The sequence below is a fragment of the Burkholderia sp. MSMB1835 genome (genome assembly GCF_001526365.1).
In the GTDB taxonomy this organism is placed as follows: domain Bacteria; phylum Pseudomonadota; class Gammaproteobacteria; order Burkholderiales; family Burkholderiaceae; genus Burkholderia.
Genome location: NZ_LOYP01000031.1, coordinates 1 through 57,671, shown reverse-complemented (window position 1 = coordinate 57,671; position 57,671 = coordinate 1). Strand labels below are relative to the sequence as shown.

Annotated in this window: 45 protein-coding genes and 2 tRNA genes (1 of these 47 running past the window's edge); 14 read left to right on the top strand and 33 right to left on the bottom strand. The window is 67.2% G+C overall.

Annotated features, from left to right (window positions below; genetic code table 11):
• The 10 genes from hscA to WS96_RS13490 all read right to left on the bottom strand — a co-directional run.
• Window positions 1–1,861, bottom strand: partial view of a Fe-S protein assembly chaperone HscA gene (hscA, locus tag WS96_RS13535; protein WP_059833140.1) — the 5' portion only. It extends 8 nt beyond the left edge of the window; the window shows 1,861 of its 1,869 coding nt (coding positions 1–1,861); the start codon lies at window positions 1,859–1,861; the stop codon falls past the left edge of the window.
• Between the two features lie 54 nt (window positions 1,862–1,915).
• On the bottom strand, window positions 1,916–2,443 hold the full coding sequence (gene hscB / locus WS96_RS13530; RefSeq protein ID WP_011549462.1) for a Fe-S protein assembly co-chaperone HscB: 528 nt from the start codon (window positions 2,441–2,443) through the stop codon (window positions 1,916–1,918).
• Window positions 2,444–2,539: 96 nt separating this feature from the next.
• Entirely contained in the window at window positions 2,540–2,863 is a 324-nt protein-coding gene (gene iscA / locus WS96_RS13525) for an iron-sulfur cluster assembly protein IscA (RefSeq protein WP_011885413.1), read from the bottom strand.
• 67 nt (window positions 2,864–2,930) lie between these two features.
• A complete protein-coding gene (iscU, locus tag WS96_RS13520; protein WP_059510856.1) occupies window positions 2,931–3,338 on the bottom strand; it encodes a Fe-S cluster assembly scaffold IscU in 408 nt (135 codons plus the stop codon).
• Window positions 3,339–3,405: 67 nt separating this feature from the next.
• Window positions 3,406–4,629: an IscS subfamily cysteine desulfurase gene (locus WS96_RS13515; RefSeq protein ID WP_059505759.1), complete on the bottom strand. Its 1,224-nt coding sequence runs from the start codon at window positions 4,627–4,629 to the stop codon at window positions 3,406–3,408.
• 64 nt (window positions 4,630–4,693) lie between these two features.
• On the bottom strand, window positions 4,694–5,233 hold the full coding sequence (iscR, locus tag WS96_RS13510; RefSeq protein WP_009691731.1) for a Fe-S cluster assembly transcriptional regulator IscR: 540 nt from the start codon (window positions 5,231–5,233) through the stop codon (window positions 4,694–4,696).
• A 114-nt stretch (window positions 5,234–5,347) separates the two neighbouring features.
• The gene (locus WS96_RS13505; protein ID WP_059505757.1) at window positions 5,348–5,830 is read right to left on the bottom strand and encodes a low molecular weight protein-tyrosine-phosphatase; all 483 of its coding nucleotides are present in this window, start codon (window positions 5,828–5,830) and stop codon (window positions 5,348–5,350) included.
• A gap of 101 nt (window positions 5,831–5,931) precedes the next feature.
• Window positions 5,932–6,159 carry a hypothetical protein gene (locus WS96_RS13500; protein ID WP_034207755.1) on the bottom strand — a complete coding sequence of 76 codons (228 nt, stop codon included), beginning with the start codon at window positions 6,157–6,159 and terminating at the stop codon, window positions 5,932–5,934.
• Between the two features lie 128 nt (window positions 6,160–6,287).
• Window positions 6,288–7,700 (bottom strand): lactate utilization protein B, encoded by a 1,413-nt coding sequence (locus WS96_RS13495; protein ID WP_059833138.1) that lies wholly within the window; start codon window positions 7,698–7,700, stop codon window positions 6,288–6,290.
• Between the two features lie 35 nt (window positions 7,701–7,735).
• Entirely contained in the window at window positions 7,736–8,458 is a 723-nt protein-coding gene (locus WS96_RS13490) for a (Fe-S)-binding protein (protein ID WP_059833136.1), read from the bottom strand.
• Window positions 8,459–8,641: 183 nt separating this feature from the next.
• On the opposite strand from WS96_RS13490, the gene WS96_RS13485 reads away from it, so the two are divergent.
• The gene (locus WS96_RS13485; protein ID WP_034207758.1) at window positions 8,642–9,451 is read left to right on the top strand and encodes an IclR family transcriptional regulator; all 810 of its coding nucleotides are present in this window, start codon (window positions 8,642–8,644) and stop codon (window positions 9,449–9,451) included.
• Between the two features lie 119 nt (window positions 9,452–9,570).
• On the opposite strand, the gene pbpG is transcribed toward WS96_RS13485, so the two are convergent.
• Window positions 9,571–10,737, bottom strand: a complete 1,167-nt coding sequence (pbpG, locus tag WS96_RS13480; RefSeq protein ID WP_034207759.1) for a D-alanyl-D-alanine endopeptidase — start codon at window positions 10,735–10,737, stop codon at window positions 9,571–9,573.
• Window positions 10,738–11,391: 654 nt separating this feature from the next.
• Between pbpG and WS96_RS13475 the strand changes: the two genes are divergently transcribed.
• Window positions 11,392–11,958 carry a phasin family protein gene (locus tag WS96_RS13475; RefSeq protein WP_006481973.1) on the top strand — a complete coding sequence of 189 codons (567 nt, stop codon included), beginning with the start codon at window positions 11,392–11,394 and terminating at the stop codon, window positions 11,956–11,958.
• Window positions 11,959–12,146: 188 nt separating this feature from the next.
• Here WS96_RS13475 and lpdA read toward each other — a convergent pair whose 3' ends face one another.
• From lpdA to aceE, 3 genes are all read right to left on the bottom strand, one after another.
• The gene (gene lpdA, locus WS96_RS13470; RefSeq protein WP_059833134.1) at window positions 12,147–13,919 is read right to left on the bottom strand and encodes a dihydrolipoyl dehydrogenase; all 1,773 of its coding nucleotides are present in this window, start codon (window positions 13,917–13,919) and stop codon (window positions 12,147–12,149) included.
• Window positions 13,920–14,203: 284 nt separating this feature from the next.
• Complete coding sequence (aceF, locus tag WS96_RS13465) at window positions 14,204–15,862, bottom strand: dihydrolipoyllysine-residue acetyltransferase (RefSeq protein ID WP_059833132.1); 1,659 nt, start codon at window positions 15,860–15,862, stop codon at window positions 14,204–14,206.
• A 69-nt stretch (window positions 15,863–15,931) separates the two neighbouring features.
• Entirely contained in the window at window positions 15,932–18,628 is a 2,697-nt protein-coding gene (gene aceE, locus WS96_RS13460; protein ID WP_034207762.1) for a pyruvate dehydrogenase (acetyl-transferring), homodimeric type, read from the bottom strand.
• 273 nt (window positions 18,629–18,901) lie between these two features.
• On the opposite strand from aceE, the gene fixL reads away from it, so the two are divergent.
• From fixL to WS96_RS13440, 4 genes are all read left to right on the top strand, one after another.
• Window positions 18,902–21,418, top strand: coding sequence for an oxygen sensor histidine kinase FixL (gene fixL / locus WS96_RS13455; protein ID WP_059825986.1), 2,517 nt, complete (start codon window positions 18,902–18,904; stop codon window positions 21,416–21,418).
• Entirely contained in the window at window positions 21,415–22,053 is a 639-nt protein-coding gene (gene fixJ, locus WS96_RS13450; RefSeq protein ID WP_006493245.1) for an oxygen response regulator transcription factor FixJ, read from the top strand. Before fixL ends, fixJ begins: the two co-directional genes overlap by 4 nt.
• A 251-nt stretch (window positions 22,054–22,304) precedes the next feature.
• Window positions 22,305–23,162, top strand: coding sequence for a bifunctional methylenetetrahydrofolate dehydrogenase/methenyltetrahydrofolate cyclohydrolase FolD (gene folD / locus WS96_RS13445; RefSeq protein ID WP_059833130.1), 858 nt, complete (start codon window positions 22,305–22,307; stop codon window positions 23,160–23,162).
• 246 nt (window positions 23,163–23,408) lie between these two features.
• Complete coding sequence (locus WS96_RS13440; protein ID WP_059833128.1) at window positions 23,409–25,496, top strand: M3 family metallopeptidase; 2,088 nt, start codon at window positions 23,409–23,411, stop codon at window positions 25,494–25,496.
• A gap of 57 nt (window positions 25,497–25,553) precedes the next feature.
• Here the strand turns inward: WS96_RS13440 and dinB are convergent, their stop codons facing one another.
• A complete protein-coding gene (gene dinB / locus WS96_RS13435) occupies window positions 25,554–26,717 on the bottom strand; it encodes a DNA polymerase IV (RefSeq protein ID WP_059833126.1) in 1,164 nt (387 codons plus the stop codon).
• Between the two features lie 137 nt (window positions 26,718–26,854).
• Here dinB and WS96_RS13430 point away from each other — a divergent pair, with 137 nt between their 5' ends.
• Window positions 26,855–27,547 carry an aspartate/glutamate racemase family protein gene (locus tag WS96_RS13430; protein WP_059833125.1) on the top strand — a complete coding sequence of 231 codons (693 nt, stop codon included), beginning with the start codon at window positions 26,855–26,857 and terminating at the stop codon, window positions 27,545–27,547.
• Between the two features lie 267 nt (window positions 27,548–27,814).
• Here WS96_RS13430 and WS96_RS13425 read toward each other — a convergent pair.
• Window positions 27,815–27,891: transfer RNA gene (locus WS96_RS13425), tRNA-Met, on the bottom strand.
• A 183-nt stretch (window positions 27,892–28,074) separates the two neighbouring features.
• On the opposite strand from WS96_RS13425, the gene xth reads away from it, so the two are divergent.
• Complete coding sequence (gene xth, locus WS96_RS13420) at window positions 28,075–28,851, top strand: exodeoxyribonuclease III (RefSeq protein ID WP_059833123.1); 777 nt, start codon at window positions 28,075–28,077, stop codon at window positions 28,849–28,851.
• Between the two features lie 21 nt (window positions 28,852–28,872).
• Here xth and WS96_RS13415 read toward each other — a convergent pair whose 3' ends face one another.
• From WS96_RS13415 to glnA, 4 genes are all read right to left on the bottom strand, one after another.
• On the bottom strand, window positions 28,873–30,990 hold the full coding sequence (locus tag WS96_RS13415; RefSeq protein WP_059833120.1) for a prolyl oligopeptidase family serine peptidase: 2,118 nt from the start codon (window positions 30,988–30,990) through the stop codon (window positions 28,873–28,875).
• Between the two features lie 92 nt (window positions 30,991–31,082).
• Entirely contained in the window at window positions 31,083–32,597 is a 1,515-nt protein-coding gene (ntrC, locus tag WS96_RS13410) for a nitrogen regulation protein NR(I) (protein ID WP_059833118.1), read from the bottom strand.
• Between the two features lie 46 nt (window positions 32,598–32,643).
• Window positions 32,644–33,786 (bottom strand): nitrogen regulation protein NR(II), encoded by a 1,143-nt coding sequence (glnL, locus tag WS96_RS13405; RefSeq protein ID WP_059505728.1) that lies wholly within the window; start codon window positions 33,784–33,786, stop codon window positions 32,644–32,646.
• Between the two features lie 160 nt (window positions 33,787–33,946).
• On the bottom strand, window positions 33,947–35,362 hold the full coding sequence (gene glnA, locus WS96_RS13400; RefSeq protein WP_034207771.1) for a type I glutamate--ammonia ligase: 1,416 nt from the start codon (window positions 35,360–35,362) through the stop codon (window positions 33,947–33,949).
• Window positions 35,363–35,767: 405 nt separating this feature from the next.
• On the opposite strand from glnA, the gene WS96_RS13395 reads away from it, so the two are divergent.
• The gene (locus WS96_RS13395; RefSeq protein WP_059826000.1) at window positions 35,768–36,232 is read left to right on the top strand and encodes a rhodanese-like domain-containing protein; all 465 of its coding nucleotides are present in this window, start codon (window positions 35,768–35,770) and stop codon (window positions 36,230–36,232) included.
• A 114-nt stretch (window positions 36,233–36,346) separates the two neighbouring features.
• Here the strand turns inward: WS96_RS13395 and WS96_RS13390 are convergent, their stop codons facing one another.
• The 5 genes from WS96_RS13390 to hrpA all read right to left on the bottom strand — a co-directional run bounded on the left by WS96_RS13390 (window position 36,347) and on the right by hrpA (window position 44,479).
• The gene (locus WS96_RS13390; RefSeq protein WP_059833115.1) at window positions 36,347–37,162 is read right to left on the bottom strand and encodes a competence/damage-inducible protein A; all 816 of its coding nucleotides are present in this window, start codon (window positions 37,160–37,162) and stop codon (window positions 36,347–36,349) included.
• Entirely contained in the window at window positions 37,159–37,986 is an 828-nt protein-coding gene (locus tag WS96_RS13385; protein ID WP_059782943.1) for an EI24 domain-containing protein, read from the bottom strand. The genes WS96_RS13390 and WS96_RS13385 overlap by 4 nt, the downstream gene beginning before the upstream one ends.
• A gap of 125 nt (window positions 37,987–38,111) precedes the next feature.
• Window positions 38,112–39,086 (bottom strand): sterol desaturase family protein, encoded by a 975-nt coding sequence (locus tag WS96_RS13380; RefSeq protein ID WP_059833112.1) that lies wholly within the window; start codon window positions 39,084–39,086, stop codon window positions 38,112–38,114.
• Window positions 39,087–39,102: 16 nt separating this feature from the next.
• Window positions 39,103–40,092 (bottom strand): YVTN family beta-propeller repeat protein, encoded by a 990-nt coding sequence (locus WS96_RS13375; RefSeq protein ID WP_034207775.1) that lies wholly within the window; start codon window positions 40,090–40,092, stop codon window positions 39,103–39,105.
• Window positions 40,093–40,270: 178 nt separating this feature from the next.
• Window positions 40,271–44,479, bottom strand: coding sequence for an ATP-dependent RNA helicase HrpA (gene hrpA, locus WS96_RS13370; RefSeq protein ID WP_059833110.1), 4,209 nt, complete (start codon window positions 44,477–44,479; stop codon window positions 40,271–40,273).
• Between the two features lie 23 nt (window positions 44,480–44,502).
• On the opposite strand from hrpA, the gene argA reads away from it, so the two are divergent.
• Both argA and WS96_RS13360 read left to right on the top strand, forming a co-directional pair.
• On the top strand, window positions 44,503–45,882 hold the full coding sequence (gene argA / locus WS96_RS13365; protein ID WP_006485509.1) for an amino-acid N-acetyltransferase: 1,380 nt from the start codon (window positions 44,503–44,505) through the stop codon (window positions 45,880–45,882).
• 53 nt (window positions 45,883–45,935) lie between these two features.
• Window positions 45,936–46,211, top strand: coding sequence for an oxidative damage protection protein (locus WS96_RS13360; protein WP_009692666.1), 276 nt, complete (start codon window positions 45,936–45,938; stop codon window positions 46,209–46,211).
• Between the two features lie 156 nt (window positions 46,212–46,367).
• Here the strand turns inward: WS96_RS13360 and WS96_RS13355 are convergent, their stop codons facing one another.
• The 3 genes from WS96_RS13355 to WS96_RS13345 form a co-directional block, all read right to left on the bottom strand.
• On the bottom strand, window positions 46,368–47,780 hold the full coding sequence (locus WS96_RS13355; protein ID WP_059833208.1) for an MFS transporter: 1,413 nt from the start codon (window positions 47,778–47,780) through the stop codon (window positions 46,368–46,370).
• Between the two features lie 163 nt (window positions 47,781–47,943).
• Entirely contained in the window at window positions 47,944–49,146 is a 1,203-nt protein-coding gene (locus WS96_RS13350) for a CaiB/BaiF CoA transferase family protein (RefSeq protein WP_059833107.1), read from the bottom strand.
• A complete protein-coding gene (locus tag WS96_RS13345; RefSeq protein WP_059833104.1) occupies window positions 49,143–50,894 on the bottom strand; it encodes an acyl-CoA dehydrogenase family protein in 1,752 nt (583 codons plus the stop codon). Before WS96_RS13345 ends, WS96_RS13350 begins: the two co-directional genes overlap by 4 nt.
• Window positions 50,895–51,068: 174 nt before the next feature.
• Between WS96_RS13345 and WS96_RS13340 the strand changes: the two genes are divergently transcribed.
• Window positions 51,069–51,971, top strand: coding sequence for a LysR family transcriptional regulator (locus WS96_RS13340; RefSeq protein ID WP_059833101.1), 903 nt, complete (start codon window positions 51,069–51,071; stop codon window positions 51,969–51,971).
• A 35-nt stretch (window positions 51,972–52,006) separates the two neighbouring features.
• Here WS96_RS13340 and WS96_RS13335 read toward each other — a convergent pair whose 3' ends face one another.
• The 4 genes from WS96_RS13335 to WS96_RS13320 all read right to left on the bottom strand — a co-directional run bounded on the left by WS96_RS13335 (window position 52,007) and on the right by WS96_RS13320 (window position 56,320).
• Window positions 52,007–53,425 (bottom strand): amino acid permease, encoded by a 1,419-nt coding sequence (locus tag WS96_RS13335; RefSeq protein ID WP_059833098.1) that lies wholly within the window; start codon window positions 53,423–53,425, stop codon window positions 52,007–52,009.
• 92 nt (window positions 53,426–53,517) lie between these two features.
• Window positions 53,518–54,588 (bottom strand): porin, encoded by a 1,071-nt coding sequence (locus WS96_RS13330; RefSeq protein WP_373557895.1) that lies wholly within the window; start codon window positions 54,586–54,588, stop codon window positions 53,518–53,520.
• A 100-nt stretch (window positions 54,589–54,688) separates the two neighbouring features.
• Window positions 54,689–55,075 (bottom strand): RidA family protein, encoded by a 387-nt coding sequence (locus WS96_RS13325; RefSeq protein WP_059833093.1) that lies wholly within the window; start codon window positions 55,073–55,075, stop codon window positions 54,689–54,691.
• A gap of 30 nt (window positions 55,076–55,105) precedes the next feature.
• Window positions 55,106–56,320 (bottom strand): amino acid aminotransferase, encoded by a 1,215-nt coding sequence (locus tag WS96_RS13320; protein WP_059833091.1) that lies wholly within the window; start codon window positions 56,318–56,320, stop codon window positions 55,106–55,108.
• 191 nt (window positions 56,321–56,511) lie between these two features.
• Here WS96_RS13320 and WS96_RS13315 point away from each other — a divergent pair, with 191 nt between their 5' ends.
• A complete protein-coding gene (locus tag WS96_RS13315) occupies window positions 56,512–56,994 on the top strand; it encodes an Lrp/AsnC family transcriptional regulator (protein ID WP_059833088.1) in 483 nt (160 codons plus the stop codon).
• Between the two features lie 83 nt (window positions 56,995–57,077).
• A tRNA-Val gene (locus WS96_RS13310) sits at window positions 57,078–57,152 on the top strand.
• 116 nt (window positions 57,153–57,268) lie between these two features.
• Here the strand turns inward: WS96_RS13310 and WS96_RS13305 are convergent.
• Window positions 57,269–57,671: aminotransferase class III-fold pyridoxal phosphate-dependent enzyme (locus tag WS96_RS13305; protein WP_156443629.1), on the bottom strand; the 403-nt coding region annotated here is incomplete at its 5' end.

Below are 57,671 nucleotides of genomic sequence, written 5' to 3'. Positions count from 1 at the left end.
CGTCGAGCCGGCGGCCCGACAGTGCGCGCTTGATGCTCTTGTCCATCCGGCGCGCCGCGAATTCGTCGGTGCCATCGGCGAGCGCCTTGGTCGCCGCTTCGATCGCATTCGTGTCGTCGCCCTGCGCGAGCGCGCGCAACGCCGCGGCCAGCGCATCGACCTGCTCGCGCTCGCCGGCCTCGAGCAGTTCGCCGTCGGCAGCCAGCGCGGCCTGCGTCGCCTCGAGCATCCGCTCGGCCTCGACTTGCGCTTCGCGCAGCGCGCGGGCGCGCATGTCGATTTCGGCGGTCTTGAAACTGTCTTCCAGCATCTTCGCGATGTCGTCGTCGGCGAGGCCGTACGACGGCTTCACGACGACCGACGCCTCGACGCCGGACAACTGCTCGCGCGCAAACACCGACAGCAGGCCGTCCGCGTCGACCTGATAGGTCACGCGAATGCGCGCGGCGCCCGCCGTCATCGGCGGAATGCCGCGCAGCTCGAAGCGCGCGAGCGACCGGCAGTCGGCGACGAGCTCGCGCTCGCCCTGCACGACGTGAATCGCCATCGCGGTCTGGCCGTCCTTGAAGGTCGTGAATTCCTGCGCACGCGCGATCGGAATCGTCGAGTTGCGCGGAATGATCTTCTCGACGAGGCCGCCCATCGTCTCGACACCGAGCGACAGCGGAATCACGTCGAGCAGCAGCCAGTCGTCGCCGGTGCCGCGATTGCCCGCGAGCAGGTCGGCCTGGATCGCCGCGCCGAGCGCGACGACCTGATCCGGATCGAGGTTCACGAGCGGCGGCTGGCCGAAATACCCGGCAACCGCATCGCGGATCACCGGCATGCGCGTCGCGCCGCCGACGAGCACGACACCCTTGATGTCGGCCGGCGTGACCTGCGCATCGCGCAGCGCCTTGCGGGTCGGCCCGAGCGTGCGCTGCACGAGCGGCTCGACGAGCGACGCGAACGTGTCGTGCGAAATCGTCTGCACCAGATGCGCACCGTTCGACAGCGTCACGTCGAGCGCTGCCTGCGCCGCGGACGACAGCGCCTCCTTCAGCCCCCGCACGCGATCGAGCAGCAGGCGCACGTCTTCGGCCGCGAGCGTCTTCGCGTCGATACCGGCCTGCGCGAGCACGTGATCGAACAGCGCATGGTCGAAATCGTCGCCGCCGAGCGCGGAGTCGCCGCCCGCCGCCAGCACTTCGAACACGCCCTTCGTCAGCTTCAGGATCGACAGGTCGAACGTGCCGCCGCCGAGGTCGTACACCGCGTAAAGGCCTTCGGCCGCGTTGTCGAGACCATAGGCGATCGCCGCGGCGGTCGGTTCGTTCAGCAGGCGCAGCACGTTGAGGCCCGCGAGACGCGCGGCATCCTTGGTCGCCTGGCGCTGCGCGTCGTCGAAGTACGCGGGCACCGTGATCACCGCGCCGACCAACTCGTCGCCGAGCGAATCCTCGGCGCGATAACGCAGCGTCGCGAGAATTTCGGCCGATACTTCGACCGGGCTCTTCACGCCGTCGACCGTGCGGATCTGCACCATGCCCGGCGCATCGACGAATTCGTACGGCGCGTTCGCCGCGCCTTCGACTTCGGCCTTGCCGCGGCCCATGAAGCGCTTGACCGACACGATCGTGTTGCGCGGATCGGTCGCGGCCTGCTCCTTCGCTTCGTGGCCGATGCGGCGGCCGCCCTTCTCGAGGTAACGGACCACCGACGGCAGCAGCACGCGGCCCGCTTCGTCCGGCAGTACTTCAGGCACGCTGTTGCGCACGGCGGCGACGAGCGAGTTCGTCGTGCCGAGATCGATCCCGACGGCGAGCCGCCGCTGATGCGGCGCCGGCGCCATGCCCGGTTCGGAAATTTGCAGTAAAGCCATCTTGGTTCGTTCGGGCGCTCGGCCCGTTTGCTGCGCGTGCCGCAAGGCACGCGGTTAAGTTTCGAGGCGCTCGATCTGCGCGCCCACTTCCGACGCGACCCGTTCGATGAACATCAGCTGACGCACGGCTTCCGCGGCGGCCTGATCGGCACCGCTGTCGAGCAACGTGCCGAGGCGCTCGACGCGCACGCGCTTCTCGTCGCGCAACTCGGCGAGCAATGCGTCGAGCGCGTCGACGTTGCGGGCGGCCGCGGCATCCTCGATGCCCTCGCGCCACTCCATCTGCTGCATCAGGAATGCAGGCTCCATCGCGGTGTTGTTTTCCGCGCCGATGTCGACGCCGCGCAGCGACAGCAGATAGGACGCGCGCTTCAGCGGATCGCGCAGCGTGCGGTACGCCTCGTTCGCGCGGGTGGCCCATTGCATCGCGATGCGCTTTTGCGCGTCGCCGGCCGCCGCGAAGCGGTCCGGGTGCACCTGCGTCTGCACCGTCCGGTAGGCGGCGTCGAGCGCCGCCTCGTCGAGCGCGAATTGCGCCGGCAGGTGAAACAGATCGAAATGGCTGTCTTTCAGCGAAACCATCGTCGCGTTGAATTCCGGTTCGTCGCGCGGCAAACGCCGCACATTAAAAAGGCGGCCCGTGCCGCCTCTTGCCCGCATCGCGCGGAGGGAGCCGCGTCACACGCGGAACGATTCCCCGCACCCGCACTCGTCCTTCACGTTCGGGTTGTTGAACTTGAATCCTTCGTTCAGGCCTTCGCGGGCGAAGTCGAGCTCGGTGCCATCGATATAGGCGAGGCTTTTCGGATCGACGACCACCTTCACGCCATGGCTCTCGAACACCTGATCCTCGGGAGCGAGCTCGTCGACATACTCGAGCTTGTACGCGAGCCCCGAGCACCCGGTCGTGCGAACGCCAAGCCGCAGTCCCACCCCCTTGCCGCGACGGACGAGGTATTTCTGGACGTGCTGTGCTGCTTTTTCGGTCAGTGTAATTGCCATGATGTCCTTGCCGCGGCGTGCCGCCGGGGCCCGCCGCGTTTCCTTCCCTAGCCGCTCTCGATGCCGCTCAGGCTGCTGCCTGATCGCTTTCCTTGGTGTCGTGGCGCTTCTTGTAATCGGCCACGGCTGCCTTGATCGCGTCTTCCGCGAGGATCGAGCAGTGAATCTTCACCGGCGGCAGCGCGAGTTCCTCGGCGATCTGCGTGTTCTTGATCGACAGGGCCTCGTCGAGCGTCTTGCCCTTCACCCATTCGGTGACGAGCGAGCTCGATGCGATCGCCGAACCGCAACCGTAGGTCTTGAACTTCGCGTCTTCGATCACGCCGTCCGCGCCGACGCGGATCTGCAGCTTCATCACGTCGCCGCAAGCCGGCGCGCCGACCATGCCCGTGCCGACCGCGTCGTCGTCCTTCGCGAACGAACCGACGTTGCGCGGGTTTTCGTAGTGATCCAGAACCTTGTTGCTGTAAGACATGACTCAGACTCCTTGACTCGTTACGTCTGCGTGCGTCAATCCGCGCGCGGTTGCATTCAATGCGGTATCAGTGTGCGGCCCATTCGATCGTCGACAGATCGATGCCTTCCTGGTGCATCTCCCAGAGCGGCGACAGTTCGCGCAGCTTCGCGATCTTGCTGTTCAGCAGATCGATCACGAAGTCGACTTCCTGCTCCGTCGTGAAGCGGCCGACCGTGAAGCGGATCGAGCTGTGCGCGAGCTCGTCGTTGCGGCCGAGCGCGCGCAGCACGTACGACGGCTCGAGCGACGCCGACGTGCACGCGGAGCCCGACGACACCGCGACGTCCTTGATCGCCATGATCAGCGACTCGCCTTCGACGAAGTTGAAGCTGATGTTCAGGTTGTGCGGGACACGGTGATCCATGTCGCCGTTCACGTAGGTTTCCTCGATTTGCGACAGGCCGCGCAGCAGCTTGTCGCGCAGCATGCGGATGCGCTCGTTCTCGGTCGCCATTTCCTCGCGCGCGATGCGGAACGCTTCGCCCATGCCGACGATCTGATGCGTCGGCAGCGTGCCCGAGCGCATGCCGCGCTCGTGGCCGCCGCCGTGCATCTGCGCTTCGATGCGCACGCGCGGCTTGCGACGCACGTACAACGCGCCGATGCCCTTCGGACCGTACGTCTTGTGCGCCGAGAACGACATCAGGTCGACCTTCAGCTTCGCGAGGTCGATCCCGACCTTGCCGGTCGACTGCGCGGCATCGACGTGGAACACGATGCCCTTCTCGCGGCAAATCTCGCCGATCGTCTCGATGTCCTGGATCACGCCGATCTCGTTGTTCACGTGCATCACCGACACGAGGATCGTGTCCGGGCGCAGCGCGGCCTTGAACACGTCGAGGTCGATCAGCCCGTCTTCCTTCACGTCGAGGTAGGTGACTTCGAAACCGTCCCGCTCGAGCTCGCGGCACGTGTCGAGCACGGCCTTGTGCTCGGTCTTCACCGTGACGATGTGCTTGCCCTTGCCCTTGTAGAAGTTCGCGGCGCCCTTGATCGCGAGGTTGTCCGACTCCGTGGCGCCCGACGTCCAGATGATTTCGCGCGGATCGGCGTTCACGAGTGCGGCCACCTGCTCGCGCGCTTCCTCGACTGCACGCTCCGCGTCCCAGCCATAGGCATGGCTACGCGACGCCGGGTTGCCGAACTGCTCGCGCAGGTACGGCACCATCTTGTCGACCACGCGCGGATCGACCGGCGTCGTCGCGCTGTAATCCATATAGATGGGCAGGTGGAGAGTCTCTTGGGTCATCTGTCGCTCCGGGTATTCTGTGCAGGGACTATGTGCGTTATGGGGTATGGCGGCGCCTTCGCGCTCACGAACTCGCGATGTTGAACACCGAATTGGGGCCGAGCGGCATCGTGCGCACGGGCTCGGCCGGTGCGGCGACGGGCTCCGGCGTGCGACGGTCGCGCAGCACCGCCGGGGCGCCCTCGCGTGCGCGCTGCTGATCGACGAGATCCTGCAGCGACACCGAATCGAGGTATTCGACCATTTTCTGGTTCAGCGTCGACCACAGCTCGTGCGTCATGCAATGGCCGTCGGGCTGCTTCGAGCCGTCGCACGTGCCTTTGCCGCCGCACTGCGTGGCGTCGAGCGGTTCATCGACCGCGATGATGATGTCGGCAACGGTGACGTCCTGCGCGCGACGCGCGAGGTTGTAGCCGCCGCCCGGGCCGCGCACGGATTCGACGATTTCATGCCTGCGCAGCTTGCCGAACAGCTGTTCGAGATACGAGAGCGAAATCCGCTGGCGCTGGCTGATGCCTGCAAGCGTCACCGGGCCCTGCTCCTGGCGCAGCGCCAAGTCAATCATCGCCGTGACGGCGAAACGGCCTTTGGTGGTGAGTCTCATGGTGTCTAGGGGACTGCAATCTTGACGATTTTGGTCAAGTATAAATATTTGACGTTTTTAGTCAAGTATCCATGTCTTTGAAAGGGTATTCGCAAACCGCTGAATATTGCGCGGTCAGCGCGCCGTACGTGCGCGGAGCGTCTCCAGCAGGCCCGCGCAGGCGCGCTCGACCTGATCGAGCACCTGCTCGAAGCCCTGCGCGCCGCCGAAATACGGATCCGCCACTTCGGTTTCGGTCGCGCCCGGCGCGAACTCCATCAGCAGGCGCACCTTGTCGCGATGCTGCGGCGGGCAACGGCGGCGCAGTTCGGCGAGATTTGCTTCGTCCATCGCGAGCAGCAGGTCGAACCGCTCGAAATCCGCCGCGCTCACCTGTCGCGCGCGCAGCGCCGACAGATCGTAGCCGCGGCTCCGGGCGGCCGCCTGCGCCCGCGAATCGGGCGGCTCGCCCACGTGCCAGTCGCCGGTGCCGGCCGAATCGATCGCGATCCGGTCGGCCAACGCGGCCGCGTCGACCTGATGGCGCATCACGCCCTCCGCGGTGGGCGAACGGCAGATGTTGCCGAGACAGACGAAACAGATCGCAACGCGGGTCATCGCACTATCGGAAAGCCGCGGCGGACCGCGTGGGTGAAGAACACGACATTATACAAAGGGGGCCGAAATCGCGCCGTCGCGCGAAGCGACGGCGCCCTGCCTTACAGCGCCTTCGGCGCAGCAAGCGCAATGTCGCCGGATGCTGCCGGCAGCGGCTGCGCCGCGTCGCCGACCAGCCCGAACGACACCGCGCGCGCCAGCTCGGCGGACGCCTGGTGAACCGCGAGCGGGCCGCGTGACGGCGCACCGTCCATCGCATGCAGATAGGCAACCGCTGCCAGCGGAACCACGATTGCCAGCGGCCAGTACATCGATATTGTCTTTTTCATGATGCGGACCTCCTTGACCTCGTACCCCGAAACCCGATTCCGGGGACTACAGACGAGATTCTATAGATCGCATCTATCGAGATAAATATGCAAATAGCGAACGCACTGTTGCCGCCCGCTGAACAGTGTCAGCCGAGGTGGCTTTGCGACGCCGCGTACAGTTCGCGGAACGTGCGCCCGGTCGGCGTCGGCATGTCGCGCGTATCCATCCAGCCGCCCATCATCGGCAGCCGCCGCAGCGTGCCGGCATCGCCGCCCAGCCGCTCGAGAATGCGCACCGCGAGCTTCGTCGTCAGCGCATACAGCATCGGCCGCCGTGCGAAGAAGCCCCACGCGGCGAGCGCCGCCCGCTCGCGCCACGGCCGCAGGTGGCGCTCGACCTGCTTCTCGCGCAGCGTGCGCAACAGGTGCGACAACGGAATCCCGACCGGGCATACGCTGTCGCATTCGCCGCACAGCGTCGCCGCCTGCGGCAGGTCGAGCGCGCGGTCGAGCCCGACGTAGCTCGGCGTCAGCACCGATCCCATCGGGCCCGGATAGACCCAGCCGTACGCATGACCGCCGACCTTCTGGTACACCGGGCAATGGTTCATGCACGCGCCGCAGCGGATGCAGCGCAGCATCTCCTGGAATTCGCCGCCGATCAGGCCGGTGCGGCCGCCGTCGACGAGCACCACGTAGTTGTGCTCGGGGCCGTCCTCGTCGCCCGGCCCGCGCGGCCCGGTCAGCAGCGAGAAATAGTTCGACGTCTTCTGCCCCGTCGCGGAACGCGGCAGCAGCCGCATCGCGGTCGCGAGATCCTCGAGCGTCGGCAACACCTTCTCGATGCCCGTCACCGCGACGTGCACGCGCGGCATGACCGTGCACATGCCTTCGTTCCCTTCGTTCGTCACGATGGCGACCGAGCCCGTCTCCGCGATCACGAAGTTGCCGCCGGTCACGCCCATGTCGGCCGACATGAAATGCGGGCGCAGCACCTCGCGTGCCTCGCGCGTCATGTCCGGAATCTCGGTGAGCCGCTCGCGCTGGTGCGTACGCGCGAACAGATCGGCGATCTCGTCCTTGTCCTTGTGCACGACGGGCGCAATGATGTGGCTGGGCGGCTCGTTGTCGTTGATCTGCAGAATGTATTCGCCGAGGTCCGTCTCGATCGACTGCACGCCCATCTCGGCGAGCACCGCGTTCAGGCGCATTTCCTCGGACACCATCGACTTGGTCTTGATGACCTTCTTCACGTCGTGCCGGCGTGCGATGTCGGCCACGAGCCGGGCGGCGTCCGCGGTCGTTTCGGCGAACAGCACCGTCGTGCCGCGCCGCGTCGCCTCGCGCTCGAACGCCTCGAGCCACACGTCGAGATTTTCCAGCGCACGATTGCGGCGCGCCTTGAGGGCAGCGCGCGTGGCCGGGAAGTCGATCAGGGTCATCGCATCGGCGCGCGCGGACACGAACTTCGTCGACAGCTTCTTCAGGTTCTGCTGCAGGCGCTGGTCGGCCAGCTTCTGGCCGGCGCGCGCCTTGAAATGCATCGATTGGACTTGCATCGCGGTATCGGGGGAAAAGTGAGCGGAACCGGGCGTCAGACGTCGCCCGCCAGCACTTGCGCGACGTGCAGCACGCGCGTGTCGCGGTCGCCGGTGCGACGCAACCGCCCTTCGATGTTCAGCATGCAGCCGAGATCGCCGAGCACGACGGCGCCCGCGCCGGACCCGCGCACGTTCGCGCATTTTTCGTCCGCGATGGCCGCCGAGATGTCGCCGTATTTCACCGCGAACGTGCCGCCGAAGCCGCAGCAATGCTCGCAGTCCTTCATCTCGGTGACGGTCACGCCGCGCTGCGCGAGCAGCGCGCGCGGCTGCGCCTTCACGCCGAGCTCGCGCAGGCCCGAGCACGCGTCGTGATAGGTGACCGGCCCGGTGAATTCGCCCGGCGCGAGCGACACCTTCGCGACGTTCGCGAGGAAATCGGTCAGTTCGTGGACTTTCTGCTGGAACCGCACGTAGCGCCCCATCAGTTCGGGATCGTCGCGGAACAGGTCGCCGTAGTGCGCGCGGATCATCCCGCCGCACGAGCCCGACGGCGCGACGACGTAATCGAACTGCTCGAACTCGCGCAGCGTCTTTTCCGCGAGGTCGCGCGCGAGCGCGCGGTCGCCCGAGTTGTAGGCCGGCTGGCCGCAGCACGTTTGCGTGGGCGGCACGATCACCTCGTAGCCGGCTTCGCGAATCAGCTTGAGCGCCGAAAAACCGATTTCGGGGCGCATCAGGTCGACCAGGCAGGTCACGAACAAACCGACTCGCATACGTGCTCCTTCGAGAAAACGGCCCTCATTATCCGACGTTTGGCCGGCAAGACCAACGCCGGCCCGCGCGCAAGCCCGCCGCGCGCGAAGCGAGGACTTCCTCGAACGGCGTTCGCTTTTTTCACGATACGAGATACAATCGATCCAACACCGCTTGACGCGTCAACCGATTCCTCCCCCGACATGAGCCAACCCACCCCGGATTCCAAAACGTCGATCCAGGTGATCGAACGCATGATGCGGTTGCTGGACGCGCTCGCCGCGCACAGCGACCCCGTCAGCCTGAAGGAACTCGCGCAGCGCACCGAACTGCATCCGTCGACCGCGCACCGCATCCTCAACGACATGGTGACGTGCCGCCTCGTCGACCGCTCCGATCCCGGCACCTACCGCCTCGGCATGCGGCTGCTCGAGCTCGGCAATCTCGTGAAGGCGCGCCTGTCGGTGCGCGACGCGGCGCTGATGCCGATGCGCGAGTTGCACCGCCTCACCGGGCAAACCGTGAACCTGTCGGTGCGCCAGGGCGACGAGATCGTCTACATCGAGCGCGCGTACTCGGAGCGCTCGGGGATGCAGGTCGTCCGCGCGATCGGCGGCCGCGCGCCGCTGCACCTCACGTCGGTCGGCAAGCTGTTCCTCGCGGCCGACGAAACGTCGCGCGTGCGTGCCTATGCGACGCGCACGGGGCTGTCCGGCCATACTCAGAACAGCATCACCGATATCGCGAAGCTCGAGCGGGAACTGACCCTCGTCCGTCAGCAATCGTGCGCGCGCGACAACGAGGAGCTCGAACTCGGCGTGCGCTGTATCGCGGCCGGCATCTACGACGATTCGGGCAAGCTCGTCGCGGGCCTGTCGCTGTCGGCACCGGCCGACCGCCTGCAGGATGCGTGGCTCGGCCAATTGAGCCGGACGGCGCTCACCATCTCGGAATCGCTCGGCTACCGGCCGGCGCCCGCGAAGGACATGGACGGGCTGCAGCGGCAGGCGTAAGCCGCGGCATCGACCGGTTCCGACTCCGGTTTCACCGGACAAAAAAAGCCCCGCGATTGCGGGGCTTTTTCGTTGCGGCGACCGGTACGGCGGCGAACCGCCGCACACGATCAGGTACCTCAGGTACCGCCGCTCGGCGTGTTGGCCGCCGTCAGGCGTTCGCCGCCGCCGGCATCGAGCCAATTGCGCAGGCGCGACGCGTCGGCGAAGCGCGAGTACTTGCCGAACGAATCGAGCAAGACCATCACCATCGGCCGGCCGTGGATCGTCGCCTGCATCACGAGACATTCGCCCGCTTCGTTGATGAAGCCCGTCTTCTGCAGGCCGATGTCCCACGAACCGTTGCCGCGGATCAGCGCGTTGGTGCTGTTGTAGACCAGGTTGCGCTTGCCCGTGTACACCTCGTAGGTGCGATCGGTCGAGAACTGGCGGATCAACGGGTACTGGTACGCCGCATTGACCATCTTCACGAGGTCGCGCGCGCTCGACACGTTCGAGCTCGACAGGCCGGTCGAATTCTCGAAGTGCGTATCGGTCATGCCGAGCGACTTCGCCTTCGCGTTCATCGCCGCGATGAACGCCGGACGGCCGCCCGGGTAGTAACGCGACAGCGCGGCGGCCGCGCGGTTTTCCGACGCCATCAGCGCGATGTGCAGCATGTCCTCGCGCGACAGCACCGAGCCGACCGACAGGCGCGAGCCCGTGCCCTTCTCGTAGTCGCGGTCTTCGTCGGTGACTTCGAGCTGGTCGGTCATCGGCGACTTCGAGTCGAGCACGACCATGGCCGTCATCAGCTTCGAGATCGATGCGATCGGCACGACCGCGTGCGAATTCTTGTCGAACAGCGGCTCGCCGGAATTCTGGTCGACGACGTACGCGACGCTCGAGCGCAGCGCGAGCGCGTCGGGCGTGTCGTGCAGGCCGAACGCCTGGCCGACCGTCGGCCGGCGCGGCTGGAACGCGACCTTGCGCACCGCGCCGCGATGGCCGCCATGCAGGCTATTCGCCGCGAGCGTCACGCGCTTTCGCGACGCTTTCGCGCGCGGCGCATCGGCCTCGGCGACCTTCGCGGATTTGTCGGCGCTCGCCTTGGCCGACTTCTTCTTCGCTGACGAAGCAGGAGCGACGGCTTTTTTCTTGGCGGCTTGGGTCTTCGCAGTGGCGGCGAAGGCGTCGGCAGGCAGGACGGACGCGGTGGTCGCCAACAACGCGACTGCGACCGACACAGCGGTGCCGAGCGTCATGCTCTGCAACAATCTGCGCGGTGAAAACGATTCGGCTTTCATTGGGGTCTGGACAAAGCGGGCGGGAGGTTTCCGCAAGTGTAGTTAAAGCTGAAAAAAAGAGCAATATTAGGCACTTACCGATCGTCTTTAAACCGGAATGTAAGAGTCGGCCAACCTCCGGCCAATCGACCCTTCCGCTCCCATTGAAAAAACCCATGGGATGCACTGCCCGACAGCGCCCGTCTCCCGATTACCACGCGGTTAATTGAGATAACGTCACTTCGGAGGCGATTTAAAGCGGGGAAAGTACGTATCCGGTGCTCGGCATGCCAAAGGCGCCGGTCTCGACCGTGGCGGCGGCACGTCGCCACGGCACGCGCATCGAAACGGCGCGTTTTTCGACAGGTACAGAAGGATAACGTTCCATGGGCCTGTCAGGTTTACCTGCGCGTGATCATGGTGCGGCGCGCTTGCCCCATCGCCGTGCGCACCATGTGGGAACACGCCTGAAACCGATTCCGGACGGCCGCGATAACTCGTTGTTTTATCGATAATTTGTCGCGATTGTGCAACGCACAAAAAAGACTTGACATCCGTTTTCTCTGCCCTAAAATAGGCCTCATTGCTGCGTTGCACAAAGCACGCATCGCCGAAGTTCCCCTGTGTAGTGCCCTTTATCCTGCGATCGACGCGATCGCTTTTCAGGAGCTTGACATGTCCTTGCTGACCCCCGAGCAAATCGCCGCCGCCCAGAAAGCCAACCTCGAAAGCCTGTTCGGTCTGACGACCAAGGCGTTCGAAGGCGTCGAAAAGCTGATCGAACTCAACCTGCAGGTCGTGAAGTCGACGCTGGCCGAGGGCCAGGAAAACGCACAGCGTCTGCTGTCGGTGAAGGACGCGCAGGAACTGATCGCGCTGCAGGCGAGCCTGTCGCAGCCGGTCGCGGAAAAGGTGCTGTCGTACGGCCGTCACCTGTACGAAATCGCATCGTCGACGCAAGCCGAGTTCGCGAAGGTCGCCGAAGCGCAATTCGAAGAGCAGAACAAGAAGGTCCAGGCACTCGTCGACAACGTCGCGAAGAACGCGCCGGCCGGTTCGGAAACGGCTGTCGCCGCGCTGAAGTCGGCACTGAACGCCGCGAACACCACGTACGAAACGGTTCAGAAGGCCACGAAGCAAGCGGTCGAAATCGCTGAAACGAACTTCAACGCCGCTGCCGCCGTCGCAACGAAGGCTGCAACCGCCGCTGCCGCACGCCGTTCGAGCAAGCCGGCCGCGTAAGCGTCCCCTGCTCCTGAAAGAGCCGCGCCCAGCGCGGCTTTTTCGTTTCCGGCGCAAAAGCGCGCGGGCGCAAACTGCCCGCCCCGACCGAGTCTGTCGCGCGCTGCGCAAAAGAAAACGCCGCCGCCCGGTTTGCCCGGGCGGCGGCGTTTTTCGTAGCCGGCACCGGGGGCGCCGTGCCGATTCCGTTACTTCTTGCGCTGCGGCGGCAGGTCCGTGCAGACGCCTTCGTACAGCTCGGCGGCCATGCCGACCGATTCGCCGAGCGTCGGGTGCGGATGGATCGTCTTGCCGATGTCTTCCGCGTCCGCGCCCATTTCGACGGCGAGGCACACTTCGCTGATCAGGTCGCCCGCGTTCAGGCCGACGATGCCGCCGCCGATCACGCGATGGGTTTCCTCGTCGAAGATCAGCTTCGTGAAGCCTTCATCGCGGCCGTTCGCGATCGCGCGGCCCGATGCGGCCCACGGGAACACGGCCTTGCCGTACTTGATGCCCTCGGCCTTGCACTGGTCTTCCGTCTTGCCGGCCCACGCCACTTCCGGATCGGTGTAGGCGACCGACGGGATCTGCAGCGCGTCGAAGTACGCTTTCTCGCCGTGCGCGGCTTCCGCGGCGACGTGGCCTTCATGGACGGCCTTGTGCGCGAGCATCGGCTGGCCGACGACGTCGCCGATCGCGAAGATGTGCGGCACGTTCGTGCGCATCTGCTTGTCGACCTCGATGAAGCCGCGGTCGGTGACCGCGACGCCCGCCTTGTCGGCACCGATCTTCTTGCCGTTCGGGCTGCGGCCCACCGCGACGAGCACGAGGTCGTAGCGCTGCGCTTCCGCCGGCGCCTTTTCGCCCTCGAACTTCACGTAGATGCCGTCTTCCTTCGCTTCCGCGCCGACCGTCTTGGTCTTCAGCATCACATTGCCGAAGCGCTTCGCGTTGTACTTTTCCCAGACCTTCACGAGATCGCGGTCGGCGCCCATCATCAGGCCGTCCATCATTTCGACGACGTCGATCTCGGCGCCGAGCGTCGAGTAGACCGTTGCCATTTCGAGGCCGATGATGCCGCCGCCGATCACGAGCATGCGCTTGGGCAGTTGGCGCAGTTCGAGCGCGCCGGTCGAATCGACGACGCGCGGGTCTTCCGGCATGAACGGCAGCTTCACCGCTTGCGAGCCCGCGGCGATGATTGCCTGCTTGAACTTGACGACCTTCTTGCCGTTTTCGCCTTGCACTTCCATGTGGTACGGATCGACGAACGCGCCGACGCCGGTGACCACTTCGACCTTGCGTGCCTTCGCCATGCCGGCGAGGCCCGTCGTCAGCTTCTTGACGACGCCGCCCTTGAAGTCGCGCAGCTTGTCGAGGTCGACCTGCGGCTTGCCGAACGTGATGCCGTGCGACGCGAGCGCCGCGGCTTCCTCGACGACGAGCGACGTATGCAGCAGCGCCTTCGACGGGATGCAGCCGACGTTCAGGCACACGCCGCCGAGCGTCGAGTAGCGTTCGACGAGCACCGTCTTCATGCCGAGATCGGCTGCGCGGAACGCGGCCGAGTAGCCGCCGGGGCCGGCGCCGAGCACGAGCATGTCGCATTCGATGTCGGCGGCGCCGCTGTAGCTGCCGGCTTGCGGCGCGGGCGCCGCAGCGGCTGCGGCCGGCGCCGGTGCAGCCGCTGCGGGCTTCGGCGCTTCGGGCGCTTTCGCGGGTGCGGGTGCGGCTGCGCCTGCCGATGCTTCGACGATGGCGATGACGGTGCCTTGCGAGACTTTCTCGCCGGCCTTGACCTTGACTTCCTTGACGGTGCCGGCGACGTCGCTGGGCACTTCCATGGAGGCTTTATCGGATTCGAGCGTGATGAGCGTTTGCTCTTTTTCGATCACGTCGCCGGGTTTCACGTTGACTTCGATGACATCGACGCCGCTGAAATCGCCGATATCCGGAACCTTGACTTCGATGAGACTCATGACTGTCCCCTTCTTGATTGGCTGCAGAGAGAGAGGGAGGGACTGGCGGAAAGACGGAACCTGACTACATGCGGCCTGACAAGAGAACGCGACGTTGGGCAGGACCACCTTTGCCGTCCGCCCAAGGACGCGCCTTTCTTTTGGTTACTTTTCTTTGGAAGACAAAGAAAAGTGACCGCCGCCCCGCGCAGGGGCGACGCCAGCAGACCGTTGGCAAAACAGGTTCAACGACAAGGGCGTGAAGAATCGACACAAAACCACGCCCCCGCGAGCCCCTCATCTCATCAAAGAATGATGCGACGGAAATCCCCGAGCAACGCCCCGAGATACGCATTGAACCGCGCGGCTTCCGCGCCATCGATGACACGATGGTCATACGACAGCGACAGCGGCAACATGAGCCGCGGCACGAACTGCTTGCCGTCCCACACCGGCTTCATCTGGCCGCGCGACAACCCGAGGATCGCCACTTCCGGCGCGTTGATGATCGGCGTGAAGTTCGTCCCGCCGATCCCGCCGAGCGACGAGATCGAGAAGCAGCCGCCCTGCATCTGGTCCGGCTTCAGCTTGCCTTCGCGCGCGGCCTTCGACAGGTCGCTCATTTCCTTCGCGATGTCGACGAGGCCCTTCTTGTCCGCATCGCGGATCACCGGCACGACGAGGCCGTTCGGCGTATCGGCCGCGAAACCGATGTGGAAGTACTGCTTGAACACGAGGTTGTCGCCGTCGAGGCTCGCGTTGAAGGTCGGGAATTTCTTCAGCGCGGCGACGACCGCCTTGATCACGAACGCGAGCATCGTGAACTTCACGCCCGCCTTTTCGTGTTCCTTGTTCAGCTGGACGCGCAGCGCTTCGAGCTCGGTGATGTCCGCTTCGTCGTTGTTCGTGACGTGCGGGATCATCACCCAGTTGCGATGCAGGTTCGCGCCCGAGATTTTCTTGATGCGCGACAGCGGCTTCGCCTCGAACGGGCCGAACTTCGAGAAGTCGACCTTCGGCCACGGCAGCAGGTTCAGCTCGCCGCCGCCTGCCGGCGCGGCTGCCGCGGCCGGCGCCGCGCGCTGGCCCGTCATCACGCCCTTCACGAAGCCCGTGACGTCTTCCTTCGTGATGCGGCCCTTCGGACCCGAACCCTGCACGCGCGACACGTCGACGCCGAGTTCACGCGCGAACTTGCGGACCGACGGCGATGCGTGGCTCGCGCGGTATTCGCCCGACGGCGTGGCGGCCGGTGCGGCGGCAGCCGGTGCCGGCGCAGCCTTCGCGGGCGCGGGTGCCGGTGCAGCGGCGGGCGCCGGCGCGGCAGCGGCTGGAGCCGGTGCGCTCGCCTGCGGTGCCGCGGCAGCCGGTGCGCCGGCGGCTTCGAGCAGCACGATCAGCGTGCCTTCCGACACCGAATCGCCCACTTTCACCTTGATGTCCTTCACGACGCCGGCAGCCGGGCTCGGCACGTCCATCGTCGCCTTGTCCGACTCGAGCGTGACGAGCGACTGCTCCTTCTCGACCGTGTCGCCGACCTTCACGCCGATCTCGATCACCGGTACGTCCTTGTAGTCGCCGATGTCGGGCACCTTCACCTCGAGCGTGCCGCCCGACGCCGCGGGCGCGGCGGCCGGTGCCGCTGCGGCCGGCGCCGGTGCCGGCGCTGCTGCCGGAGCCGGGGCTGCTGCCGGCGCGGCCGCGCCGTTCGCCTGGGCGCCCGCACCGCCTTCGAGCAGGATGATCAGCGAGCCTTCCGACACGGAATCGCCGACCTTGACCTTCACTTCCTTGACCGTGCCGCCAGCCGGGCTCGGGACGTCCATCGTCGCCTTGTCGGACTCGAGCGTAACGAGCGACTGCTCGGGCTCGACCGTGTCGCCAGCCTTCACGAGCACCTCGATGACGGGCACGTCCTTGTAATCGCCGATATCCGGCACCTTCACTTCGATCGCTTGACTCATCTTTTTGTGTCTCCATGGCCGCGCGCGCCCCTCCCGGAAGCGGCGCGCGGCATCACACGGGCGTGTGCGTTAAACGGTCATCGGGTTGGGCTTGGACGGATCGAGGTTGTACTTGGCGATCGCGTCCGCGACCACCTTGCGCTCGATCGTGCCTTCGTCGGCCAGCGCGTTGAGCGCGGCGACGGTGACCCAGTGACGGTCGACTTCGAAGAAGTGACGCAGCTTCTCGCGGGTATCCGAGCGGCCGAAGCCGTCGGTGCCCAGCACGACGAAGCGGCGATCGATCTGGCCGCGGATCTGGTCGACCAGCGCACGCACGTAGTCGGTCGATGCGATGACCGGACCCTGCGTGTCCTTCAGGCACTTCTGCACGTGCGACAGGCGACGCTCCTCGGTCGGATGGAGCAGGTTCCAGCGCTCGACGTCGTGGCCTTCGCGCGCGAGTTCGGTGAAGCTCGGCACGCTCCACAGGTCGGCGGCGACGCCCCAGTCGTTCTTCAGCAGGTCGGCAGCGGCGATCACTTCGTTGAAGATCGTGCCCGCGCCGAGCAGCTGCACGCGCGGCGCCTTCTTGTCTGCGTCGGCCTTCTTGAACGAGTACATACCCTTGATGATGTCGGCCGCCACGTGCTCGCCCTGCGGAATCGCCGGGTGCTCGTAGTTCTCGTTCATCACCGTGATGTAGTAGTACACGTCTTCCTGGTCCTGCACCATGCGGCGCAGGCCGTCCTGGATGATCACCGCGAGTTCGTAGCCGAACGTCGGGTCGTAGCTCACGCAGTTCGGCACCGATGCCGCCCACAGGAGCGAATGACCGTCTTCGTGTTGCAGGCCTTCGCCGTTCAGCGTCGTGCGGCCCGCCGTGCCGCCCAGCAGGAAACCGCGCGAACGCATGTCGCCCGCGGCCCAGGCGAGGTCGCCGATCCGCTGGAAGCCGAACATCGAGTAGAAGATGTAGAACGGCACCATGATCTCGCCGTGCGTCGAATACGACGTCGCCGCCGCGATCCAGTCGCACATGCCGCCCGCTTCGTTGATGCCTTCCTGCAGGATCTGGCCGGTCTGCGATTCCTTGTAGAACATCAGCTGGTCGGAATCTTCCGGCACGTACTTCTGGCCTTCCTGGTTCCAGATACCGATCTGGCGGAACAGGCCTTCCATGCCGAACGTACGCGATTCGTCCGGGACGATCGGCACGACGCGCTTGCCGAGCGCCTTGTCCTTCAGCAGGATGTTCAGGATCCGCACGAACGCCATCGTCGTCGAGATCTCGCGGCCTTCGCCCGTGCCCTTCAACAGCGGCTCGAACGCGTCGAGCGCCGGCACCGGCAGCGACGTCGCCTTCTCGCGGCGGTGCGGCAGGTAGCCGCCGAGGTCCATGCGCTTCTGGCGCATGTATTCGAGCTCCTTCGAGCCTTCCTCGAACTTCAGGTACGGCACGTCGGCGATCTGCTCGTCGGTGATCGGCAGGCGGAACTGGTCACGGAACTTCTTCAGTTGCTCGACCGGCAGCTTCTTCTGCTGGTGCGTGATGTTCATCGCCTGGCCCGACTCGCCCATCCCGTAGCCCTTGATGGTCTTCGCGAGGATGACCGTCGGCGCGCCCTTCGTGTTCGTGGCTTCGTGGAACGCCGCGTAGATCTTGTGCGGATCGTGGCCGCCGCGGTTCAGCGCCCAGATGTCGTCGTCCGACCAGTCGGCGACGAGCGCCTTCAGTTCAGGCGTGTTGAAGAAGTGCTCGCGCACGTACGCGCCCGACTCCGACTTGTACGTCTGGTATTCGCCGTCGACGCACTCCATCATCCGGCGCATCAGCGCGCCCGTCTTGTCGCGCGCGAACAGCGCATCCCAGCGGCTGCCCCAGATGACCTTGATCACGTTCCAGCCGGCGCCGCGGAATTCCGATTCGAGTTCCTGGATGATCTTGCCGTTGCCGCGCACCGGGCCGTCCAGACGCTGCAGGTTGCAGTTGATCACGAACACGAGGTTGTCGAGCTTCTCGCGGCTCGCCATGCCGATCGCGCCGAGCGATTCCGGTTCGTCCGTCTCGCCGTCGCCGAGGAACGCCCAGACCTTGCGGCCTTCCGTCTTCGCGATCCCGCGCGACTCCAGGTACTTCATGAAGCGCGCCTGGTAGATCGCCATGATCGGGCCGAGGCCCATCGACACGGTCGGGAACTGCCAGAAGTCCGGCATCAGCCACGGGTGCGGATACGACGAAATGCCCTTGCCGTCGACTTCCTGGCGGAAGTTGTCGAGTTGCTCTTCCGACAGGCGGCCGAGCAGGAACGCGCGCGAGTACACGCCCGGCGACGAGTGGCCCTGCACGAACACGAGATCGCCGCCGTGCTGGTCGGACGCCGCATGCCAGAAATGGTTGTAGCCGACGTCGTAGAGCGTCGCGGCCGACGCGAACGACGCGATGTGGCCGCCGACGTTCGTGTCCTTGCCTGCGCGCAGCACCATCGCCAGCGCGTTCCAGCGCGTGTACGAACGGATGCGGTGCTCGATGTCCTGGTCGCCCGGAATCTTCGCCTGGGCTTCGAGCGGAATCGTGTTGATGTACGGGGTATTGGCGGAGAACGGCAGGTGCTCGCCGTGCATGCGGGCGAATTCGATCTGCTTTTCGATCAGGTAATGCGCACGGCCGGTGCCCACGGAGGAGATCACGCCATCGAGCGACTCGAGCCACTCGACGGTTTCTTGCGGGTCGTCGTCACGTTCGGCGGCGACATATTTCATCACTTCGTTCGGTACAGCGGACATTCTCGTCTCCTGGGTCCTGGAATGTGAGGATCGCTCTCGTGCAGACGACGCGACGCGACCGGCTGCGGGCAAGCTCCGACGGATTGTAATGAGCGTGGACAGGCCTGCGCAACAAAATTTTCGAATTATGAGATCTTTTCTCGCCATGCGAAATATTGCTGCGCTGCACCCATATTTCGGGGCTCCGCGGCCCGTCTCGTCGGAACAAAACCGTTTCCGTTCAACATATCCGGTATCGGTTTTCCATGTATTGCGCTGCGCTACAATCCTGCCATGTTGACCGATCGGCTTTTCGCACGCTCGGCGCGACCGCCGGGCCCGCCGGCGGAGTCGCAGCCGTCCCGTTGGCACCACGGACCGTGGTGGTCCAACTCCTATTTGCTGACGCCGCTGCTGTCGATTCTGGTGTTCCTCGTCGTGATGAGCCTCATCCTGTGGAGCCTCAACCGGCGCGAACAGCAGCAGCAGGAAGACACCCTGTTTCGCAACGTCGCGTGGGCCCAGCAGCAGATCCGCCTGTCGATGACGGGCGCGCAGGAACAGTTGCAGGCGCTGTCGCGCGACCTCGCGTCCGGCCGCCTCGACCAGAACGCGTTCCAGATGGCCGTCGCGGACGTGATGCAGACGCATCCGGAAATCCTCTACCTGAACTGGTACACGGCGCCCGGCGTGCAGCGCTGGCCGACCGTGCATCCGCCGCTGCTCGGCCAGCGGCTCGCGAAGCCCGGCGATGCGCAGATGCAGGACGCCGTGCGCGGCGCGTACGACGAGGCGCGCAACACGCGCCGCCAGGCCTATTCGCCGCTGATCTACGACGACTTCGGCAACGGCTTCATCACGTTGCAGACGCCGGTAATGCGCGGCGACCGCGAATATCTCGGCTCGATCGCCGCGGTGTTCTCGGTCGAGGGCATCCTGAAGCACGACATCCCGCAGGAGCTGTCGTCGAAGTACAAGATCTCGATCACCGACTCGAACAACCGCGAACTGTCGTCCACGTCGACGCGCCCGCGCCTGCCGCGCGACTCGCACTACGATCTCCCGCTCGACCCGCCCGGCCAGGGGCTGACGGTGCGCGTGTATGCGTTCCCGCAGCTCACGAACCTGACCAACAACACGCTCGTGTGGCTGGTCGCCGGCCTGTCGTGCTTCGTGCTGTGGAGCCTCTGGAGCCTGTGGAAGCACACGCGCCAGCGCTTCGAGGCGCAGCAGGCGCTGTACGCGGAGGCGTTCTTCCGCCGCGCGATGGAGAACTCGGTGCTGATCGGCATGCGCGTGCTCGACATGCACGGCCGCATCACGCACGTGAACCCCGCGTTCTGCCGGATGACGGGCTGGGACGAAACGGATCTCGTCGGCAAGGTTGCGCCGTTCCCGTACTGGCCGCGCGACGCCTACCCGGAAATGCAGCGCCAACTCGACATGACGCTGCGCGGCAAGGCGCCGAGTTCGGGCTTCGAGCTGCGCGTGCGCCGCAAGAACGGCACGCTGTTCCATGCGCGCCTGTACGTGTCGCCGCTGATCGACAGTTCGGGCCGCCAGACCGGCTGGATGTCGTCGATGACCGACATCACCGAGCCGAAGCGCGCGCGAGAAGAGCTGGCGGCCGCGCACGAACGCTTCACGACGGTGCTCGAAAGCCTCGACGCCGCGGTGTCGGTGCTCGCCGCAGACGAAGCCGAGCTGCTGTTCGCGAACCGCTACTACCGCCACCTGTTCGGCATTCGCCCGGACGGCCACCTCGAATTGTCCGGCGGCGGCTTCGACCGCGCGCAGGCATCGTCCGACTCGATCGACATGGTCGACGCGTTCGCGGGCCTGCCGGCCTCCGCGCTGACCAGCAGCACGGCCGATGCGCAGGAGGTGTACGTCGAGAGCATCCAGAAGTGGTTCGAAGTGCGTCGCCAGTACATCCAGTGGGTGGACGGCCACCTCGCGCAGATGCAGATCGCGACCGACATCACGACCCGCAAGAAGGCGCAGGAACTCGCGCACCAGCAGGAAGAAAAGCTGCAGTTCACGAGCCGATTGATGACGATGGGTGAAATGGCGTCGTCGATTGCTCACGAATTGAATCAGCCGCTCGCCGCGATCAACAACTACTGCTCGGGCACGCTCGCGCTCGTGAAGAGCGGCCGCGGCACGCCCGAGACGCTGCAGCCCGCGCTGGAAAAGACCGCGCAGCAGGCGCTGCGCGCGGGGATGATCGTCAAGCGGATCCGCGAATTCGTGAAGCGCAGCGAGCCGAAGCGCCAGCCGGCGCGGGTCGCGGACATCGTCGCCGACGCGGTCGGGCTCGCCGAAATCGAGGCCAGAAAGCGCAGGATCCGGATCGTCACGGAAATCCTCGCAAGAATGCCTATTATTTATGTCGACCCCGTGCTGATCGAACAGGTGCTGATGAACCTGATGAAGAACGCAGCCGAGGCGATGGCCGACGTGAAGCCGGCGTCGGCGGACGGCGTGATCCGCGTCGTCGCCGACATCGACGCGGGCTTCGTCGACATCCGCGTGATCGACCAGGGGCCGGGCGTCGACGAAGCGACGGCCGAGCGCCTGTTCGAACCGTTTTACAGCACCAAGTCCGACGGCATGGGCATGGGGCTGAACATCTGCCGTTCGATCATCGAATCGCATCGGGGGCGTCTGTGGGTGGTCAACAACGTCGAGCCGGATGGCCGCATTTCCGGCGCGACGTTCCACTGCAGCCTGCCCATTGGGGAACCCGCTGATCTCGGCCAAGGGGGGCGCGAGGCATCGGCATCACATACCGTTACGGGAGAACTATGAATAGCCCTGTCACCACCACTCAGGAAACCGTCTTCGTCGTCGACGACGACGAGGCCGTACGGGACTCGCTGCGCTGGCTGCTGGAGGCGAACGGCTATCGCGTTCAATGCTTCTCGAGCGCCGAGCAGTTCCTCGATGCGTACCAGCCGGCGCAGCAGGCCGGCCAGATCGCGTGCCTGATCCTCGACGTGCGGATGTCGGGCATGAGCGGCCTCGAATTGCAGGAACGCCTGATCGCCGACAACGCCGCGCTGCCGATCATCTTCGTCACCGGTCACGGCGACGTGCCGATGGCCGTGTCGACGATGAAAAAGGGAGCGATGGACTTTATCGAGAAACCGTTCGACGAAGCCGAGCTGCGCAAGCTCGTCGAGCGGATGCTCGACAAGGCCCGAAGCGAAAGCAAGAGCGTCCAGGAGCAGCGTGCCGCGAGCGAACGCCTGTCGAAGCTGACCGCGCGCGAGCAGCAGGTGCTCGAGCGGATCATCGCGGGCCGCCTGAACAAGCAGATCGCCGACGACCTCGGCATCAGCATCAAGACGGTCGAGGCGCACCGCGCGAACATCATGGAAAAGCTCAACGTCAACACGGTGGCCGACCTGCTGCGCCTCGCGCTGTCGAAGAAACAGGCCTGAGCGCGTTCTCCGGCTCCGGCGGCACGCCCCACCGCGGCCGCCCGGCCCGCAATCGGTGTTTGCCGCCCCGCGCGATGCGGCCCACTCGCGCGGCGGCGGCCGTTCCTCCCGGCGCACGCGCGCCGCGGCCATGACGCTTCCCGTTGATTCGCTGTCGGACGGCAGCAGGCGAACGGTATAATTACGTGCTTTGCTACGGCGCTTCGGGCGCCGTACGCCCGCATTCCAACTTCCCGGCAGGACCCACCACCATGACAGCCCTCCTCATCGACGGCAACGCCCTTTCGAAGACCCTGCGCGGTCAGGCCGCCGAACGCGCCGCCGCGCTGACCGCCCGCGGCCACCAGCCCGGTCTCGCGGTGATCCTCGTCGGCGCCAACCCGGCGAGCGAAGTCTACGTGCGCAACAAGATCAAGGCATGCGAGGACAACGGCTTCTTCTCGCTGAAGGATGCGTACCCGGCCACGCTGTCGGAAGCCGACCTGCTCGCGCGCATCGACGAACTGAACCGCGATCCGAAGATCCACGGCATCCTGGTCCAGTTGCCGCTGCCCGCGCATATCGACAGCCACAAGGTGATCGAGGCGATCGCGCCGGAGAAGGACGTCGACGGCTTTCACGTCGCGAACGCCGGTGCGCTGATGACCGGCAAGCCGCTGTTCCGCCCGTGCACGCCGTACGGCGTGATGAAGATGTTCGAAGCGCACGGCATTGCGCTGCAAGGCGCGAACGCGGTCGTGATCGGCCGCTCGAACATCGTCGGCAAGCCGATGGCGATGATGCTGCTCGACGCCGGCGCGACCGTGACGATCTGCCACAGCAAGACGCGCGACCTCGCCGCGCATACGCGTCAGGCCGACATCGTGGTCGCCGCGGTCGGCAAGCGCAACATCCTGACCGCCGACATGGTGAAGCCGGGCGCGACGGTGATCGACGTCGGCATGAACCGCGACGACGCGGGCAAGCTGTGCGGCGACGTCGATTTCGCGGGCGTGAAGGAAGTCGCCGGCTACATCACGCCGGTGCCGGGCGGCGTCGGCCCGATGACCATCACGATGCTGCTGATCAACACGATCGAATCCGCCGAACGCGCTGCCGCGGCAGCCTGACGCCCCACTCGCTCAGCCGGCGCGCGATTCCGTGCGCCGGCGCCTCGCCAGCCGCAGTCGCGCGGCTGCATCGCGCCCGCCGGCACGTCCGACACCGCGCATCCGACCCTGCGTCAATCGCGTCGTTAGAAACTAACGATTGGAAAGCGCACGATGCGCCCCAATAATGTCGGTATCGGGCGCGCTCGCGCCCAGCCGCCGTTACCCTTTTCATCCCGGTTCATCCGGCAACAGACAGGGAGTCTTATGTCCGCCAGCGCCAATACCAATCCGCTCCTCGACTTCTCCGGCCTGCCCCGTTTCGGCGAGATCCGCCCGGAGCACGTGACGCCCGCGCTCGACACGCTGCTCGACGCCGCCAGCCGCGCGGTCGAAACGGCGAGCGCGAGCGACACGCCGTCGACCTGGGCCGCCGTCGTCGAGACGGTCGAGCAGGCCACGGAGCCGCTCGGCCGTGCGTGGGGCATCGTCGGCCACCTGAACGCGGTCGCCGACACGCCCGAACTGCGGGCTGCCTACGGTGAAAACCTGCCGCGCGTGACCGAGTTCTGGTCGAGCGTCGGCCAGAATCTCGCGCTGTACGAAAAGTACAAGGCGATCGCCGCGAGCGCCGAATACGCGACGCTGTCCGCCGAGCGCAAGAAGATCCTCGACAATGCGCTGCGCGACTTCCGCCTGTCGGGCGCCGAGCTGCCCGAGGACCAGAAGCCGCGCTTCGCGGAACTGCAGGAACAGCAGGCCGCGCTGTCGAAGGCGTTTTCCGATCACGTGCTCGACGCGACCAACGCGTACGCATACTTCGCGAAGGACGAAGCCAAGCTGGCCGGCCTGCCCGGCGACGCGATCGAGGCCGCCCGCGAAGCCGCGCAGAAGGACGGCAAGGAAGGCTGGAAATTCACGCTGCATTTCCCGTCGTATTTCCCGGTGCTGCAGTACGCCGACGACCGCGCGCTGCGCGAGACGCTCTATCGCGCCTATGCAACCCGCGCGTCGGAACTCGGGCCGCAGTACGGCGACGGCAAGGCCGAATGGGACAACACGGCGATCGTCGCCGATGCGCTGAAGCTGCGCCGCGAAGAGGCGCAGATGCTCGGCTATCGCAACTTCGCCGAAGTCTCGCTCGCGCCGAAGATGGCCGAATCGCCGCAGCAGGTGATCGCGTTCCTCGAGGATCTCGCGACGCGCGCACGCCCGCACGCGGAGAAAGACTGGGACGAGCTGCGCACGTTCGCCGCGAAGGAGCTCGGCCTCGCCGAACTCGCGCCGTGGGACGTCGCGTACGCGGCCGAAAAGCTCCGCCAGCAGCGCTATGCGTTCTCGGAAAACGAAGTCAAGCAGTACTTCCCGGAACCGGCCGCGCTGAAGGGCCTGTTCACCGTCACCGAAACGCTGTTCGGCGTACGGATCAAGCCGGACGACGCGCCGGTATGGCACAAGGACGTGCGCTTCTTCCGCGTCGAGAATCGCGACGGCTCGCTCGTCGCGCAGTTCTATCTCGACCTGTACGCGCGCGAAGGCAAGCGCGGCGGCGCGTGGATGGACGACGCCCGTTCGCGCGCGAAGCGCGGCAGCGACGTGCAGACGCCGGTCGCGTACCTGACCTGCAACTTCTCCGCGCCGGTCGGCGGCAAGCCCGCGTGCTTCACGCACGACGAGGTCATCACGCTGTTCCATGAATTCGGCCACGGGCTGCACCACATGCTCACGCGCGTCGACGAACTCGGCGTGTCGGGCATCAACGGCGTCGAGTGGGATGCGGTCGAACTGCCGTCGCAGTTCATGGAAAACTTCTGCTGGGAATGGGACGTGCTGTCGTCGATGTCGTCGCACGTCGATACGGGCGCCGCGCTGCCGCGCGAGCTGTTCGACAAGATGATCGCCGCGAAGAACTTCCAGAGCGGGCTCGGCACGCTGCGCCAGATCGTGTTCTCGATGTTCGACATGCTGCTGCACGTCGACTTCGATCCGGCCGGCGCCACCGGCGTGACCGCGTTCGCGCGCGAGATCAACGAGCGCTACCACGTGATCCCGCAGGCCGCGTTCTCGCGCTGGCCGAACACGTTCAGCCACATCTTCGCGGGCGGCTACGCAGCCGGCTACTACAGCTACAAGTGGGCCGAAGTGCTGTCGGCCGACGCGTACGCGGCGTTCGAGGAAGCGGCCGCCGCCAGCGGCAGCGTGCTCGACGCGGCAACCGGCACGCGCTATCGCCGCGAAATCCTCGAGGTCGGCGGCAGCCGTCCGGCGATGGAGTCGTTCAAGGCGTTCCGCGGCCGCGAGCCGCAGATCGACGCGCTGCTGCGTCACAACGGGATGGCCGCGCCCGCGCACTGAGCGCGCCGCCCGGCCCGCCGGCAGCATCGACAGGCACCGCTTCGGCGGTGCCTTTTTTCATGGCGCGGGCGCGGCGTCGTCGAACAGCAGGAATTGCCCGTGGCGCTCGGCCGTGTCCTCGTCGATACGCACGCCGACGCCGAGCAGCCGCACCGGCTGCGCGCGCCGCAACAACCCCTTCGCGAGCAGCGTGACGGCCGTCTCGGCATTCGTCGCGTCGGCCACGCACTCGACCGTCGTGCGCTGGAAATCGGCGAAGCGAATCTTCACGTACAGCTTGCGGATCGAACGCGCGGCGCCCGCGCGCTCGATCCGCGCGTCGAGTTGCACGACGAGGCGGCGGATTTCGTCCGCGCATTGCTCGAGCGTCGTCAGGTCGGTCACGTAGGTCGTCTCGACGCTGACCGACTTGCGCTCCTGATCGGCCTGCACCGGCCGCTCGTCGATCCCGCGCGACAGTTCGTACAGCCGCCGCCCGAACGCGCCGAACTCGCGGTGCAGGTCGATCAGCGGCCAGTCGCGCAACTGCGCGCAAGTCTGGATGCCGAGCCGATCGAGCCGCGTGGCCGTCACCTTGCCGACGCCGTGCAGCTTGCGCACCGGCAACGCCGCGACGAACGCGTCGATCTCGTGCGGCCGCACGACGAACAGTCCGTCGGGCTTGTTCCAGTCGGATGCGATCTTCGCGATGAACTTGTTCGGCGCGACGCCCGCCGATACGGTCACGCCGACCGCGTCGCGCACCCGCTCGCGGATCTCGCGCGCAATCAGCGTCGCACTGCCCTGGCAACGTTCCGACCCGCTGACGTCGAGGTACGCCTCGTCGAGCGACAGCGGCTCGACGTCCGGCGTGTAGTCGCGATAGATCGCCATGATCTGCCGCGATGCCGCACGGTACTTGTCCATGGCGGACGGCAGGATCAGCAGGTCCGGGCACTTGCGCATCGCCAGCGCCGACGACATCGCCGAATGCACGCCGTAGCGCCGCGCCTCGTAGTTGCAGGTCGCGATCACGCCGCGCTGGTCGGGCCGGCCGCCGACCGCGAGCGGCCGGTTGCGCAGCGACGGGTCGTCGCGCATCTCGACCGACGCGTAGAAGCAGTCGCAATCGCAGTGAATGATCTTGCGCGCGCGCGGCAGCGCGTCGCCCGGCGGCGGCGCGTGCGGATCGGCTGGCGGAATGATGGTGGGGTTCACGGTGCCGATACTGTACAAAAACACAGTGCCGGTTTCAACTGCCGCGTACGTCCACTGCCGGCTGCGCCGTACCGGCCCGATTTGCGCGGATCGTATCGGCCGGGTTCGGGCAGCGGCGCCTATACTCGTCTGCCGCGACACACGAAACGCAAAGGTGACGGATGAAGACGATCGGACTGATCGGCGGCATGAGCTGGGAATCGTCGGCCGAGTACTACCGGATGATCAACCGGCACTCGAAGGCATTGCACGGCGGGCATCACAACGCGAAAAGCGTGCTGGTCACGGTCGACTTCGCCGAAATCGAAGCGCTGCAGCGCACGCACGACTGGGTCGCGCTCGGCGAACGGATGGCCGATGCCGCGCGCCAGCTCGAAGCGGCCGGCGCCGATCTCGTCGTCCTCACGACCAATACGATGCATCGCGTGCACGACGCGATCGAAGCCGCGGTGAAGCTGCCGTTCCTGCACATCGCCGATCCGACCGGCAACGCGCTGCGCGACGTGGGCGTCGAGCGCGTCGCCCTGCTCGGCACGCGCTACACGATGGAGTTGCCGTTCTACACGGAGCGGCTGCGCGGGAAGTTCGGGCTCGACGTGCTGGTGCCGGACGAACGCGGGCGCGACGACGTGCACCGGATCATCTACGACGAGCTGTGCCACGGCGTCGCCTCGGCGCCATCGCGCGCGACGTATGTGTCGATCATCGACGGACTGGCCGCGCGCGGCGCACAGGCCGTGATCCTCGGCTGCACGGAAATCACGCTGCTGATCGGCGCGGACGATTCGCCGCTGCCGGTATTCGATACGACCGCGTTGCATGCGAAGGCGGCCGTCGAGTGGGCGGCGCGCTGAACGACGCGCGCCGCCGCGTATCGCCATCGCCGCCGGATGCGGCGGAATACGGGCAAGGACCAGTGCGCGGTGCGGTCGGGCACGCCGAACGCAACGGCCACGCGGATCGACACGACGCCCTATCCGCTCGAGAACGGCTTCCTGCCCGGGAACCCGGGCGCGCGGAAATAACGGGCGGGCGCGGAAAACAAAAAACCCGGCACGAAGCCGGGTTTTTGTCGACGAAGTGCGCATCGGTCAATTGCGCTGCACATCGTCTGGTGTGCTTGGTTGCGGGGACAGGATTTGAACCTGTGACCTTCGGGTTATGAGCCCGACGAGCTGCCAGACTGCTCCACCCCGCGTCAGAGAAATAAATTATAGGGTGAGGAAGTACTCACGTCAATACTTTTGTCACAATTTCTGCATCCACTGCCCGGGCGCCGACGCGGGACACGTGCGCGACGCTGCGTGACGCGCGCGTTCGCACCCCATGCTCGCGGTAAGATGGCGGCCTTCGCATTCACGCCGCACACACCCTTCCGTTCATGAAAATCGCCACCTGGAACGTCAACTCGCTCAATGTCCGCAAACAGCATGTGCTCGACTGGCTCGCGCAAAGCGGAGCCGACGTGCTGTGCCTGCAGGAACTGAAGCTGCCGGACGAGAAATTCCCGCGCGCCGATCTCGAGGCAGCCGGCTACCGCAGTTGGTTCACGGGCCAGAAGACCTACAACGGCGTCGCGATCCTCGTGCGCGACACGCTCGCCGTCGACGAATCGGACGTCGTGCGCAACATCCCGGGCTTCGACGATCCGCAGCAGCGCGTGATCGCCGCGACGGTCGACGGCGTGCGCATCGTGTCCGCCTACTTCCCGAACGGCCAGGCGCTCGACTCCGACAAGTTCGTCTACAAGATGCAGTGGCTCGACGCGCTGCAAGCGTGGCTGCGCACCGAGTTGCAGCGCTACCCGAAGCTCGCGCTGCTCGGCGACTACAACATCGCACCGGAAGACCGCGACGTGCACGATCCCGCGAAATGGGAAGGCCAGAACCTCGTGTCGCCGCAGGAGCGCGCACACTTCGCGCAACTGATCGAACTCGGCTTCGTCGATGCGTTCCGCCGCTTCGAGCAGCCCGAGAAGACCTTCACGTGGTGGGACTACCGGATGATGGCGTTCCGCCGCAACGCGGGGCTGCGCATCGACCACATCCTGCTGTCGCCGGCGCTCGCGGCGACCTGCGCATCGTGCGAAGTCGATCGCACGCCGCGCACGTGGGAACAGCCGTCCGACCACACGCCCGTCGTCGCGGTCGTCTGCTGATCGCGCAAGCGCCGCGCGCAATCAGCGCCGCGCGGGCGCCGGCCCGAGATGGACCCACAGGAAGCCGAATTCGGCTGCGTCGGCTTCCGCGCGCTCGAGATCGTCGGCGCTGCCGTGGCCGCCGTCGGTGTTCTCCCAGTACCACACCCGCTCGTGACCGAGCGCCTGCATGCGCGCGGCCATCTTGCGCGCATGCGCGGGATGCACGCGATCGTCGCGGGTCGACGTCGTCAGCAACAACGGCGGATACGCGACGTCTTCGCGCACGCGGTGATACGGCGAATACGCGGCCAGCGCCGCGCCTTCGCGCGGATCGTCGGGGTCGCCGTATTCGTCGAGCCAGGCGGCGCCCGCGTGCAGCTTCGGATAGCGCTGCATGTCGAGCAGCGGCACGCGGCACAGCACCGCGCCGAACAGCTCCGGCCGCTGCATCATGCACGCGGCGACCAGCAGTCCGCCGTTGCTGCCGCCCTCGATCCCGAGTTGCGCGGCGGTCGTCACGCCGGTCGCGGCCAGATCCTCGGCGACCGCGATGAAATCGTCGAACGAACGCTGCCGGTGTTCGCGCTGCGCGTCGACGTGCCAGCGCGGCCCGAATTCGCCGCCGCCGCGGATGTGCGCGAACGCCATCACGCCGCCGCGTTCGAGCCAGCCGATGCCGAACGCATCGCTGTAGCCCGGCAGATTCGGGATCGCAAAGCCGCCATAGCCGGACAGCAAGCACGGCCGCGCGACGCGCGCGCCGCCTTGCGGCACGTCGAGCGCATCGCGCGGCCCGATCAGCGTGTACGGCACCACCGTGCCGTCGCGCGAACGCGCGCTCGCGCGGCGTACGACGAGCCCGGCCGCGTCGAACTGCACCGGCGGCCGGTCGAGCAGCACGCGGCGCGACCGCGCATCGTCCGCGCGATCGGCAAGATCGGCAAGATCGGCCAGCCAGCATTCGGGCGGATCGAGATACGTGTCGACATCGACGTACACCTCGTCGTTCAGCGTCGATTCGACTGGCTCGATGTCGATCTGTGCCTCGCCCGGCCAGTCGAACGGCCGCGCGTCCCACGTCCACGCACCGTCGTCGGCCTGCCGCGGCTGCCACAGCATCGTGCGGTTGTGCACGTCGTCGAGCCAGCTCGCGATCAGCATCGTGCGCGTGTGCGTCCACGTACAGGCGGACGTCGTCGGCCGCGGCGCGAACAGCGTCGTGAATTCGCGCGCGCCGGCGAGGAACGCCTGCTCGCGGATCGCGAGCAGCGAGCCGCCGGCGTGGCGCACGCCGTCGCAATCCCAGTCGAGGCGCGGCTCCAGCACGAGCCAGCCTTCCCAGAACCCGACCTCGACATGCGTCGGCACGTCGTAGCGCGCCCATTCGCCGGCGTCGGTCAGCCGGTACGCATGAGCGTCGAAGAAATCGACGCTGCGCCACGCGACGTGACGGCGATCGATCGGGTCGTACCATGCGCCCGCGCTGATGTCATCCGGCTCGCCGCGGAACACGACCGGCGCGTCGGCGAGCGGCGTGCCGCGCACCCAGCGCCGCGCTTCATACGGATAACCGGCGGCGGTCGCGTGCGCTTCGCCGCGATCCCAGCTCACGTAGACGGTGTCGCGATCGATCCAGCCGACCGTGTGATGGCCCGGCGCGTCGATCGTGAAACCGCCGTCGACGAAACGGCGCGCGACGAGGTCGAATTCGCGCACGACGACCGCGTCGGCGCCGCCCGGCGACAGCGACAGCAGCACGCGATCGCCGTCCGGATACAGGATCGCCTCCTGCTCGAACACCCACGACTCGCCCTCTTCGACGCCGAGCGCGTCGACGTCGAGCAGCGTTTCCCAGGCCGGCTGGCCGGCCCGCCAGTCGGCCCAGCGCGTGCGGCGCCACAGTCCCTTCGGATGGAGATCGTCCTGCCACAGGTCGTACGCCCAGTCGCGCCAGCGGGTCGGAATCACCGGGCGTTCGCGCGGCAGATACGCTTTCGCGAGACGCGCGGTCAGCGCACGATACGCGTCGTCGTCGCGCAGCGCGGCGTGCGTGCGCGCATTCTGCTCGTCGACCCACGTGCGGGCGCGCTTGCTGTCGAGCGCTTCGAGGAAACGGAACGGGTCGGCCCCGGCGGGCCAGCGGAAGGAATCGGACATGGTGGATCGACGGAATGGCAAGCTGCGTGCAAACCGCGATTATGTCCGATCGCGGCATGCGCGAACCCGCGCATGCCGCGCATCGTGCCCGGTCAGGGCTCCAGATGGAGTTCCTGGATCTTGCGCGTGATCGTGTTGCGACCGATGCCGAGCCGCTCCGCGGCCTCGACCTTGCGGCCGCGCGTGAAGTCGAGCGCCTCGCGGATCACGGCCGCCTCGAAGCGACGCGCGAGCTCGTCCATCACGTCGGCCGAGTTCTCGCGCAACAACCGCGCGACCTCGGTGCGCAGCCCGTGCTCCCACAGCGGGTAGCCGGCCGGCGCGCTGCCGTTCGCCGCGCTCGCGACGGGCGCGGCGGCGGGCGGCGCCGCACCGATCGCGGCAGGCGCCGCCGCGTGGCCGCCGCTGCCGTGTGCGTCCGCGCCGTCGCCCGACGCGACGACCGGCGCCCCGGCCGGCACGAGGTCGGGCGGCAGGTCCTTGATCTCGACCGTCTGCGCGGGCGCCATCACGGTCAGCCAGTTCGCGAGATTCTCGAGCTGCCGTACGTTGCCGGGAAACGGCAGCGACGTGAGATAAGCGAGCGCGTCGTCGGACACGCGCTTCGGCTCGACGCCGAGATCGCGCGCGCTCTTCTGCAGGAAGTGGCGCGTGAGCAGCGCGATGTCCTCGCTGCGTTCGCGCAGCGGCGGCAGGCGCAGCCGGATCACGTTGAGCCGGTGGTAAAGGTCCTCGCGGAACAGCCCCTGCCGCACTCGCGACTCGAGATTCTGGTGCGTCGCGGCGATCACGCGCACGTTCGCGCGCAGCGGGTTGTGCCCGCCGACCCGATAGAACTGCCCGTCCGACAGCACGCGCAACAGGCGCGTCTGCAGGTCGAACGGCATGTCGCCGATTTCGTCGAGGAACAGCGTGCCGTTCTCGGCCTGCTCGAAGCGGCCCTGCCGCGTCGTCTGCGCGCCGGTGAACGCGCCGCGCTCGTGGCCGAACAGTTCGGACTCGAGCAGGTCCTTCGGAATCGCCGCCGTGTTCAGCGCGATGAACGGCCCGTTCGCGCGCGGGCTGTGACGGTGCAGCGCCCGTGCGACGAGCTCCTTGCCGGTGCCCGACTCGCCGGTGATCAGCACGGTCGCGGCCGAATGCGACAGCCGGCCGATCGCACGGAACATGTCCTGCATCGCGGGCGCCTGGCCGAGCATCTCGGGCGCGTCGGCCACGCGCTCGTCCTGCGGCGCGCCGCCGCGCAGGCTTTCTTCCACCGCACGGCGGATCAGCTCGACCGCCTTGTCGACGTCGAACGGCTTCGCGAGGTATTCGAACGCGCCGCCCTGGAACGCCGCGACGGCGCTGTCGAGATCGGAGAACGCCGTCATGATGATGACGGGCAGGCCCGGCAGCCGCTCGTGCATCGCCTGCAGCAACTCGAGGCCCGAGCCGCCCGGCATCCGGATGTCGGACACGAGTACCTGCGGCGTCTCGTGGTCGAGCGCGGCCAGCGCGTCGCGCACGTTCGCGAAGCTCTTCGTCGCGAAGCTGTCCCGGGCGAGCGCCTTTTCAAGCACCCAGCGGATCGATTGGTCGTCGTCTACTATCCAGATCGGCTTCATAGGTCGGTCAGATATGGGGAAATCCGGTGAATCGCACTGTCGCCGCTCAATGGTCGAGCGGCAGCAGAATCTGAAATTCGGTACGTCCGGGCCGGCTTTCGACCTCGATCATCCCGTCGTGCTGCTGCACGAACGTCTGCGCGAGCGTGAGGCCGAGGCCGCTGCCGTCGTCGCGTCCGGACACGAGCGGGTAGAAGATCCGGTCGCGGATCTCTTCCGGAATGCCGGGCCCGTTGTCGATCACGTGCAAGTCCAGTGCCAGCCGGTACAGGCGCTTGGCGATCGTCACCTTGCGCGCGATGCGCGTGCGCAGCTCGATCTTCGCGTCGCCCTGCGCAATCCGTTCGCGCAGCGCCTGCGCGGCGTTGCGCACGATGTTCAGCAGCGCCTGGATCAACTGCTCCTTGTCGCCGCGCAGGTCCGGCACGCTCACGTCGTAATCGCGCTCGATCGTGAGCCCGCGCGGGAATTCCGCGAGCATCACCGCGCGTACGCGTTCGCACACTTCATGAATGTTCACGTCGCCGACGATATGCGGATGCCGGTGCGGCTCCAGCAACCGGTCGACGAGCGTCTGCAGGCGGTCGGACTCCTTGATGATCACCTGCGTGTATTCGCGCAACTCGCCGCGCTCGCGCTCGCCCAGTTCGAATTCGAGCAGCTGGGCTGCGCCGCGAATGCCGCCGAGCGGGTTCTTGATCTCGTGCGCGAGGTTGCGGATCAGTTGCTTGTTGACCGCGGTCAGGTCGTGGATGCGCTCTTCCCGATCGGTGCGCGACTGCCGTTCGTTCTCGAACAGCTCGACGAGCACGAAATCGGGCGCGGTCTCGAGGAAGCCGACGATCGCGTGCACGTGCAGCGGCTCCCGGCCGGGCCGGTCGAGCACGGTATCGAGGTGCGTCGCGTGAAAGCGTTCCTGGCCGATCGCGGTGATCGTCGATGCCAGCTCGTTCGCGTTCGGGAAAATTTCGCCCCACGGCCGCTGCGCGAGTTGCCGCCGCGAGATGTCGAGCATCGCCTCCGCGGACGGGTTCGCGAACGCGATCCGCAGCGTCTTGCGGTCGAGCACGATCACGACCGTCGGCAGCGCTTCGAGCCCCGCCAGCAGACCCGAGCGCGAGAGCCGCTCGTCGTCCGTCAGTCGTTCGGGCTGCCCCGTTTTCGCCTTGATCAGATTCTTCAGAACCATCTGCGTGCTTGTCGCGCCTCACCGGGCAGTAAATGAAAATCGTCGGAACAAAAAAGGGACGGCCGGACGCCGTCCCCTTTCAGACTCCGCCGCTCCCGCCGCACACCGCGCGACGGGAACGAACCGGCATGACGGCGCCGAATCGAAGCGCCATCGCCGATTAGAGCGAGTAGTACATCTCGAACTCGATCGGGTGCGTCGTCATGCGGAACTTCGCCAGCTCCTGCTCCTTCAGCCCGAGGTACGCGTCGATCATGCCGTCCGTGAACACGCCGCCGCGCGTCAGGAACTCGCGATCCTTGTCGAGCGCCTCGAGTGCCTGGTCGAGACCCGCGCACACGGTCGGGATCTTTGCATCCTCTTCCGGCGGCAGGTCGTACAGGTTCTTGTCCGCTGCTTCGCCCGGATGGATCTTGTTCTGGATCCCGTCGAGGCCGGCCATCATCAGCGCCGAGAACAACAGGTACGGGTTCGCCATCGGGTCCGGGAAGCGCGTTTCGATACGGCGGCCCTTCGGGTTCGACACGTGCGGAATGCGGATCGATGCCGACCGGTTGCGTGCCGAGTACGCGAGCTTGACCGGTGCTTCGAAGTGCGGGACCAGACGCTTGTACGAGTTCGTCGTCGGGTTCGTGATCGCGTTCAGCGCGCGAGCGTGCTTGATGATGCCGCCGATGTAGAACAGCGCCAGTTCCGACAGGCCGGCATAGCCGTTGCCCGCGAACAGGTTCTGGCCGTCCTTCCAGATCGACTGGTGAACGTGCATGCCCGAACCGTTGTCGCCGACGACCGGCTTCGGCATGAACGTCGCCGTCTTGCCGTACGAATGCGCGACGTTATGGATGATGTACTTCGACCATTGCGTCCAGTCCGCGCGCTGCACGAGCGTCGAGAACTTCGTGCCGATTTCGTTCTGGCCCTGGCCCGCCACTTCGTGGTGGTGCACTTCGACCGGGATGCCGAGCTGTTCGAGCAGCAGGCACATTTCCGAGCGCATGTCCTGGAACGTGTCGACCGGCGCGACCGGGAAGTAGCCGCCCTTCGTGCCCGGACGGTGGCCCGTGTTGCCGCCTTCGAATTCCTTGCCTGCCGACCACGGCGCTTCTTCCGAGTTGATCTTCACGAAGCAGCCCGACATGTCCGTGTTCCACTGGACCGAGTCGAAAATGAAGAATTCCGGCTCCGGACCGAAGTAGGCCGTGTCGCCGATGCCCGTGCTCTTCAGGTAAGCTTCCGCGCGCTTCGCGAGCGAACGCGGGTCGCGCTCGTAGCCCTTGCCGTCGGCCGGCTCGACCACGTCGCAGGTCAGCACCAGCGTCGATTCTTCATAGAACGGGTCGATGAACGCAGCGCTCGGATCCGGCATGAGCAGCATGTCCGACGCCTCGATGCCCTTCCAGCCCGCGATCGACGAACCGTCGAATGCATGACCGCTTTCGAACTTGTCTTCGTCAAACGCCGAAACCGGCACCGACACGTGCTGTTCCTTGCCGCGCGTATCCGTGAAGCGGAAATCGACGAACTTGACGTCCTCGTCCTTCACGAGCTGCATGACGTCGGCGACGGTTTTACTCATAACCTCTTCTCCTGATTGAACAATTCCGGCGGACTGGGAACCGCCTCGTTTATCGAGCTGACCGGGGTCTTGCTTTGGCGCAGCGCGCCCCGATTCGACCGAATTCTATATAGCAGCTTCCGTGCCAACCATCGCAAAACCGACGCGTATCGCGCCGGCCCGCGCCGCAGCGGGGCTCGCCTGCGCGATTGCAGGGCCCGGGGCCGCACCGCCGCCGACAGGCTTGCACCTCCATGGTGCAATCCTCGGGATGCGGCGGCGCGGCCGAGTTATTCTGGTGCATGCGCGCCATTCTGCACTCTTTTGGTGAATCCGTGGTCCGTGCATGCGGCGCAGGTCGCGCGGACGTCCGTACCGCCCCGCCGCGCTAGAATGATCGTTTGACCGATACGGAGACTCCTTGCCATGAGTACGCTGGACCAGCTTTACGCGAAGGCCGACGAACGCCGCGCCCAAGGCGCGCTCGACTACGCCGGCGCGCTGCTGCCGGTCGAGGCATTCGAACTGCTGCAGCTCGACCCGTCCGCGCGCCTCGTCGACGTGCGCACGCGCGCCGAGCTCGACTGGATCGGCCGCCCGCTCGTCGGCGACGGCCAATACCTGCACATCGAATGGACGCGCTACCCGGGCGGCGTGCCGAACGCCGAATTCGTCAACGAACTGAAGGCGGCCCTGCCGGCCGATACGCCGATCCTGTTCCTGTGCCGCAGCGCCGCGCGCTCGAAGCTCGCCGCGGTCGCGTCCGCGCAGGCCGGCTACACGAAGGCGTTCGACCTGCTCGAAGGCTTCGAGGGCGCGAAGGACGCCGAAGGCCACCGCAAGACCGTCGACGGCTGGTGCTTCCGCAAACTGCCGTGGATCGGCGCATGACGGCGCGCCGAGGCCGCCGGTTGCGACAGCCTCATCGTCGAGCCGGGCGATGACATGCCGATGACGGGCCGCGTTGCGCGGCCCGTTGCTTTTGGTACGGCAGTGGCAGGCCGCTCAGGCGCGCGGCGCCTCGGGCTCGACGACGTCGCCGCCGAGCAGGTGTACGCCTTCGCGCAGCTTCACGAACGCGGCCGCGACCGCTTCCGGTTCGCCCTTCACGCCGAGATCGATGTGACGGCGCGCGTAGATGCCGCCGCGCTCCGCATCGCCGACGCTCGGCAGGCTGAACACGCGCACGCCCGGGAAATCGCGCTCGATCCTCTCCATCAGCGGCGTGAGCGTCGATTCCGGCAGTTCGAACACGTACAGCGAGCGCTCGGCATGCGGCGTCGCGTGATGCAGATGCGCGTACTGCGTATCGAGCACCCATTCGATCATCGGCCACGCCATCACCGGAAAGCCCGGCACGAAATGGAGATGGCCGACCGAGAAGCCGGGAATCCGGTTATAGCCGTTCGGGATGATCGTCGCCCCGGCCGGGAACACGCCCATGTTGAAACGGTGCTGGTTTTCCGGCGATTCGAAATCGACCGGCGCGGCCGGATCGGCGTGCATCTCGCGGATCCGCTCCGTAATCAGCGCCTTCGCTTCCGGATGCAGCTCGAGCGGCACGCCGAGCGCGGCCGCCGCGCATTGGCGCGTGTGGTCGTCCGGCGTCGCGCCGATCCCGCCCGTCGAGAACACGATGTCGCCCGACGCGATCGCGCGCGCGAGCGTCGCCGTGATGCGCGCCGGATCGTCGCCGACGTATTCGGCCCAGTCGAGCGCGAGACCGCGCGCGCCGAGCAGCTCGATGACCTTCGCCAGATGCTTGTCCTGCCGGCGGCCCGACAGGATTTCGTCGCCGATGATGATGATGCCGATGCTCATGCCTGCCCCATGTCGATTGCGGTGGCGCGCGCACTCGCGCGCAGGTCTTCGAGCGCGCGCAGGCAGTAGTGCCCGAACCACAGCGCCGAGAAGACGAGGATGAAAGCGTAAACCCAGATCATGGCGGCCGCGACGAACGGGAACAGCACCATCATCCAGACCGACGACACCCACACGAAGGTCGGCACGGTGCCGAGCAGCCCGGTCGCGACGCCGATGCCGATCAGCGGCCAGCGGTGCCGGCGCACGAGCGCGCGGCGCTCGTCGCGGCTCGCGTGCAGCGCGAGCGCATCGTAGGTCATCACGCGATACGTGAGCCAGCCCCAGATCAGCGGCGGCAGCAGCGCGAAGAACGGCGGAATCAGCCACAGCGGGATCGTGACGACGAGCAGCACGACGCCGACGAGCGCCGCGCCGAGCGAATTGAACACGCTGCCGAAGAAGGTGCCGCCCCGCTTCGGCTCGAGCGCCGCGAACTGCCGGTTCGACAGGTGCTTGATCACGACCGGCATCGAGATCGTCGCGATCAGCAGCAGCACGGTCAGCACGATCAGCGGAATGGCGAGCGACACGACCACGAACGGCGCGACGACCGCATGCAACTGCGACATGCCGATCGCATCGAACGCGCGATACAGCGCGGCCGTCAGCACGAAGCCGTCGAGCGCGCCGCGCGCGAGGTCCAGCAATGTCTGCCACGAGAACCACAGCACGGCGCCCCACAGCAGCGCCGACACGACGAACGGCATCAGGGTGAGCCACAGCATGCGCGGGTGCAGCGCGCTGGCGAGCGCCCGGACGAAGGAACGCAGCAAATCGTTCATGCGAGCCTGGGGAGTCTGGATTGACGGAGAAAAACGGGGAAAGGATAAACCACACGGCCCGCATGCGCCAAAGCGCATGCGGGCCGCGTGCAAGCGTCGTTCAACGGAGAGCGGACGGGGCGGGATCAGGCCGACGCCGCGCCGCGCTTCGCGGGGAACAGGCGCCGGAAGATCCGCACGAACGCGAGGCCGTGCTGCGACCAGAAGCCGTCGCCATAGGATACGCCCTCGACCTGCTCGCGGATGCCGGTCGGCTCGACCGTGCGGTTCCACGACGCGGTGCCGAACATCATGTCCCACCACGGAAACAGCACGCCGAAGTTGCAGCCGTACTTGGTGCCTTCGTGGCCGTAACCGACCGCATGGTGCCGGCGGTGGAAGATCGGGCTGACGAGCAGACGCTCGCCGATGCGGCCGTACGACAGCCGCGCATTCGTATGCTGGATGCTCTGCAGGAAGTTGGTGACCGCGGTCAGCACGACGAACTGCGACGGCGTCACGCCGATCACGAGCGCGATCGCCGCGAAGAAGCACGACTGGAGCACGTCGTCGAGCAGGTGGTTGCGGTCGTCGCACCACAGCGACATCTGCCGCTGGCTGTGATGGACCGCGTGCAGCTCCCACCAGATGCCGAACTTGTGCTGCCAGCGGTGATACCAGTAGCCGGCGAAGTCGAGCACGACGAGGTAGATCGCGAACGCGACGATCGGCTGCGAGGTCACGCCCGGCCACAGATAGTCGAGGTTGAAGTTCGCGACGCCATGCAGGCGCAGCCACGCCTGGAAGCCGTCGAACACCGGCTGCAGCGCGAAGAAGAAGAACAGCGTGTAGATGCCGAGCTTCGAGATCGCCGTGTAGATCACGTCGACCCGCACCGCGCGGCGGTTCTTCCAGCGCTCGACCGGCAGCAGCGCCTCGAGCGGGCGCAGCAGCGCGAACATCAGCACCATCTGCAGCGCGCCGATGATCACCCAGTACAGCGCGTCGTAGGTGTCCTCGTCATAGTCCATCAGGTTGAACTTGAAGAGGAGCGGCTGCACGACATCGACGTACAGCCAGGTCTGGATGTCCGACACGAACGCATCGATCAGGTGCAGCATCGTTCGCCTCCGCCCGTCACGCGCCGTTCGCCGCCTTCCACGGCGCGCGGTCGTAGAAGTAGATGCCGTGCGGCGAGCGGCCGACGGCAATCGTCTGCACCAGCTTGCGCGAGGCCAGATCGATGATCCCGACCTTCTTCGCGAACCGGAACGTCACCCACAGCGTCTTCTTGTCGGCGGACAGCTCCATGTCGTCGGGGCCCGGCAGCAGGCCGGTGATGTCGCCGACGTTGGCGAGCGTGTTCTCGTCGATGATGCTGATCGTGTTCGCGACGCGGTTCGTCACCGCGACGTGCGTGCCGTCGGCGAGCGAGCGGAAATTGTGCGCGCCCTTGCCCGTGTAGATCTGCTTGACGACCTTCTGGTTGCGCCAGTCGACGACCGCGACGTAATCCGCGCCGGTCATCCCGACCAGCAGGAATTTGTCGTCCGGCGTGAGCCACAGGCCGGCCGGCACCTTGCCGACCTTCATCTTCCATTTGACCGTCTGCGTCGGCAGGTCGATCGCCGCGATCTCGCCGGACACCTGCAGCGACACGAGCAGCGTCTTGCTGTCCTTCGTGAACGCGAGGTGGCTCGGCATCACCGCGAGCGGCACGCGCTTCACGAGGCGCAGGTCGCGGCCGTCGTAGCCGTAGATGTCGACGCGGTCGAGCCGCAGGCCGGCCGCCGCGAACCATTTGCGGTCGGGCGAGAAGCCGAGCTGGTAAGGATCGTCGATCCCTTCGACGGTGCGCTGCAGCTTGCCCGTCTTCGGATCGAGGAACATCAGGCTGTTCGAGACCGAATTCGCGACGATCAGCGACGCGTTGTCGGGCGTCGCCATCAAATGGTGCGGTTCCTTGCCGGTCGGCATCGTGGAAACGACTTCGCGGGTCTGCTGGTCGATCAGGGAAAGCGTCGCTTCGGCCGAATTGAGGACGATCACGTTATTCGCGTGCGCGGCGGGCGCCAGCACGGCGGCGGCCAGCGCTAGCGTGCGGCCGAAGGAAAGGAAAGTGCGCATGAAGACTCACGTCGTGGAACAGCTGTCATTGTAGAACGTTCGGCGGGCCCCTCCGGTTGACCCATGCCGGTATTGCGCCACTTCGACGCACGCCCGGCCTGCCGCACGCGCCGCCGCGGCAGGCGCCGCGGTGCCGGCCCGGGCGGCGGTCGGTGCGGGCCGGCACACCGATGTTGCGCTAGCGCTGCATCGACTCCCAGACCTTGTGCAGACGCTTGACAGAGACCGGCATCGGCGTGCGCAGTTCCTGCGCGAACAGCGAAATCCGCAATTCCTCGAGCAGCCAGCGGAATTCCGCGAGCCGCGCATCGGCGACGCCGCCGCGCTGCGACACCGCACGCTGGTACTGCTGGGCGAGCGGCAGCAGCTCGGCCGACTGCTTCGCGTCGCGCGCCGGGTCGGCCTTCAGCTTGTCGATCCGCAGCGCGATGCCCTTCAGGTAGCGCGGGAAATGCGCAAGCTGCGCGTAAGGCGTGTCGATCACGAAGCGCTTGCCGACCAGCGCGGCCAATTGCTGCTGCAGGTCCGCATGGGCCTGCGCGAACGGCTTCGCCTGCGCGAGCTTCTTCACGAGGCCCGCGTATTCGGCCAGGATCTGCCCGACGAGCCGCGCGATTTCCTGCGCGAGCAGGTTCAGGCGGCTGCGGCCCTCGTCGCGGCGCGCGTGGAAGCTCGCGTCGTCGTCGGGCAGCGGGTCCTGCAGGCATGCGCGATCGAGCGCCGTGTCGATCAGCTGGTCGCGCAACTCGTCCTGCGTGCCGAGCGACATGTACTGCATCGCCATCTCGCGCAGCCCCGGCAGGTTCTTTTCCAGGAACTTGATCGGCTCCTTCAACTGCAGCGCGAAGAGGCGCCGCAGCCCGGCCCGGTGGATGCGCGCGGCCTCCTCCGGCGAATCGAACACCTCGACGTCGCAATGGGTGCCGCGATCGACGAGGGCCGGATAGCCGTACAGCGTCTGGCCGCGCCGGCGGATTTCCAGCAGCTCGGGCAGCTTGCCGAAATTCCACGTCGTCAGGTTCTCGTACAGCGCCGTCGCGCCGGTTTCCGCCGCGGCGGCCGTCTGCGGCGCCGCGCCCTTGCCGGCCTTCGCGCCGCGGGCAGGCGCCCCGGCCGCGACACTCGACGCGGGCGCATGGCCGGGCGCCTGACCGGCCTCGGCGTCGCCGCCGCTCGCGAGCGTCGACGCCGCCGCGATCTTCTGGAACTGCTGCTGCGCCTGCGCGCCCAGCTCCTGGCGAAGCTGCGCGAGATTGCGCCCCATCGCGAGCTGGCGGCCGTGCTCGTCGATCACCTTGAAATTCATGAACAGGTGCGCGGGCAGCGTCTCGAGCTTGAAGTCGGCCGTTTTCATCGCGACCTGCGTCTCGCCGCGCACGTCGGCGATCAGCGCCTCGACGAGCCCGCCCGCACCGAAGCGCTCGCGGCCCATCCGCTCGACGAAGCCGGCCGCGTACTCGGGCAGCGGCACGCAGTGCCGGCGCAGCTTCTGCGGCAGCGACTTCAGCAGCAACTGCACCTTTTCCTTCAGCATGCCCGGCACGAGCCACTCGCAGCGGCGCGCGTCGACCTGGTTCAGCGCGAACAGCGGCACCGCGAGCGTCACGCCGTCGCGCGGCGTGCCGGGCTCGAAGTGGTACGTGAGCGCCATCTCGACGCCGGCCATCGTCGCGCGCTTCGGGAACAGGTCGGTCGTCACGCCCGCCGCCTCGTGGCGCATCAGGTCGTCGCGCGACAGATACAGCAGCCGCTGCTTGTCCTCCGCCTGGCCGCCCTGCTTCACCTCGTCGCGATACCAGCGCTCGAACGCGGCGCCCGTGTGGATGCCTTCCGGAATCGCGTGGTCGTAGTACGCGTAGATCAGCTCGTCGTCGACCAGCACGTCCTGCCGGCGCGACTTGTGCTCGAGCTGCTCGATGTCGGCGAGCAGCTTGCGGTTGTGCGCGAAGAACGGCAGTTTCGTGTCGAACTCGCCTTCGACCAGCGCGCCGCGGATGAACAGCTCGCGGGCGCGCGCCGGGTCCTGCTTGCCGAACGCGACGCGCCGCCGGTGATAGATCGGCAGCCCGTACAGCGTCGCGCGCTCGAACGCGCTGACCTGCGCGGGACGCTTCTCCCAGTGAGGTTCCGACAGCGATTTCTTCAGCAGGTGCGCGCCGATCTTCTCGACCCACTCGGGCTCGATCTTCGCGAGGCAGCGCGCGTACAGCCGGCTCGTCTCGACGAGTTCGGCCGCCATCACCCAGCGGCCGGCCTTCTTCGCGAGCGCGGAGCCCGGCCACAGGTAGAACTTGATGCCGCGCGCGCCGAGGTAATGCGGATCGTCGTCCGCCTTCATGCCGAGGTTGCCGAGCAGGCCCGTCAACAGGGCCAGATGGATCTGCTCGTAGGTGGCCTCGACTTCGTTGAGCCGCCAGCCGTGCTCGCGCACGACCGTCAGCAACTGCGAATGAACGTCGCGCCATTCGCGCAGCCGCAGGTGCGACAGGAAGTTCTGCCGGCACGCGTCGACGAGCTGGCGATTCGACTTCTTGTGCGCGACGGCTTCCTCGAACCACGCCCAGATCTTCAGCCACTGCAGGAATTCGGAGCGTTCGTCGGCGAAGCGGCGGTGCGCCTGGTCGGCCTGCTCCTGCGCTTCGATCGGGCGATCGCGCGGGTCCTGCACGGACAGCGCGCTCGCGATGATCAGCACCTCGCGCAGCGACTGCTGGTCGCGCGCGGCGAGAATCATCCGGCCGACGCGCGGATCGAGCGGCAGCCGCGCGAGCTCGCGGCCGAGCGGCGTCAGCGCGTTGTCGTCGTCGACCGCGCCGAGCTCGTTGAGCAACTGGTAACCGTCCGCGATCGCGCGGCCGGGCGGCGGTTCGAGGAACGGGAACGATTCGATCGCCGTCAGGTGCAGCGACTTCATCCGCAGGATCACCGACGCGAGCGACGAGCGCAGGATTTCCGGGTCGGTGAAGCGCGCACGCGCCTGGTAGTCGCTTTCCTCGTACAAACGGATGCACACGCCGTCGGCCACGCGGCCGCAGCGGCCCGCGCGCTGGTTCGCGGCCGCCTGCGAGATCGACTCGACCTGCAGTTGCTCGACCTTGTTCCGGTACGAATAGCGCTTCACGCGCGCGAGGCCGGTGTCGACCACGTAGCGGATGCCCGGCACCGTCAGCGAGGTTTCGGCCACGTTGGTCGCGAGCACGATCCGGCGCGCGTTCGACGCCTTGAACACCTTGTCCTGGTCGGCCGCCGAGAGCCGCGCGAACAGCGGCAGGATCTCGGTATGCGGCGGATGGTGCTTGCGCAGCGCCTCGGCCGCCTCGCGGATCTCGCGCTCGCCGGGCAGGAACACCAGCACGTCGCCGGGGCCTTCGCGGCACAGCTCGTCGACCGCGTCGACGATCGCGTCCATCAGGTCGCGCTCGGCTTCGCGCGCGGTCTTCACGCGATCGCGGCCGCCCGTGCCCTCGGCGTGCTTCACCGCCGGGCGATCCTCGGCCACCGGGCGGTAGCGCATCTCGACCGGATACAGCCGCCCGCTCACCTCGATCACGGGCGCCGGGCGTGCGTCGGTGCCGAAATGGCGCGCGAAGCGATCGGCGTCGATCGTCGCGGACGTGACGATCAGCTTCAGGTCCGGCCGCCTCGGCAGGATTTCCTTCAGATAGCCGAGCAGGAAGTCGATGTTCAGGCTGCGCTCGTGCGCCTCGTCGATGATCAGCGTGTCGTACGCCTTCAGCAACGGGTCGGTCTGCGTCTCGGCGAGCAGGATGCCGTCGGTCATCAGCTTGACGGACGCGCCCGGCGCGAGATTGTCGGTGAAGCGCACCTTGTAGCCGACCACCTCGCCGAACGGCGTGCCGAGTTCCTCGGCGATCCGGCGGCCGGTCGACGATGCGGCGAGGCGCCGCGGCTGCGTATGGCCGATCAGGCCCGTGCCGCCGGCGCCGAGGCCGCGGCCGAGATCGAGACAGATCTTCGGCAACTGCGTGGTCTTGCCCGAGCCGGTTTCGCCGCAGACGATGACGACCTGATGACCGGCGATCGCACGCGCGATTTCGTCGCGCTTGCCCGACACGGGCAGGCTTTCCGGATACGTGATCGGCGGAACGGGATTCGGCGGGACGGCGGCGCGCGGCGCACGCTCGCGACGCGGGGCCCGCTCGCCCGCTGGCTGCGGCGCGCTCTTCGCGGCCGGCTGGCGCGCGGCGCCGCGCCGTTCGTCATTGCGCGGCCCGCGCGGCGCGGGTGCCGGCGTGCCCGCCGGCTTGTCCTGCTGCTGGCGCGGCGGCTGACCCGGCTGCTCGCGCGCATCGGCCGCACCATCCGGGTGCTTCGCCGACGGCGTATTGGCCCGCGTCGGCGCGGGACTTTTAGAAACATTCGACATGGGGGCGCATTATAATCCCGGCCATGAATTCCCAAACCGACCTCCCTCCCGCCCAGACCGGCGCCGCGACGCCGCCGGCCGCCGACGATTCGGCCGCCAGCCACGCGCAGTTCGTCGACTGGATGCGCTCCGTCGCGCCCTATATCCACAAGTTCCGCAACAGCACGTTCGTCGTGGGGTTCGGCGGCGAGGTGGTGCAGCAGGGGCTGCTGAATGCGCTCGTGTCCGACATCGCGCTCTTGCAGGCGATGGGCATCCAGATCGTGCTGGTGCACGGCTCGCGCCCGCAGGTCGAGGAGCAGCTGAGCCTGCACGGTGTCGAATCCGAGTTTTCGCACGGCCTGCGCATCACCGATGCGCGCGCGCTCGAATCCGCGAAGGAAGCGGCCGGCGAAGTGCGTCTCGACATCGAGGCCGCGATCAGCCAGGGTCTGCCGAACTCGCCGATGGCGCACGCGCACATCAGCGTCGTGTCGGGCAACTTCGTGACCGCGCGGCCGGTGGGGATTCTCGACGGGGTCGATTTCGCGCACACGGGCATCGTGCGCAAGATCGACGCCGAATCGATCCGTCATTCGCTCGCGAGCCGCAAGCTCGTGCTGCTGTCGCCGCTCGGGTTCTCGCCGACCGGCGAGGCGTTCAACCTGTCGATGGAGGACGTCGCGTCGGCGGCCGCGATCGCGCTGCGCGCCGACAAGATCATCTTCCTGACCGAAGGGCCCGGCATCGTCGACGACGAAGGCGAGCTGGTGCGCGAAATGTCGCTCGACGCGGCCGCCGAACTGCTCGATTCCGGCAACATCCAGGGCGACGACGCGTTCTTCCTCAAGCATTCGATCCGCGCATGCCGCGGCGGCGTGACCCGCGCCCACCTGATCCCGCAATCGCTCGACGGCAGCATGCTGCTCGAACTGTTCCTGCACGACGGCGTCGGCACGATGATCTCGTACGAGAACCTCGAAAGCCTGCGCGAGGCGACTCCGGACGACGTCGGCGGCATCCTGTCGCTGATCGAGCCGCTCGAGTCGGACGGCACGCTGGTGCGGCGCGGCCGCCACCAGATCGAACGCGACATCGACCACTTCTCGGTGATCGAGCACGATGGCGTGCTGTTCGGCTGCGCGGCGCTGTACCCGTACCAGCAGGAAAAGATCGGCGAAATGGCGTGCCTGACGGTCGCACCCGAAGCGCAGGGCTCGGGCGACGGCGAACGCCTGCTCAAGCGCATCGAGCAGCGCGCCCGCGCGCGCGGCCTCACGCACATCTTCGTGCTCACGACGCGCACCGAGCACTGGTTCCTCAAGCGCGGCTTCGTCAAGGTCAGCGTCGACGACCTGCCGGAAGACCGTCGCAAACTCTATAACTGGCAGCGCAAGTCGCTCGTGCTGATGAAGCAGCTCTGAGCACCGGCACGACTGCCCTTCCCCCCAGACACCGATTACAGGAGAAGTACACGATGGCTCGAATGATCCAATGCGCGAAGCTCGGCAAGGAAGCCGAAGGCCTCGATTTCCCGCCGCTGCCGGGCGAACTCGGCAAGCGCATTTACGAGAGCGTCTCGAAGGAAGCGTGGCAAGGCTGGCTCAAGCAGCAAACGATGCTGATCAACGAAAACCGCCTGAACATGGCCGACCCGCGCGCGCGCCAGTACCTGATGAAGCAGACGGAGAAGTACTTCTTCGGCGAGGGCGCGGACCAGGCGTCCGGCTACGTGCCGCCGACGGAAGGCTGAGCGCCGCGAATCGCGCAGGCGGCGCGCTAGCGTCGTCGCGAATAGCGCAAACGGCACCGTGCGATCGCACGGTGCCGTTTGCTTTTGGGGCAGCCCAATCGACGCAACCCCGCCGACGCGCGCTCGACGGCGCCCGGGCGAGCCGGCGTGCCCGCGTCATCCCGCCGGTTTCAACGTGCTGCGATCGTCCGGCGGCGCGCCCGCGCCGGCCGGCTGATCCGCGCCCGCGCCTTCCGTGCCCCATTCCGCCGCATCGCTGCGTTCGGCCGTCGACAGCTCGTCCGCGCGGTAGCCGGTGCGATTGAGCAGCGCGAGCATGCACGCAAGCGACACGAGCGCGTACAGCCCCGACGCGATCGCGACGCCGACGATGCTGCCGGTCGCGTTCAGGATCGCCTGCGCGAGCACCGGCGTGCCGCCGCCGACGACCAGCGCGCTCAACTGATACGCGAGCGACAGGCCCGTATAGCGGATGTTGGCCGGGAACACGCGCGCGAGCACGCCGCCGACCGCGCCGTAGAACATCGCCGACGGAATCGTCGAAATGCACATGCCCGCGACGGCGACCCAGTACGAACGCGTCGCGAGCGCATGGAACATCATCGGCATCAGCACGATTTCCGGAATCAGGATCCAGCACATCGCGCGCCGCATGTCGACCTTCGACACGAACCACGCGCCGACCGGCTGCATCAGAAATTGCACGACGAGCGAGATCGACAGGATGCCGAGAAACGTGCCCTGCGCGTAACCGAGCGTCTTCGTCGCCCACGACAGCGCGAACGTGCTGCGGAAATACGTGACGTTGATCACCGGCAGCGTGCCGGCCGCGAGCAGCACGACGACCCAGTGGTCGCGCACGACGTCGCGCAGCGGCAGCTTCACCGTGCGCTTGCGCGCGAGCACGCGCTGCATGTCGACCGACTCCTCGAGCCTCAGCCGGATCACCATGCCGATGATCACGAGCACGGCCGACAGCAGGAACGGAATGCGCCAGCCCCACATCAGGAACGACGGCGTCGGCAGCGCGCTCAGCGCGAAGAACGCGGCCGTGGCCAGCAGGTTGCCGGTGGGCGAGCCCTGCTGTGCGAACGCCGCATACAGGATGCTGCGATGCTTCGGCGCATTCTCGCTCGCGATCAGCACCGCGCCGCCCCACTCGCCGCCGACCGCGATGCCCTGCAGCACGCGCAGCACGACGAGGCCCGCCGGCGCCCATACGCCGATCGACGCATAGCCGGGCAGCAGGCCGATGCCGGTCGTCGCGAGCCCCATCATCACCAGCGTGATCACCAGCGCGGTCTTGCGGCCGACGCGATCGCCGAGATGGCCGAACACGATCCCGCCGAGCGGCCGCGCGGCGAAGCCGGCCCAGAACGTGACGAACGCGAGCAGCGTCGCGACGCCGGGATCCATCGTGCTCGAAAAGAACACCTTGCCGAACACGAGCGCCGCGGCGGTGCCGTAGATGTAGAAGTCGTACCACTCGATCGTGGTGCCGACGAACGCCGCGAGGGCGGCGCGGCCTGGCCGCGGCTGCGCGGCGGGCGGGGATGGCGGACGGCTCATCGTTGTCTCCATGTTGGTGATCCGGGGTGCGACTGTCGCGCGCCTTGTCGGATGGCCGGCCTTCGCCGGCTGGTCGGAATGCTCTACGTTGCGTTGCTCGATGTCGACGTTGCGATCGGTCGGGTCGGGACGACGTTCGTCTGCGGGCGCGCCCGTCGGTCCGTCACGTCCCGTCGGGCGCGACACGCAGCACGCCGGCATCGAGCAGTTGCTGCTGAAGCGCGCGATCGACGCCGAGCCGATCGAGCACCGCACGTGTGTCGCGACCGAGCGCGGGCGGCGCCGACCGGTAGGTGGCCGGTGTGCGCGACAGCTTCACCGGCGACGCGGTGCCGCGATACGCACCGATCTCGACGAACAGGTTGCGGTGCAGCGCATGCGGATCGTGCGCGACGTCGGCCACCGTGCGCACCGGCCCGCACGGCACGCCGGCCGCCATCAGCTCGCGCGCGAGCGGCTCGCACGCGTGCGCGGCAAGCCGCACTTCCAGCTCGACCTTCAACTGCGGCCGGTGCGCGCAGCGGCTGCGGTTGTCGACGAAGCGCGGATCGCCGGCGAGCGCCGGCGCACCGAGATGCGCGACGAGCCGCGCGAACTGCCGGTCGTTGCCGACGGCGAGGAAGATCGGCACGGTGGCCGTGCGGTAGCTGTCGTACGGCGCGATGTTCGGATGCGCATTGCCGCTGCGCTCCGGCACGCGGCCCGAACCGAAGAAGTTCGGCAGGTGCGGATGCAGCAGCGACACGCCGCAGTCGTACAGCGCCACGTCGATCGACTGCCCGCGCCCGCTCTTCTCGCGCTCCGCGAGCGCCAGCAGGATGCCGGCGAGCGCGTTGAGCCCCGTGACCATGTCGACGATCGGCAAACCGATGCGCGTCGCGCCGCCGTCGCGTTCGCCGTTCACGCTCATCAGCCCGGCCATCGCCTGGATCACCGCGTCGTAGCCCGGCAGGCCGCCGAGCGGGCCGTCGTCGCCGAAGCCCGTCACCGCGCAGTGGATCAGGCGCGGGAAGCGCGGTTGCAGGTCGCGTGCGTAGTCCATGCCCCAGCGCGCGAGCGTGCCCGGCTTGAAATTCTCGACGAGCACGTCGGCCTCTTCGAGCAGGCGCCACAGGATCGCCCGCCCTTCGTCGTGCGACAGGTCGAGCGCGAGCCCTTCCTTGTTGCGGTTCACGCCCATGAAATACCAGGCCGTGTCGCCGAGGAACGGCGGCCCCCAGCCGCGCGTCTCGTCGCCGGCGGGCGGCTCGATCTTGATCACCGTCGCGCCGTGATCGGCGAGCGCCTGCGTGCAGTACGGGCCGCCGAGCACCCGGCTCAGGTCGACGACCTTCAGGCCGTCCAGTGCGCCACGCGTCGTGCTCATCGCTCGACCTCCGGCAGCAGGTCGAGCGCCGTGTCGAGCGCGACCGGCAGGCCGCGCAACAGCGCGTCGGACGCGGCCGATTGGTCGTCGCGCGGTGCCGGCGCGAGCGGATCGACCGGCAGCAGCTTGTGTCGCACGATCAGGTGCGCCAGCGCGAGACGCCTGAAATCCGGCGCGAGCCGGGCGCCCTCGCAGGCCATCAGCACGGCCGCGCTCGCGTAATACAGCGCGGACGCGGCCTGCCGCACGCGCGCGTCGTCGCCGTCCCCCGCGACCCGCGCGAGCGCATCGCACGCCCGCGCGAGAATGCGCCGCAGTGCCGTGCGGCTCGCGTCGGGTAGCGGCGCCGCGCCCAGACGATCGCCGAGGAACGTGCGCAGTGCGTCGAGCGCATGCTCGCGCTGCGCGGCGCGCGCGACGTCGAGCGCGACGATGTTGCTCGTGCCTTCCCAGATCGAACCGAGGTGCGCGTCGCGCACGAGCCGCGCATCGCTCCACTCCTCGATATAGCCGGTGCCGCCGCGCACTTCCATCGCATCGCCCGTCACGCGGCGCGCATCGCGGCACGCGCGGAACTTGATCAGCGGCGTCAGGATCCGCACGCAGCGCGCAGCCTGTTCGTCGCCCGCATCGGCCTGCGGCAGCAACAGCGCGATCTGCATGAACATCGTGCGCGCGGCCTCGGCCGGCAGCAGCACCTTCATCAGCTGGCGCCGCATCAGCGGCATCTCGATCAGCTTGCGGCCGAACGCGTCGCGATGCGCGGCGACGTGCAACGCTTCGTTCAGCGCGCGCCGCATCAACCCGGCCGCGCGCACGCCGTTCGACAGCCGCGACATGTTGATCATGTCGGCCATCTGGTGAAAGCCGCGGCCGATCTCGCCGATCAGGTACGCCTGCGCACCTTCGAGCGCGATCTCGCCGCTCGCCATCGAACGGCTGCCGAGCTTGTCCTTCAGGCGCACGATCCGGTAGCGGTTGCGCGTGCCGTCCGGCAGCGTCTTCGGCAGCAGGAACAGCGCAAGGCCCTTGATGCCGTCCGGTGCGCCGTCGGGCCGCGCAAGCACCATCGCGAGATCGGCGTCGGCATTCGAGCAGAACCACTTGTCGCCGGTCAGGCGCCAGACGGTATCGCCCTGCGCGTCGGTTTCGCGGGTCGCGCGCGTCGCGATACGGCCGACGTCGGAGCCGGCCGCCTGCTCGGTCATGAACATCGCGCCCTGGTACAGCGTGTCGAAGTCGCGCGACGCGAGCCTCGGCAGGTAGCGCGCGACGAGTGCGGGATCGCCGAAGCGGCGCAGCGTGCGCGTCAGCGAATCGGTCATGCTGACCGGGCAGCACAGCCCGAATTCCGCCTGCACGAACAGGAACGTCAGCGCGTACTTGACGAGCGGCGGCACGGTTTCGGCCCCGTGGCTCAGCGACGCGAGCCCGAGCTCCGCATACGCGACCCGTTCGAGCGCGACGTACGCCGGATCCTTGTCGATCCGCTGCACGGCCTCGCCGCGCCGGTTGCGGTGCTCGAGCACGGGCGGATGCTTGTCCGCGCGCGCCGCCCATTCGTCGAGTTCGCCCGATACGCGCTCGCCGAGCGCGCGCAGCCGCGGCTCGAGTTCCGCATAGTGCGCGTTGCCGAGATGCAGCTTCAGCAACGCGCCGAGATCGGGGTCGACGGTGAAGAAATTGATGCCCCGGCTGTCGGGGATATGGGATGCGCCGGTGTCCGGCGTGCGAGCGGTGTCGTTCATGCGTGCGTCTCCTGGGTTGCCAGCGCATCGGCCGGGCCACGGTGCCGCGGCGCCCGGCCCGTCGTGCGTCAAGCCTCCCGCAGAGCGTAGGCGCGCGGTCGATAAGCGTCCAATACAGGATTTATCCGGTACGATAGATATCGCTTATCGATGCCGACGCCTGGAGGAGACACCGTGGAACTGAGGCAGTTGCGCTACTTCGTGGCCGTCGCCGAGGAGCTGCACTTCGGGCGCGCGGCGAAGCGCCTGTACATCTCGCAGCCGGCGCTGAGTTTCGACATCCGCAAGTTCGAGGACGCGCTCGGCGTGCAGCTTTTTTCCCGCACCAACAAGACGGTCGCGCTGACCAACGCGGGCGCGGTGCTGCTCGGCGAGGCGCGCCGGCTGCTGCTGCAGGCGGCCGAGGCCGAGCGCCTGACGGTGCGCTCCGCGTCGGGGCTCGCCGGCCGGCTGCGGATCGGCTTCGTCCATTCGATGCTGTATCGCGGGCTGCCCGACGCGGTGCGGCGCTTCGAGGCCGACTATCCGGGCGTCGAGATCGTGCTGAGCGAGATGAACACGCACGCGCAGGTGCAGGCGATCCAGCGCGGGCAGATCGATCTCGGCTACGCGCACTGGGGCCACTGCCCGCCCGAGGTCGAATCGGCGCCCGTCTATGCGGAGCCGTTCGTGTGCTGCCTGCCGGCCGCGCATCCGCTTGCGCGGCGCCGGCAGGTCGCGCTCGCCGCGCTCGCGACGGAACCGTTCATCCTGTTTCCGCGCGACGCCGCGCCGCACTATCACGACCTGATCATCGCGCAGTGCGTGAACGCGGGATTCAGTCCGCTGATCCGTCACGAGGCACGGCTGTGGCAGACGATCCTGTCGATGATCGAGTTCGGGATGGGCATCGCGCTCGTGCCGCGCGTGCTGCAGCAGGTCAAGAGCGACCGGCTCGCGTTCCGGCCGCTGAAGGATGCGTCGCTCGAATCGCGCACGCTGGAGCTGAAGCGCAGCGGCACCGCCGAACCGGTCGCGCTGCGCTTCGCCGACTACGTGCGCGCGTCGATCGACGCGCTGCCCGCGCTCGCGGGCTGAGCCGGCGCGCCCGACTTCGCGCCGGTACTTCTCCGCTACTTCGCTTCGGGCTGCAGCACCGGCGGTGCGCGCCGGTACCACACCGCGTACACGACGGACAGCGCGATCAGGAACGGAATGCCGAAGATCAGCGTCATGTGGAATTCGGCGGTGAAGTACGTCGTCACCATCACCGCGAGCATCAGCGCCGCGCCGAGTAGCGTCAGCAGCGGAAAGCCGCGCATCCGGAACGCGGGCGCCGGCAGGCCGAGCGCCGTGCGACGCCGCCGGAAGCAGTAATGCGTGACGAAGATCATCATCCAGGTGAACAGTGCGCCAAACATCGACACCGCCATCATGATCGTGAACGACGCGTCCGGGTACAGCACGCTCAGGACCGTCGCGAGCGCGATGCCGAGCGTCGACAGCAGCAGCGCGCCGAACGGCACGCCGCGCATGTTCACCTCGCCGAGCGCCTTCGGCGCGTACCCCGCGCGCGACAGGCTGAACATCATCCGCGTCGTGATGTAGAGCTGGCTGTTCATCGCGGACAGCGCGGCGATCAGCACGACGAAGTTGATCAGCCCGGCCGCGCCCGGCAGGTGGATCGCCTCCATCACCTTCACGAACGGGCTCTCGTCGCGCCCCGCCGCCGTCCACGGCACGATCGCGAGCATCAGCGCAAGCGTGACGAGATAGAACAGCACGAGCCGCACGATCGTCGAGCGGAACGCGCGCGTCACCGCACGCTCGGGATCCTCGGCTTCGCCCGCGGCGACCGCGATCATCTCGATGCTCAGGTAGCTGAAGATCGACACGATCACCGCGACCCACATGCCCCACATCCCCTTCGGAAAGAAACCGCCATGCCCGGTGTAATGGTGGAAGCCCGCGCCAGCCGCGCCGTCGCCGACCAGTGCCGGATTGCCGAATACGACGTACGCGCCCAGCACGATGAAGCCGACGATCGCCGCGATCTTCACGACCGAGAAGCCGTATTCGACCGCGCCGAACACGTCGACGCTGCGCGCGTTGACGAACACGAGCAGCGCGGAGAAAGCGACGATCCACAGCCAGCCCGGCACGCCCGGGAACCAGTACTTCATGTACAGCGCGATCGCGGTGACTTCGGTGCCGACCGCGAGCACGATGCACGCCCAGTACGCATAGCGCACGAGGAACCCGGCCCACGGGCTCACGTAATGTTCGGCGTATGCGCCGAACGACCCGGAGGTCGGGTGCGCGACCGTCATCTCCGCGAGACAGCCCATCAGCAACAGCGAGATGAACGCGCCGATCGCGTAGCTGACGAGCACGCTCGGGCCGGCAAAGCCGATCGCGAACCCGCTGCCGAGAAACAGACCCGTGCCGATCGCACCGCCGATCGCGATCATCGCCATCTGCCGTGCGGAGAGCGTGCGGCGCAGGCCCTGCTCGCGCGCCGCGATGTGCTGGAATTGCCCTTCTGGTTGCATCGAATGACCTCGTTCGAAAACGTGTGTCCGGTCGAAATGTCGACGGCGCACGGACCGGTGCCGGACCGCGCCGGCCACCGTGCGCCGCGTGCTCAGAACAGGTGACGCAAGCCGGCCGCGATACCTGTCTGGTTGCCGCGTCCGGGCATTTCGGTGAACGCGCCGCCGCTCACCCGGTTGTAGTCGACCGTCGCGTAGACCTGCGTCGCCTTCGACAGCGCGTACTCGGCCTCGAGCACGCCCGTATAGCGCTTCCCGCCGTTACCTGCGATGCCGTTGACGTTGCGGATGTCGTCGTAATACGCGACGCCCGTCACCGATACCGCCGGCGTGACCTTCACACCCGCACCGGCATAGAAGATCGCGTCGCGCCGCGGATGGTCGGCGAACGAACCGTAGGCCACGTCGCGGCCCGGCGCGTTCAGCAGTTGCCGGTCGAGCATGCCCGTGCGGTCGATGCCGCCGAGATAGCCCGCGTACAGCGTCGCCGCGCCGAACGCGTAGCGTGCGCCCGCGCCCCATGCCTGCTGAGCACGGCTCGTCAGGTCGCGCACCTGCTGGTAGGTCGCGCCGACCATCAGCCCGCCGAGCGTGTACGACACGTGCGTGCCCCAGTACGCGTTCGCGCCGAGGCTGCCCGCGACGCCGCCGAAACCATAGCTCGCGCCGACGTTCAGCCCGCCGAACGTGCCGTCGTAGCTGACCACGTTGCTCGCGCGGCCCTGCGTGAGAAAGTACGGCCACATGTTGGCCGCGTAGTTGCCGACCGTCAGCGGGTCGAGATCGCCGAACAGGTTGAACGCCTCGGTCGCCTGCCGGCCGAGCTTCACGGTGCCCCAGTCGCTCGCCAGGCCGACATACGCGTAGCGGCCGAACAGCGCGCCGTCGAGCTGCCCGCTCTGCGGCTCGAAGCCGCTCTCGAGCCGGAAGACCGCCTTCAGCCCGCCGCCGAGCGCTTCGCTGCCCTGCAGGCCCCAGCGGCTGTTGGTGATCGCGCCGTTGATCATCTGCACGCCGGCGTCGTTCGATGCGTTCGCGTGCGTCGTGTAGCGAATGCTCTGGTCGACGATGCCGTACAGCGTCACGCCGCTCTGCGCCATCGCGCCGCTCGCGGCGAGCAGGCCGGCCATCGTCGGCACTGCGAATCGAGTGATACGTGTCATCTTCGTCTCCATCCTTGTCTGAATTGTCGGTGTTCGTCGGGGGGTGTGGGTACCGGTCGGCAATCGCAGGTGCCGCAGTCGTCGCGACGTCGCGTGCCGGCTAGCCGCGCGCCGTCGGCAGCGCGACGTACGCGACCAGCTCGACGCGCATGTCCGGGTGCGCGAAGCCCTGCACGCCCACGCACGTGCGGTTCGGGTACGGTTCGTGGAAGTGGCGCCGGTATTCGGCGTCGAATTCGGGCATCGCCCTCACGTCGGACAGGTAGACGAGCACCTGCGCGACGTCGTCCATCGTCGCGCCGGCCGCCGCGACGGCCTTCGCGAGATTGCCGAGCGTGATGCGCGCCTGCTCGGCCATCGTGTCGCCGGCGATCGCGCCGGACGCATCGACCGGCCCATGGCCGGTAAACATCAGCCCACCCGCGCGGGTCGCCCACGAGAACGGCTGCGCGAGCGGGGGCAAGTCGACCGGAATCGTGTCTGCCATCGTGTGCTCCTTCGGTTCGGGACCGGCCGCTCAGGCGGCCTGGCGCGACGCGCCGCCGAGCACGTCGGCGATCGCGTTCGCGACGTGCTCGACGTTCGCGTCGTTCAGGCCCGCGATGCACATGCGGCCCGAGCGCAGCAGGTAGACGCCGTGCGACGCGCGCAGCCGGTCCACGTCGGTCGCGGCGATGCCCGTGTAGCTGAACATGCCGCGCTGCGTGACGAGCGCATCGAACGCGGGTGCCGGCAGGCGCGCGTCGAGCCGCACCTTCAGCGCGCCGCGCATGCGCTTGATGCGCGTGCGCACCTGGGCCACTTCGTCTTCCCAGCGCGCACGCAGGACGTCGTCGTGCAGCACGGCCGACACGAGCTGTGCACCGAACAGCGGCGGGCTCGAATAGGTGCGGCGCACGCCGGCCTGCAACTGGCTCAGCACCGTCGCCGCTTCGGCCGCGCTCGCGCAGACGATCGACAGGCCGCCGACGCGCTCGCCGTACAGCGAGAAGTTCTTCGAAAACGAGTTGCTGACGATCGCCGGCAGTCCCGCTTCGACGATTGCGCGCACGGCCCATGCGTCGTCGTCGAGTCCGTCGCCGAAGCCCTGGTATGCCATGTCGAGGAACGGAATCAGCCCGCGCCGCGCGAGCACGTCGATCACCGCGCGCCATGCGTCGCGGCCGAGGTCGAGGCCCGTCGGGTTGTGGCAGCACGGCTGCAGCAGCACGATGCTGCGCGCGGGCAGCGCGTCGAGCGCCGCGAGCATCGCGTCGACGCGCAGGTCGTTGCGCGCTTCGTCGTAGTACGGATACGTGTGCACGTCGAGGCCGGCCGCCGCGAAGATCACGCGATGGTTGTCCCACGTCGGATCGCTGATCCAGATCGCGCTATCGGGAAAATAGCGCTTCACGAAATCTGCACCGAGCCGCAACGCGCCCGAACCGCCGAGCGTCTGCAGCGTCGCGATACGCCCTTGCGCGAGCGCCGCGCAGTCGGCGCCGAACACGAGGCGCTGTACGCCCTGCCGATATGCGGCGAGCCCTTCCATCGGCAGATACGTATGCGGCGCACCGGCTTCGCGCACGCGCTCGGCCGCGAGACGCGTGCTTTCCGGCACGGGGATGCGGCCCGCGTCGTCGTAGTAGAGACCGATGCTGAGGTTGACCTTGTGCGGATGGACGTCCTGCTGGAACGCCTGGAACAGCGACAGGATCGGGTCGCCCGGATAGGCGGGAATGTGTTCGTACATGGCGCAATGACGGTTGAAGTTGAAGGCGGCGAGTCGGCCGGCGGCGCGACAGCGCGTCAGGTCGTGCGGTCGAGGCATGGGGCGCATGTTATCGAGGACGAAATAGAATGAGCTTCACTTTTCGATGACGAATTGCCGTCTTTGCAGTAGAGTCTGCGCTTGTCATCTCGAAAATGAGGGGATTCTGCGAAATGAATCTGGATCGAACCGACATGCGGATCCTCCGGCATCTCGAGCGGGACGGCCGTATCAGCAATCAGGACCTCGCGAACGCGGTCGCGCTGTCGCCGTCCGCGTGCCTGCGGCGCGTGAAGCTGCTCGAGGAGCGCGGCGCCATTTCGGGTTACCGCTGCACGATCGAGCCGAAGAAGGTCGGCGTCGCATTCGAAGCGCTCGTGCATGTGTCGATGCGGCCGGACGTGCCCGAATGGCACGACCGTTTCGTCGAGGCGCTTCAGCAGTGGCCGGAAGTCATCGCCGCGCAGATCGTGACGGGCGGCTCGAACTACGTACTGACGGTACGGGCGCGCGACCTCGACCACTATTCCGACTTCGTGATCAACCGCCTGCACCGCGCGACAGGCGTGATGTCGATCAATTCGAGCATCGTGCTCGCGACGCTCAAGCGCGACGGCTCGATCCTCGATCTCGTCGAGCCGTCGACGGCCAGCTGACGAACTTCTTGTACCGGCCTGAAAAATATTTGAAGAAAGGGCTTTACGAACCCAAAAAGCTCTGACATAATTTCAGCTTCTTTGGGCGGTTAGCTCAGCGGTAGAGCACTGCCTTCACACGGCAGGGGTCACTGGTTCGATCCCAGTACCGCCCACCAAAGAATTCAAGGGCCTGCGTCTCACGACGCAGGCCCTTTTCGTTTTGGCGGCGCGCGTGCGCTGCACGATGCGGGCGCCGCGTCAGTCGACGCCGCGTCCGCACGCCGGTGCCGGCTTACCGGCCCTGCCCCACCCGCTCCGCCGTCGCATCGAACGCGCGCTTCGCCTTGTCGACGATCTCGTCGACCTCCGCCTCGCGAATCACGAGCGGCGGCGACAACAGCATCCGGTCGCCGGTCGCGCGCATGATCAGGTTGCCGTTGAAGCAGAAGTCGCGGCAGATCGTGCCGACATCGACGTCCGCGCCGAAGCGCTCGCGCCGGTGTCCGTCGCGCGCCAGTTGAACGCCGGCGACCAGCCCCGCTCCCGCAATCTCCCCGACGATCGGATGATCGCCCAATGCGTCGCGCAGCCGCCGCTGGAAATACGGGCCGATATCGATCTTCACGCGCTCGACGATGCCTTCGTCGCGCAGCAGCTTCAGGTTCGCGACCGCGACGGCGGCCGCCACCGGGTGG

Bases quoted from the DNA above. Each gene is read 5' to 3' on its own strand.
- WS96_RS13380 (WP_059833112.1), bottom strand. From the start codon at position 39,086: ATGCTGCACCTGATCGATGCGTTCGTGTCGGACATCCAGACCTGGCTG.
- WS96_RS13515 (WP_059505759.1), bottom strand. From the start codon at position 4,629: ATGACCCAAGAGACTCTCCACCTGCCCATCTATATGGATTACAGCGCG.
- fixJ (WP_006493245.1), top strand. From the start codon at position 21,415: ATGAATAGCCCTGTCACCACCACTCAGGAAACCGTCTTCGTCGTCGAC.
- WS96_RS13345 (WP_059833104.1), bottom strand. From the start codon at position 50,894: ATGAACGACACCGCTCGCACGCCGGACACCGGCGCATCCCATATCCCC.
- WS96_RS13415 (WP_059833120.1), bottom strand. From the start codon at position 30,990: ATGTCCGATTCCTTCCGCTGGCCCGCCGGGGCCGACCCGTTCCGTTTC.
- iscA (WP_011885413.1), bottom strand. From the start codon at position 2,863: ATGGCAATTACACTGACCGAAAAAGCAGCACAGCACGTCCAGAAATAC.
- WS96_RS13325 (WP_059833093.1), bottom strand. From the start codon at position 55,075: ATGGCAGACACGATTCCGGTCGACTTGCCCCCGCTCGCGCAGCCGTTC.
- WS96_RS13375 (WP_034207775.1), bottom strand. From the start codon at position 40,092: ATGCGCACTTTCCTTTCCTTCGGCCGCACGCTAGCGCTGGCCGCCGCC.
- WS96_RS13320 (WP_059833091.1), bottom strand. From the start codon at position 56,320: ATGTACGAACACATTCCCGCCTATCCGGGCGACCCGATCCTGTCGCTG.
- WS96_RS13330 (WP_373557895.1), bottom strand. From the start codon at position 54,588: ATGACACGTATCACTCGATTCGCAGTGCCGACGATGGCCGGCCTGCTC.
- glnA (WP_034207771.1), bottom strand. From the start codon at position 35,362: ATGAGTAAAACCGTCGCCGACGTCATGCAGCTCGTGAAGGACGAGGAC.
- WS96_RS13360 (WP_009692666.1), top strand. From the start codon at position 45,936: ATGGCTCGAATGATCCAATGCGCGAAGCTCGGCAAGGAAGCCGAAGGC.
- WS96_RS13430 (WP_059833125.1), top strand. From the start codon at position 26,855: ATGAAGACGATCGGACTGATCGGCGGCATGAGCTGGGAATCGTCGGCC.
- WS96_RS13505 (WP_059505757.1), bottom strand. From the start codon at position 5,830: ATGACCCGCGTTGCGATCTGTTTCGTCTGTCTCGGCAACATCTGCCGT.
- WS96_RS13395 (WP_059826000.1), top strand. From the start codon at position 35,768: ATGAGTACGCTGGACCAGCTTTACGCGAAGGCCGACGAACGCCGCGCC.
- WS96_RS13315 (WP_059833088.1), top strand. From the start codon at position 56,512: ATGAATCTGGATCGAACCGACATGCGGATCCTCCGGCATCTCGAGCGG.
- fixL (WP_059825986.1), top strand. From the start codon at position 18,902: ATGTTGACCGATCGGCTTTTCGCACGCTCGGCGCGACCGCCGGGCCCG.
- hrpA (WP_059833110.1), bottom strand. From the start codon at position 44,479: ATGTCGAATGTTTCTAAAAGTCCCGCGCCGACGCGGGCCAATACGCCG.
- WS96_RS13390 (WP_059833115.1), bottom strand. From the start codon at position 37,162: ATGAGCATCGGCATCATCATCATCGGCGACGAAATCCTGTCGGGCCGC.
- aceE (WP_034207762.1), bottom strand. From the start codon at position 18,628: ATGTCCGCTGTACCGAACGAAGTGATGAAATATGTCGCCGCCGAACGT.
- WS96_RS13475 (WP_006481973.1), top strand. From the start codon at position 11,392: ATGTCCTTGCTGACCCCCGAGCAAATCGCCGCCGCCCAGAAAGCCAAC.
- pbpG (WP_034207759.1), bottom strand. From the start codon at position 10,737: ATGAAAGCCGAATCGTTTTCACCGCGCAGATTGTTGCAGAGCATGACG.
- WS96_RS13485 (WP_034207758.1), top strand. From the start codon at position 8,642: ATGAGCCAACCCACCCCGGATTCCAAAACGTCGATCCAGGTGATCGAA.
- argA (WP_006485509.1), top strand. From the start codon at position 44,503: ATGAATTCCCAAACCGACCTCCCTCCCGCCCAGACCGGCGCCGCGACG.
- folD (WP_059833130.1), top strand. From the start codon at position 22,305: ATGACAGCCCTCCTCATCGACGGCAACGCCCTTTCGAAGACCCTGCGC.
- xth (WP_059833123.1), top strand. From the start codon at position 28,075: ATGAAAATCGCCACCTGGAACGTCAACTCGCTCAATGTCCGCAAACAG.
- glnL (WP_059505728.1), bottom strand. From the start codon at position 33,786: ATGGTTCTGAAGAATCTGATCAAGGCGAAAACGGGGCAGCCCGAACGA.
- ntrC (WP_059833118.1), bottom strand. From the start codon at position 32,597: ATGAAGCCGATCTGGATAGTAGACGACGACCAATCGATCCGCTGGGTG.
- lpdA (WP_059833134.1), bottom strand. From the start codon at position 13,919: ATGAGTCTCATCGAAGTCAAGGTTCCGGATATCGGCGATTTCAGCGGC.
- iscR (WP_009691731.1), bottom strand. From the start codon at position 5,233: ATGAGACTCACCACCAAAGGCCGTTTCGCCGTCACGGCGATGATTGAC.
- iscU (WP_059510856.1), bottom strand. From the start codon at position 3,338: ATGTCTTACAGCAACAAGGTTCTGGATCACTACGAAAACCCGCGCAAC.
- WS96_RS13495 (WP_059833138.1), bottom strand. From the start codon at position 7,700: ATGCAAGTCCAATCGATGCATTTCAAGGCGCGCGCCGGCCAGAAGCTG.
- WS96_RS13335 (WP_059833098.1), bottom strand. From the start codon at position 53,425: ATGCAACCAGAAGGGCAATTCCAGCACATCGCGGCGCGCGAGCAGGGC.
- WS96_RS13350 (WP_059833107.1), bottom strand. From the start codon at position 49,146: ATGAGCACGACGCGTGGCGCACTGGACGGCCTGAAGGTCGTCGACCTG.
- WS96_RS13500 (WP_034207755.1), bottom strand. From the start codon at position 6,159: ATGAAAAAGACAATATCGATGTACTGGCCGCTGGCAATCGTGGTTCCG.
- WS96_RS13440 (WP_059833128.1), top strand. From the start codon at position 23,409: ATGTCCGCCAGCGCCAATACCAATCCGCTCCTCGACTTCTCCGGCCTG.
- WS96_RS13490 (WP_059833136.1), bottom strand. From the start codon at position 8,458: ATGCGAGTCGGTTTGTTCGTGACCTGCCTGGTCGACCTGATGCGCCCC.
- aceF (WP_059833132.1), bottom strand. From the start codon at position 15,862: ATGAGTCAAGCGATCGAAGTGAAGGTGCCGGATATCGGCGATTACAAG.
- hscB (WP_011549462.1), bottom strand. From the start codon at position 2,443: ATGGTTTCGCTGAAAGACAGCCATTTCGATCTGTTTCACCTGCCGGCG.
- WS96_RS13355 (WP_059833208.1), bottom strand. From the start codon at position 47,780: ATGAGCCGTCCGCCATCCCCGCCCGCCGCGCAGCCGCGGCCAGGCCGC.
- WS96_RS13385 (WP_059782943.1), bottom strand. From the start codon at position 37,986: ATGAACGATTTGCTGCGTTCCTTCGTCCGGGCGCTCGCCAGCGCGCTG.